This window comes from Bacillus sp. EB106-04-02-XG92, assembly GCF_058791995.1.
In genome coordinates, this window is record NZ_JBYTEA010000002.1 from 158,281 (window position 1) to 215,951 (window position 57,671).

Genomic DNA, 57,671 nt, shown 5'->3' on the forward strand with positions numbered 1-57,671 from the left:
ATGCTATCACCAGTCGGATCAACTCCGCAGTATAGTGAAATCTTTTTCTCTTCTACTAGCTTACGTAAACCTTCTTCGTCCGTTTGTTGATTAATGGCGCCACGCCATTCTAATTCATCAATAATATTCATCTTTTTTCATCCCCTCTATTTTTTTGAAAACAAAAAGTCCCTATGTCTATGACATAGGGACGATTATTCACCGTGTTACCACCCAGTTTGTATAAATAGCATAACTACTCATACCACTCTTAGCAATAATATCGATTGCCAATCCGCTTAGCATTACCTAAGATACTCCAGAGTGTAATTCGCAAGTTTGTTTGTGCTAGGTTCCAGCAACCCCTAGCTCTCTCGTTAACAGTGACAAACTGCTACTGGGCTCTTTCAACGTATGTTATTTGTTAAATTATTAGCCATTATATTGAATTGAAAACAAATTGTCAACAATACCCAAATGTTATTTTAAAATAATTCGTAGTTTCATACATATGTTTATTCTTTATCTTCTCCAATAATCCTTACTTCTCGCTCTAACTTCACGCCAAATTTCTCTTCAACAGTCTTTTGTACGAAATGAATTAAATCAATGTAATCTTGTGCTGTTCCGTTATCAACATTCACCATAAATCCAGCATGTTTTAGAGAAACTTCCACTCCGCCAATTCGCTTACCTTGTAGTCCAGATTCTTGGATTAATTTACCAGCAAAGTTATTTGGTGGGCGCTTAAATACGCTACCACATGAAGGATATTCTAGAGGCTGTTTTGACTCACGTTTGAACGTTAAATCATCCATTTTTGCTTTAATTTCTTCACGTACACCTTCTTCAAGTTCAAATCTCGCTTCAAGAATAATGTAATGGTTGTTCGCAAATACACTCTTACGATATCCGAATTCAAATGCTTCTTTCGTCAAAGTACGTAGCTCTCCATCACCTGTCATTACGACAGCTTCTGTTAATACAAACGAAATTTCACCACCGTAAGCACCAGCATTCATATATAATGCTCCGCCAACTGAACCTGGAATACCACAAGCAAATTCAAGACCCGTTAAATTATGATCTAATGCAATACGTGATACATCAATAATTGCCGCACCGCACTGTGCTACAATCGTCGTTCCTGTTACAGTAACGCCTGTAATGTGAATTAAACTTACTGTAATTCCGCGAATTCCACCATCTTTAATAATGACATTTGATCCATTTCCTAAAAACGTAACTGGAATATTATATTCATTAGCATATTTAATAACTTTTTGAATTTCATCATAATTTGTCGGTGCAACGAACACATCTGCTTTTCCACCAACTTTAATATGCGTATGATTCTTTAACATTTCATCTTGTTTCACATGACCTTCAGGCAATACCGTACTTAAATATTCATAAACCTCTTGCATATTCATTTTACGATTCCTCTATTTCTATATTCTTTTTATCCCGTTATACGGGCCCATAATATCCCCACATACATGAAATGAACCTAAAGTGGTGGATACAGTGTACCCAAAATCAATTCGAGACACCTATAAACCTCTTAATTTATAAGAGGTGCCACTCATATTAAAATATATATTGCATAATAAAGCAACCCAAATGGGCTACTAAACTTGACATGTCATCAGAAAGACAACAATTTGTAAAATATATTACTTTTTCAGCACACTATCCTTCAGTATCTTACTATACCATACGAAAAGAAAGTGGTATTTTTTTGTAATCTTTACTTTATTTTCATTACTAAAAAGGGATGCTTTTACCTATGTAAAAGCATCCCTTTCATCACTTATTTTAATTTACTTTTCGTTCTCTTCTTTTTCCTTATCAAACCATAATAGCTCATCGTCATCAACTTCACCATTATAATTGATTAGAATCTCTTCTCCCGCTTTTATATCTTTGTAAGCAAAGAAGTTAAACGTATGATTTTCGAAGACAATCTCATACGTTGCATTCGGATTATATGCATGATTAAATAACATACCGTATCCTAACAGGAATGCCGTATGATTTACCCCATACTCAAATGCGTAGTCAGCAAGTAACGTTTTCTCAATGTGTTCGTGCTGTTCATTCGGATAAGAGATAACTGGTGCTGAGTGAATCAGCTCACCCTTTTTAATATCACGAGTTGCAAATACACCTCTATTAAATTCCCCATCACTAAGTTCAGAAGTCTTAACTTCGATCATATGCGTCACCTATATAATTCTTTCTTTGAAGTATTTTATCTCGCTATTCGCGAGGTTCAACTAATAATGAGTAGGTATTAGTCTCACTTTATCTCCTTAAGCTTGGCAGAAAACGCGCAGAAAAGCAATTAAATTCCGATTAAGTATTCGTTTAAATGAAAAAAGAGCACACATCATGTGCCCTTTGAAGCGATATTACTTTTCTAAAATATTTTCTAGCAACTTCACTTGCTCACTAACAGTATGTAACGTCTTCACTGATATATCATTTCGATGTTTTTCTTCTTCCACACTCGCTAACACTTCTTCCGTAGCCGCAGAAGTTTGCTGAATTACGTTAGAAGCATGTGTAACATCCTTTACGATATTCGTCGTTTTAACTTGGAAACTTTCTTGATGACCCACAATCTCTCGCATTACATCATTAATTGCATCAATAAACTTTCCTAAATCTGTTACATTTATTAAAACGCTTGCTAACATTTCGTTACATTCTTCTTGTACTCTTTCTGATTTCTCTACCTGCACTTCCACCTTACTTGCTTGATTACTAAACTCCTTCAAAATACTTTGAATTCTCCCCGCAGAACGATTCGATTCTTCCGCAAGCTTTAATACTTCATTCGCTACAATAGCAAATCCTTTTCCATGCTCGCCTGCTCTTGCCGCTTCAATATTTGCATTTAAAGCTAGCAAACTTGTCTGACTTGAAATATTCGTTATTACATCTACAATTTCATTAATTTGCTTCGACTGCATCATTAAATCTCTAAATATAATTCCTGATTGTGAAACAACATCATTTAAACTTCTCATATTCGCTTCAAAATTTCGTAAAGTATGTACACTACCCTTTGAAATTTCTAAACTTTCATCAACACGAATCGAGGCATTTCTTACTTGAGAAATGATTTGTTCAATATTCCCCTCCATCTCATTCAATACTTCTACTGAACGATGCATCATCTCTGATTGTGATTGAGTGCCAACTGCCACCTCTTCAAAAGCGAAATTAATTTCACCCATCGACTCCATAGATGTATTCATATTTTGTCTTAAATGATTGAAATTACTATCTAGTTTCACAACCGTTTCCTCAATAAGTCTTTGCGTTTCTTCTAACTCCTGAGCTTTCCTCATTACTTCTTGCTTCTCATCACTTAAATGAGCTAGCAGATTAGATCCAATCTTCGTTACGCCCCACATCGCAATCGTTACAATCGCTAACAAGCTTGCGAAGTTTGCAGCTTCAGATGCTGCTGTATAAGCAAAAAATTGCTCCGGCCAATAACTACAAAGAATAAATGTAATCACAACCGCTACTCCGCCAAGAATGATAACGAGACGTTCACTTAAATAAATGAGTGAAACTGCTAATGTAAAATAGACCATTTGAAATACAGCCGGACTTTCATTAAAAGCTTGTACCATAATGAAAGACATAATAAGCAGCATAAATGTCATGATATATTTATACATCGCTTCCATACTTTCTATAAAAGTAAACAGCGTTCCAAATACAACAACAGAAATACCACAAACCCAAAAAGCTATTGCTCTCTCTGTAAAAATATATCCGTAATATCCAATCGCGATTATTCCAAGGAAGAAACTGCAAATCGTGATAAACAGCAATAAATGATTTTTCTGTGATTCTTTCTCAAGGTTAGAAAAACAAGTCTTCTTTAACCACTCCATATATAAAGTCCCGCCTTCCACACTTCATTACTTCAGCTTAAATACCGCACTCACTGGATTATGATCGCTATTTTCAAACTTTAAATCTTTCCCTTGTACATTTACAATCTCCACATTCGGTGAAACGATAAAGCCATCAATAATCGTGACGAAGTTTTCACCCTCCACATATTTCTTCACATCATCTCTTACAGTCATAACAGACGGATCTACAGCCCACTTAAAGCCACCATCAGTAAAGTCCTTTGGTAACTCTACTAACCATTCTGGACGCTCTTTCACAAACTTCGGATCACTTAACTGAACATCAGAAAGTAACTGATTCCAATCTCCGCCCATTATTACGTAATCACCATTTTTATAATGCTTGTTCATATATTCTTTTAAATACTCTACTTGCTGCTTTCTAATTTTCCCGCCTTCATCATAAGCAGACAAATGTAGATTGACGAGTCTAACAAACTTCCCATTACTAACAGGAATTTTATGTTCAACAATCGCTCGATCTAAATCAAACAAACGCTTCGGCCAAGGCTCCATTCCAGGAAGCTGAAACCTCTCAGCTGTTTGAACTGTATATTTAGAAAATGTACTTAATCCAGCCTCCGCATATCCCATTGGACTTGTAATTGGAACGGGAACCCATTTTGTATCGTAGTTCTTCCCGAACGACGAAGCATAATCAGGTAATCCCTTTTTCAAAAATTCATGCCCATTTACATCAAAAGATCTCATTGATTTTATATCAACTTCTTGTAACAACGCAAAATCACTATTCTCATTTTGTAAAAACGAAAGCATATTCTTTAAATTTGTTTCCGTTTGCTCTTTACTACTTGAACCAGACCCCTTCCCGCCATCCATAAAGAAATCTTGATCCTTATCTAATCCACCATATCCAACATTAAATGTTGTCACTTTAAACTCATTGTCAGGCGCTAATACGCGCTCCTTATTATTTTCCACCTTCAAGCTTATAACATCAGCAGGCTGTTCTTTTGTAAGTGTCATATAAGCTAAAAAACCACCTACAACTCCCACCCCTACTAAAATACATATAAGTACTATTTTTAATAATTTCTTCAAATAAACGCCCCTTTTCTAAAACACACAGTTTAATTATCTTTATTTTCAGTTAACTGAAACCGAATGACAGACATACAAAACATTTTATCATATCAAAAACCTTATATCACTATATTTAGTTTATAAGTGTATTTTCACTATCTTAAACCATCACACACATACAGCATGGCTCCACTTCTTCACTGGAAATTCAATGCATTTTTTAGTACACTATATGTAATAATCATAGGCGATGGAGTTCGCCATAACTGCTGCTAAGCTAATGACTCCTACCAGTATAACTACTGGTAGGAGTCTATTTTTTTGAGCAAGCTATTTTTAAAGAGGTGAAGATATTGATTTATATTATTGTTGGCATTTCCGGTATATTAGGAGCCCTCTCTCGTTATTATTTAGGTCTTACTATTCATACTTCATGGCATCATTCATTTCCATTAGCTACGTTACTGATTAACTTAGCCGGCTGCTTCTTATTAGCGTGGCTAACTACGCATGTCGCTCGGAGAAATATCTTGCCCTCAGAGATTATTACAGGCATTGGAACTGGATTCATCGGTTCCTTTACGACGTTTTCGACATTCAGTGTAGAAACTGTACAATTAATCAATCACTCTGAATGGAGTACTGCTTTCTTATATGTATCATGCAGCATACTTGGTGGTCTCATTATGTCTGCTCTTGGCTATACACTAGGTGATTACTTAATTAAGAAACACCTTGCGGAAGGTGATCACTTATGATAGAAGCTTTATTAATAGCAATAGGCGGTTTTTTCGGTGCTATTACAAGATTTGCAATTAGCAATTGGTTTAAAAAAAGAAATAAAACTTCCTTTCCAATCGCAACATTTCTCATTAATATAACAGGCGCATTTTTACTCGGATATATAATTGGTAACGGAGTCTCTACAAGTTGGCAATTATTATTAGGGACTGGATTTATGGGTGCCTTCACGACATTTTCGACGTTTAAATTAGAATCTGTTCAGCTTTTCAACCGCAAAAGCTTTGGCATACTATTTCTATATTTAAGTGCCACTTATACGATTGGTATCCTCTTCGCATTCCTTGGAATGCAGCTAGGCGGAATATAAAGAAAGAAAGCGACTCTGATCAGTCGCTTTCTTTCATAAGAAATATGTCCCGCCATATGGGATGGAAAATAAACCTGTTGGATGCACATCATAATGTACAACTTGCATCGGAGGCTGTGAGTATGACATATACTGCCCTTGCATCATTTGTGCAAAATATGCTTGTTGCTGCATTTGAATCGCTTGATTCACAGCATGAATTGTCCCCTGTGCTCCTGCCAAAGTAATAGCTGCTCCTACTTGTCTACCATTATAAAAATAATGATTCATTATGATTCAGCTCACTTATTATTTTTCTTCCATATTATATGTTGCTATTCCATAGTAGGTGTTTTAGCTCATAAAATTCCATTTGCCGTAAGCTAATAACCTATCAGGCTGGCCCCACAGACTAAAGTTCTATTTTGTCTATTACTGTTTTTTCAACTTCGAGGTAATAACTCCAAATAGTAATACACCAATACCACTAAAGAACAGTAAATAACTTATTGGTACTAGGAAAAAGAAAGGCTCTACAAGCAAACCATTATCCGCTACTTTACTAGTTGCCCCGTGCATTAATAAACAAGTAACTCCTAACGATAGCAGTACGATAACTAATAAAAATTTATTTTTCATAATATATTCTCCTTTAACTTCATAATTCATTTATTTGTATTCCTTTTTACTACCATCATAATAAATTCAATAAAACTACAAGTCAATAACTTTTTATTGTTTTTCGATAAATTATTATTGATTTATAATTTAAATAAAAGGTTTATGAAGCAACTTAAATCGCCTCACAAACCTTTTTAATCATGAATATTTACACTTCAAACCTCTTACTTACTACAACATAAATCGCACACAACAATACGAGCATCCCAGCATAAATTAACAAAATTTCTACACGAAACATATCAGCCAATGGGCCAAATATTATCATTCCTAAAGGAAGGGCGCATGAATTAGCGATTTGTACAAGACTAAACATCCGCCCATGCATAGAAGGTTCTACTTTTTCCTGCAATAACACGGTAACCGGTGTATTGAAGCACGGCATTGTTATACCAATTAAAAAATTAATTACTAAATACATAATAAATACCGGAGCAATCCCTAGTCCAATCATAAGCAGTCCATACAACGCACAAGCTATCGCCGTTGTATGCATACGATTACGGAAACCACCCCACGCTGCAATCAATATGCCACCAGCTGCCGCTCCCGCACTAAAAGTCATCTCGCTAGCAGTAAGTCTCCACATTTCTGCACCGAAAGAACGGGTTACCATTAAAGGTGTTAAAAAGGCAGCTGGACTTATTAAAATCATGACAATAATTAATAAAACGAGTAACCTTTTAATAAATACATTTTCTTTTAAATAAGCAAAGCCTTCTTTTATGCCTTGTAGATTAGATTTTTGCTTACTCTCTGCATTCACATGTCTCTCCACTTGAATGATAAACATAATACTAATTCCGATCATAGCCGTAATAACATCAATAAAAAATGTCGTTTCAATGCTAGCAATAGAAAGAATTGCAGCACTTGCTGCTGGAGAAAGAAACATAATTAAAGATGTAATACTGCTATTTATCCCATTCACTTTCATAAGATGATCTTTTGGAACGATTTTTGGGATTAACGCATTCACAGCTGGCGTTTGTACCCCTGTCCCAGCTGAACGAATGAGTAGTACTATAAAAAGTAACCAAATACTTTTATATCCTGTTAAAAATAGAACTGCTAAAACTAATGTAGCAATTGCTATAACCCCGTCCGATAACATAATCATCTTTTTACGGTCGTAACGATCAATCCAAACACCCGCAAATAAAGAAATCGCAATTTGTGGTAAGAAACCGGAAACGGTTGAAATGGTCAACATTAACCCTGACGATGTCGTTAAGGTGATATACCATATAATCGCGTACTGTACGAGAGATGAACCGAATAACGAAATCGTTTGAGCAGTCAAAAATAATATAATTTTCGTTTTCCAATTGTTTTCACCCATATGTTTCACACCCCCTTAACTAATCCTGTCTCTATATCAAAGGTGCTATCTGCCCAATCAAGATAAAAACTTGCTTCGTGAGATACGAGTATAATGCTGCCCTTAAACTTAATTAGCGCCTTTTGCAAAGCTTCCTTCGCTTCTGCATCTAAATGATTTGTCGGCTCATCTAAAATTAAGAAGTTACAAGGTGATAGTAATAATCCGCACAGTTTCACCTTCGATTGTTCACCACCACTTAACGTACGAATTTCTTGCGAAACGTGCGTATCCTTCACACCACATGCAGCTAAATGATGGCGTATTTCCTTCATATTCAGTTTAGGAAAATGTTCTGAAATAATTTGAAGCGGCGTTAAACAATCATTGCTCCAATTTAAATCTTGCTCATAATATCCAATCTTTATTTGCTCTGAAAATTGAAACTCTCCAGAAATACTAGCAATATTTCCAACGATTGTTTTTAACAAAGTAGATTTCCCTACTCCATTGAAACCTGTAATAACAAGTTTTTGTCCACCCATTACTGAAAATTTCAACTTTGGTAAGAGAGCAAAATCGTAACCAACTTCAAGATTATTTACTTCAAGAACTGTCTGAACTGAAATGGGAAGTTCCCGAAAATGAATAGACGGTTTATGAGTAAAACTTGGCGGCGCAATTCTTTCCATACGCTCCAATTGTTTTCTACGTCCCTGTGCTATTTTTGAATTCACCCCAGCAATATTTCTACGAATATACTCTTCCGTTTTTTCAATTTTCTTTTGCTGTGCATAATATTGACGCATATAATCTTTTCGCAAATGCTCCTTTTGTCTTACAAAATCTGAGTATTTGCCGTAATACTTCTTCACCGTTCCAAATTCTACATCACATATGCAAGAAGTTACTTTTTCTAGAAAATCAAAATCATGTGACACGACAATAAACGCCCCTTCAAAATTCACTAAATAATTAGCAAGCCATTCAACATGCTCTTTATCAAGAAAGTTTGTCGGTTCATCTAGTAATAAAATATTAGGCTCCTCTAATAAAAGCTTTGCTAAAATTACCTTTGCCCGTTGTCCTCCACTTAATTCACCAATAACACGATCCATCCCAATAGCATCAATACCTAAACCGGCTGCCACCTTATTTATTACGCTGTCAACTGAATAAAAACCACGAGCTTCCAGCTGCTCTTGTATTTCAGCTGCTTTCAATAGTTGATTCTCATCTCCAGTCATCGCACTTTCTTCATATAACTTGTTCATTCTATCTTCCATTTCATACAAATCATTAAAGGCTCGCTTTAAATATTGTGAAATAGTATAGTTACCATCAACTTCTGCATATTGATCAAGATGTCCAATTTGAATATTAGGTTGCCACTTAATGCTCCCCTTATCAGAAATAATTTCGCCCACCAATATTTTCATTAATGTACTTTTTCCTGCACCATTCTGTCCAACAATTCCCATATGTTCTCCTTTATGCAAATCAAAAGAAGCATTTTCGTATAATACTTTATCTATAAAACTATGTGATAAACTTTCAACTTTAAGTAAACTCATTTTTATTCCTCTTTTCCTGAAATTAAAAAAAGCAGAGAGATAGCGTCATTCGACACTAGCCCTCTGCTTCGTGGTTTTTCCTATACTATTCCAATTTACAGTAAAGACTCATCGGAATAATATACACAAAGGGCCATAGACAAAGCATTGTCTATGGCCCCTTAATCTATTTTATACACCAGCTGAAAAACCATAACGAAATAAGCATAGGTAAACTATACTTTTTTCGAAAAGTTATTCAGCCGATGAATATAGGGGATTTATACCCCTTGATTAAGCTCCGTACAACGCTTCACCGTATACATTTGTGCGGAGCAAAGTTTTCTAATGAGTTTTACAAATTTTATATAAAGCATGTTCTGCACCTTCCTTAATACTTAAAAGGGATTTTAGCACACGGTTTTATGAAGCGTCAACATTACTTCAAAATCATTCAACTACTTATTTTTAAAATATTCCTTTTGAAACATACACATTCTTATCGCATTATGATAGTTACCATCAACGAAAAACTCGTCTAAAAGCTCGCCTTCCACTATAAATCCAACCTTTTTATACACATGGACTGCTTTCTCATTTTCTTTATCCACAACTAAATAAATCTTATGCATATTTAATACAGAAAAAGCGTAATCCATCGCTAAACGCGTCGCCTCTGCTGCATAACCATATCCTTGATAATTTGGATCAATAATAATTTGGAATTCTGTTCTACGGTGAATATAATCGATTTCCACTAACTCGACCAATCCAACCATCTCATTATCTTTCTCCACGATAAATCGGCGTTCACTTTGATCATGTATATGTTTATCGTATAAATCCTGCAGCTCCACAAATGCCTCATACGGCTCTTCAAACCAATACGACATAATATGTGCATTATTATTTAGTTCGTGTACAAATTTTAAATCTTCCCGTTCTAAAGGACGTAACTTCAATTCCTGACTCATTGCTATAACCTCCAAGTAAAAGAAACCTCTTCACTTAATTTCTCAATTTTTTTCAATTTCAAACGCCCTATTTGTATTGTAAACCTTCAAGCGACTTGAAGGTCAAGATATAAAAAAGTAGTGCAAACTTATGTCTGCACTACTACTCTTTTCTCAAATCTCTCATATTTGATATGTATAAAGCAATGACTAAAACGAGAATGGATCCCGCATACAACAACGTCTCCATCGGTTCCTCATGAGATACAATAATTAAACGAATTAACGCCGTAATTCCGATATAAATAAAATAACGTAACGGGAAATGATAATTCGACTTAAAATACTTAATAATCAATGCGATGAACTCGAAGTATAAGAAATAAACGATGATACTCTCAACCAATTTATACGACGTATACTCCTTTGTGGAAAATATGTATTGAATAAAAGTAATTGTCTCGTTAATTAAAAAGATTGATAAAACAATGGATAATATAATTAACGCTATATTCAATATCCACTGTAAAACGCTAGCTATATAATGATCGATATTAAACTTCATTTCACACTCTCCTTCACGTAAATACTTATTTATTATAGCAAAATTATAATTGGAGGTGGGTTAAATCATATTTCCGGCCTTTGTTGTTGCCAGTGTAGGGGATGTTCATTGTTTGGAGGAGTCTTTTAACCGCAGAACTAGATTTCATATTAAGAAATTCCCTCAATTCGCTATTAGTAGTTATCACACTAAACAGAAGTGTGTAATCTTGTACAGCACGTAAATGAGCATGTTTAGACATACTATTGCAGTTTGAACAACGCCATCCCTGTCTTTCTTTTAACATTGCCATTGTAAAACATTCCTCACACTGTACGCCCTTTAGCAATTCCTCTTTTTTAATTTTATATTGCGCAAGAACATTTTGACGCTGTGGAGAGTGCTCATTCATAATCTGACCTATAAGCCCATTTATATTATCAGTCACTTTTTCTTTATATTGATTTTTAATCTGTTTTATTCTATTAGGTAAATTTGCACTGTGGATAATTTTACTAGACAGTATTTCATCTGAAGTTTTAATAATTGTACGAGGGGAACTAATTACAACGAGGGATTCAATCGGAATATTATGTAAATCATGTAGATTCAGCCATTTTCTCAGTTGCATCTCTTGCCGTTTCAGTTGTAAAAGCGGATCTGGGAATCCTTCTTCCGTAGTACCATCTGCTATTCGAATAAGCTGATTGAACTTTGCATCAAAAATTAATGTACCAATAATATTTTTTATTTCAAGAAAAAGAAGAAAATAGGATGAAACTATGAGGGTATCAATTTGGAAATAATGTTTTTGATCAAATAACCTAATATCATGTAAAATACTGTATTCTGTTTCGGGTAAAAAACTAAGTGGATACTCAATCGCCTGCTCTCCTTTATAGCCGGCCATAAATTTCGCTAGACTTTCAACCACCACATTCCTTTTTGGATGATGAGCAGGCAATCTTCTAAGTAAAGCTTCTAATTGCAGCAAATATACGGGCATTTTCCGCTCTTTCACAATCATTTTTATCCCCCTCCAAAATATATCAGCGATTTTTCAAATATATCAGCGCAACTCCAAATATATCGGCGATTTTCGAAATATATCGGCGCAACTCCAAATATATCAGCGATTTTCGAAATATATCGACTTACCGACAAAAACCGACACAACATACACACATAAAATCTTATACACAGTATAACATCACTTCTAAAATCGCAATGTAAGCATAATGTGTATACCCCAATATGATTACGCCATTTTCAAAATGAGAAATTTACATTCACCCCATGTAAAAGACATTTTTATAAATATGAACATTTTTTAGGAATTAGTTTATCTTTTTTTAATGTTTTATTTAGAGGCAGTTTATACTCGGCTATTAACATAATAAACATAGTAACTATTACTATAATCACAAACCGTACTACCTAAAATTATAAAATAAGGAGACGATAAAACATGAATAACAAAACAAAAGCACTATCATCCATACTGCTCGGATTCACATTAGCATTAACAGGGTGTGCTGGTACTAAAGCTGAAGAGAATCATGGGAAACAAAAACAAGAACAAGTTGCTAAAGAAACAAAAAAGGAAAATAAATTAACTAAAGGGCAAAAAATGGCCAATATTCTTAGCGAAACAAATTGGCAAGGTACACGAGTGTATGACAAAGATAAGAATGACTTAACAAAAGAGAATGCAAACTTCATTGGTCTTGCAAAATATGATGCGAAGTCAGGAAGATATGAATTTTTCGATGCTAAAACAGGTGCAAGTCGTGGCGATAAAGGAACATTCTTTGTCACAAATGATGGGAAGAAGAGAATATTAATTTCAGAATCAATGAAGTATCAAGCCGTTGTTGACATGACAAAATTAAATAAAAATGTATTTACTTATAAACGGATGGGAAAAGACACTAACGGTAAAGATGTAGAAGTTTTCGTTGAACATGTTCCATATAAAGAAAAAGAACTTTCTTTCACTGATCCGGACAAGCAGCTGAACACAACTACAGGAGATATTGTTAAAAACGTTGATGGAGATAAAATTTTAGGCGGTACCCTTTGGCACGGAACAAAGGTATTAGATGAAGCTGGTAACGATGTAACACAGTTTAATTCGAATTTTATAAGTCTAGCAAAATTTGATGACAAATCTAATAAATATGAGTTCTTCAATAGCGAAACAGGTCAAAGCCGCGGTGATTATGGCTACTTCGATGTTGTACACGAAAATAAAATAAGAGCCCATGTTTCAATTGGAAATAATAAATACGGTGCTGCTCTTGAGCTTACTGAGCTAAATAAGAATAAATTTACGTATAAAAGAACTGGTAAAGACCATGCTGGTAAGGATATAACTATATTCGTTGAACATGAACCTTATAAAGGTGATATGAAACCACAATTTAGCTTTTAAAAACGTTTGATTAAAGATCCTGTACTGAGTTGCAGGATCTTTCTTACGACAAAATCATTTATGATTCTCTTTAAAAAATCATCTCATATCCACCCTCAACACTTCAGCTTGATTGTTGAATATGAAAACTTTAAAAAGCCTTACTACGCATAAATTGTAGTAAGGCTCTGACTATTTAAGATAAAAATTAAAAGACTTCATTCCATCTATACAAATAAGATTTAACAACTGATATTATCATCCCCCGCAAGGAAATGAAACCTTATTTCAACTTTCCTATTGATAAGTTAACACGATAATTCCCGTATTTTAATAGTCGTCCTAGAAAGTTATCTAAGTCTTCATTGGAAGCAAAATGTGTTTTTAATAAATAACACCCCTCACCACTTATACGGTGTACTTCAGAAATCCCTTCTTCTCCTTGAAAGAAATTCATAAACTCTTGATGATTAGCTGTTGTTACGAACAAAGTAACAAATGCAGTCACTACTTGTCCTAATTTGATTCGGTTTATTGCAATTGTATATTGTTCAATAATACCTAGATCCTCTAATCTCCGAATTCGATTTCCTACGGCCTGCCCTGTCATATGTATTTTCTGACCAAGTTCTTTCCATTGTATTCTCGAGTTTTCTCCTAATAATTTCAGTATCTTAAAATCTGTTTGATCAATGATATAAACCAATCCTTTCACCGTGAAAGTAGAAAGCCTGAAAGTGTTTCGCCAACTTATTCTGCTTATCGATACAATTCACTATACTTAGTTTATCCTCTTACATCACATTATTTATCAGTTATATTTACTTATAACACAGAGGACGCAACAAAAAAATACATCTAGATTTAAAGGAGGTTACAAATATGTTATTACAAGAAATTCTATCGTTCAATGAACATTTTGTAGAAAATAAGGAATACGCTCCTCGTGAAGCGACAAAGATGCCTAAAAAACGTATGGTTGTTGTTTCTTGCATGGATGCTCGCTTAATTGAGCTACTTCCAAAAGCTTTAGATATACACGATGGTGATGCAAAGGTTATCAGAAATGCAGGTGGTAAAATTGCTTCTGCTTTCGATAGTGTTATGCAAAGTGTTGTAGCGTCAGTATACGATTTAAATGCAGATGAAATCTTCCTTATTGGACACCATAGATGTGGTGCGAGCCAAACGAATCCAAAAGGAACACTTCAAAAAATATTAGATCGCGGAGTAGCTTCACCAGAAATTTTATCAGCAATTGAATATGCTGGTATTGACCTTGAAAAATGGTTATTCGGATTCGATGATGTTTGCGACTCAACGCAAGCTAATGTTGATTTAGTAAGAAATCATCCACTTATTCCAAAAGATGTTCCTGTACATGGTTTAGTTATTGACCCTCACACAGGTAAATTAGATGTAGTGGTTGATGGATATAAAGCGTTAAATAGTGAAACAAAATAATAATTATTACGTACATGAAGGGAAGTTATGAGACATGAAAAAACAAGTATTAGATATGAATAGACAAGAAGCTACGCAAAAAATTCTAGCGGCAAAACTTAAAAAAGGGTTAACTTGGGAAGAAATTGCAAAGGTAAGTGAAAACTCTGAGACTTGGGTTGTAACAGCGTTATTAGGACAAGCTACAATGACACGTCCAGAAGCAGAAAAAATCAGTAAACTATTAGAATTAGATGAAGAAGTAGTTCAAGCATTAACAGTAGTTCCACTTCGTGGCCAAGTAATGGAAATGCCTCCTACTGACCCGATTGCATATCGTTTATATGAAATGATGTTACAATATGCACCAACTATTAGAGAATTAATTTTAGAAAAAGCCGGTGAAGGTGTAATGAGTGCAATTAACTTCAACTTGGGTGTGGATACACAAGAAGATCCACAAGGTGGCGACCCTCGTATCGTCATTACACTTAATGGGAAATTCTTACCATTCCGTACATGGTAAATAATTAAAAATCCATCTATATAATTAAATTGATTTTATAGATTTACAAAATCCATCCTTTCTAACTGTGTAGAAAGGATGGATTTTAACTATGAAATTCTTTTTGGACAAAGGAGACTAATATGAATAAAAAATACTTTGATACGAGCTTTAGTATTCTACAGTGGTTTATGTTTTTATTAGCAAATGCAATTGCATTACCTATCATTATTGGCGGTATATTTCATTTACCAATAGAAGATATCTCAACATTAATGCAGCGAACTTTTTTAGTTGTAGGATTAAGTTCATTTATACAAGCATGGTTTGGGCATCGTTATCCTATTGCCGATGGGCCAGCCGGTTCATGGGTAAGTATATTTGTCATATTGGGACAATTCGCTATGCATCAGGGACAAAGTGCAAAAGACGTGTTGCAACTTTTAGAAGGCGGATTAATTATTGCAGGTATATTACTCTTCGTTCTTGGTATAACAGGTCTTGTTCATCAAATCTTACGTTTATTTACACCTTTAGTTACAGGAACTTTTCTTTTAATCTTAGCACTTCAGCTTAGTGGTGTGTTACTAAAAGGCATGATTGGATTACAAGGATCTGCAACTCATCCTGACTATACAACAGCTACTATTGCGCTCTTTGTTTTTGCCCTTATTACTTTCTTATCAAGTAAAGGGAAAGGATGGATGAAAAATTACGCTGTATTACTTGGAGTTTCATGCGGTTGGCTTTTGTATGCAGTATTAGGAAAATCATCTCATATGCCTTCGCACACAACGCTAGTTAAGTTACCAGAGATATTTGCTTGGGGCACACCTAGATTCGATATTGGAATGACTCTAACTGCAACTTTATTTACATTTCTTTTAGTTACAAATACAATCGCCGCTATTTCGGCTGTAAAACAAGCGGCTCCGTTATCTAAAGAAAATGAAAAGCAAACACTGAACCGTGGTGTATGGGTCGGAGGTATATCACATATTATCTCGTCGTTGTTCTCTACAATTGGAATTGTACCGTTACCTGCATCGGCAGGATTTATCCAACTAACAGGTCAAAGAAAAGTGAAGTCGTTCCTTATAGCAAGTCTCATATTAGCAGGTATTTCTTTTATCCCCTCAATTGTAAGCTTTATATCCTTGCTACCAGGACCTATTGCTAATGCTGCACTTTTAGCAACATTTGTCCAATTAATAGGCATTTCATTTCAATCCATTTTACATGAAGAATTAAATCAACGCCGATTAACTATATTAGGAATTTCATTATTAATCAGTTTGGGTATAATGTTTCTTCCAGAAAGTGCATTTAGCGGAGTTCCTTCTTCCTTACAATATGTTTTAAGTAACGGATTACTCATAGGTACTATGATCGTTATTTTGCTAGAACAGTTTTGGAAAGAGTAAAATTTATAACTAAATAAAAAAGGCGCCCTGCTTACAGGGCGCCTTTTTATACCTAATGACTAATACTGGCAGTTGGGTATAATGTTGTTCCTCCAATTGAAACTTTTATTTCAATTATTAATAGGAAATTTTGTAACTAATAAACAGCAATCGGCCCATAAGGACCATTAATAATCTCTATTTTTGTTTCAAATATATCTGTCAAAAGTGTTGAGTCCATAACCTCTTCTACTGTTCCAAAAGCAGCAATTTGTCCATCTTTCATAGCACAAATTTTATCAGAGTATTTAGCTGCAAAATTTATGTCATGCATAACAGTCAAAATTGTTCTTCCAAACTCATTAGCCGCACGTCTTAAATGCTCCATCATTTGAACAGAACGTGCAACATCAAGATTGTTCAGAGGCTCGTCCAACAGCACATATTCAGTCTCCTGGCACAATACCATGGCTACATATGCCCTTTGTCTTTGACCACCAGAAAGCTCATCTAAATATCTATTCTCTAAATTAGTTAAATCTAAGAAATCGATATATTTAGAAATGATAACCTCATCTTCTTTCGTTAATCTTCCCTTCGAATACGGAAAGCGCCCAAATCCAACTAATTGTCTAACAGTAAGTCTCGTTACAAAATGATTTTCTTGTCGCAATATAGTTAAAACTTTTGCTAAGTCTTTTGATTTGGATTCAGAAACATCCATATTTGCTACCTGGATTTGACCTTCATCCATATCTAAAAGTCTTCCAATCATCAAAAGTGTCGTAGACTTTCCAGCGCCATTTGGTCCAATTAAAGAAGTAAAGCCCGCTTTTGGTATTTCAATATCCAAAGGTCCTATTTTCACCTTATCAGTATAGAACTTTTTAACATTATCGATTTTTATCATAAAGCCCTCTTCCTTAAAACTATAGTTAAGAATATGATTCCACCAAATAATTCAATAATAACTGAAACTACACCTTGAGCATGGAATACATGATACATTAAAAAGTATGCACTCGTCATTATTAAAAATCCTATAGCAAAAGCCATTGGGAAAATATATCTATGATCATAAGTTGACGCCGCCTGATAACTCAAAGTTGCTACTAAAAAGCCGTAGAACGTAAGTGGTCCAATTAGAGCAGTTGAGATAGACATTAAAATAGCTACTAACACAAGCGTATAAATTACACTAGGTTGATATTTAACCCCAAAAGAAGTAGCAACATCCTTTCCTAGTGACAAAACATTCAATTTCTTAGAATGAGTAAAAATTAATAACGCTACAATTATGATCATTGGAATTACAACCGGAAAATATGCAGGGTCTGCATGATTAACAGAACCAAATAATCTCGCTTGTAAAATATCAAATTCTGAAGGCGCAAGTAGTTTTCTCATGAAAGTTGACACAGAATTTAGCCCGGTACCAATAATAATTCCAACTAAAAGCATAAGTTGTAAATTCCCGTATTTACCGGAAAGTAACCATCCATAAAGTATCAAACTCATGAAGACCATCACAACAACTTGAAATAAAAATGATCCAATTCCATTAAAGTTTATTAATGCACTAGCACCAAAGAAAAATATTGTACTCGTTTGAATTGCTGAATAAAGTGATTCAAAACCTAAAAGTGAAGGAGTAATAATCTTATTATTCGTAATAGATTGGAAAGCAACTGTCGCCAAGCTATGGCAAACTGCAGCAATAATCATTGCAACAATAGCTACTATCCTTCTCTTAACAACTGGGATAAAAGAAGGTGAATCTATCGGAACTGGATTGTTATAAACTAAAAGTCCATATGAAGAAAGGAGACCTAAAGCAATCAATGCTATGAGTAAAATCCAATAACGTCTTGCTTCCTTCTTAGAACGAAAAGCACTAGCTGATCTACTTTCATTATGAAGGCTAGAATCGATTTCGACATTTTCTTTATTTCTATAATCTAATGTGATCATCGCAGCCTCCTTGGTTTTCTTTGTCTCAATAGAATAGTAATAAACACGACCGCTCCCACTGTTGCAAGTATTAAAGAAACAGGTAATTCAAACGGCTTTATAATTGTTCGAGAAATGATGTCACAGGCAGTGATTGCCCCCATTCCGATCACACATACCCAAGGTAAATTACTTCTAAGATCATCACCTCTAAACATGGAAACAATATTTGGCACAATTAATCCCAAGAAAGGTAAGTGTCCAATAACAGCTGCAACAATTCCAACTGCCACAGAGATAAGAGCAGTCCCAAAAAGAACAATTCTATTGTAATTAACGCCAAGGCTTGTTGCGACATCTTCTCCTAGTCCAGCTAAAGTCAATCTATTCGCATACATAAAAATAAGCAAAGTAATGATAACAATCAGCCATAAATATTCATATCTTCCCACCTGAATGTTAGCAAATGAACCTACGAACCAAGTTTCAATGCTTTGCGTCATTTGAAAAAGAAGTCCCATAAAAGTAGACACTGCAGAAATAACTGCTCCAAGCATCAATCCAATAATCGGGACAATTAAAGACGAACGAAGCTTAACTCTTCTTAAAAATAGAAAGAAAATCATAGTTCCTATAAAAGAAAAAATGATTGCACCAGTCATTCTTTGAACTAAAGTCGGGGCAGGAAATAATAAATACACAAAAAGCAGGCCTAAGCCTGACCATTCAATCGTCCCCGTTGTAGTAGGTTCAACAAAGCGATTCTGTGTAATGAGTTGCATTACGAGTCCTGCCATCGCCATTGCAGCTCCAGTAAGCATTAATGCAACTGTTCTTGGAACACGAGTGATGAAAAACATCTCCATTCCGTCCTCTTGTCCACGTATATCATAAACTCCAGTAAACAGTGATATAATCCCTAAAATTATAACAACTATAACCGCTATTATAAAAGGTTTTGTCCATATTTTATTGTGATTATAAAACTGGGGTTGAGAAATATTCTCAACCCTAGAAATCATATTTTTTGACACTGTTTCGTACCCCTTTACACTACTTAGCTAAAGTTTTTGCAAGATTTCCAAATAACTCTACATAAGTCTGAATTGATTCATTTGTGTAAGTATCTTCTGGTGCATAAACAACTTGTTGTTTAGAAACAGCAGTTGTGTTTTGAAGAGCTGGTGATTTAGAAATAACATCCTTAGCAGGTGTTGACTTAGCTGCATCAGATGTTGCAGCATCACGATCTAATACGAAAAGCCAATCAGGATTCGTTTGTGCGATCGCTTCAACAGAAACGTCATCACCTTTATGACCTGCAGTAGAATTCGAAACTTCTAATGCTGGAGTCCAACCGAAAATTTCATACATAGGTCCCCAAACGCGACCAGAGTGCGGCGCAGCAAAGCCAATATTTCCACCAGTAACAATAACACTCATAACTTTATCTTTTCCGTTATAAGCAGATTTTGCTTTTTCAATAGATTTATCGAAATCAGCTATTAATTGTTTAGCTTCTTTATCTTTAGCAAAGATTTTGCCTAAAGTAGTTGTAGAATCTTTAAGTCCTTTTACTAAGTTTTCTCCAGGCTTAGTAGCCTTCTCAGAAACATCAAAATTAAGATCAATAACAGCTGCATTTGGCACTAATTTTTTGATTTCTTCGTAATGATCAGCAAATCTTTGACCAACGATTACAAGGTCAGGGTTTGCCGCTGCAATAATTTCAAGATTTGGTTCGCGGTGATTCCCGATATTTTTAACTGAATCATCTTTTTTATATGCTGAATCCGCAGGCATGATATCCTTTGGAGCAGCCGCTAATTTAATTCCCCAATCAGCTAAAGTTTCAAACGTTCTATTATCTAAAGCAACTACATTCTTTGGATTTACAGGGACTTTAACAGTTCCATGAGCATCAGTGATTTCAACCGTTTTTGGCTTATCACTACTATCACCTTTATTAGCTTTCGAAGTTTCCTTACTTGAATCTGAGCAAGCTACTAACATTAAAGTAAAAATCGCTAGAATACTTACTAATTTTAAAAGCATAGTTTTTTTCATACGTATACTCCTTATTATGTAATTTAGTTCGAAAATGATGACATCGATAGATTAAATTAAACAGTAACTTTTATGTACCCAAACTGCTATTGATAATCATTTTCATTTGAACATCCTGTAAATAAGTATAGTCATTAATTCTGTGAAAATCTTGTGAATGGTGTGAATTCATAAAATCAAGCATAAAAAGTAATATGTGCGGTCAGGACTGTTGATTAACCTTCATTAAATACTGTCTCAACGAATACGAGAAAGAGACCTTCCCTTACAAAATACGCACAGTAATAGCTAATATTTCACAGAAACTACTTTATTATCTTATTTTTATCATTCAACCATTGAATAGCCTCTGCCATGTATCGTTTGAATATATCTGTCTTTCTTCTCGCACTTTAGCTTTTTTCTTACATACCCAATATATAAGTCTACTACATTCGGATTTACTACTACGTCATATCCCCAAACCTGGTTCAAAAGCATTTCACGGCTTAATATTGTATTTTTATTCTTAATTAAAAATACAAGTAAATCATACTCACGCTTCGTAAGCGAGAGATTTTTGCCACCTTTTTTCACAATATTGCTAGATGCATCAACAAAGAGATCTTTAAACTGAAAAAAGTTTGTCTCATTTTGCTGGTTATATTCACTTCTTCTTAAAATAGCTTGAACTCTTGCTACTAATTCTTCCTTCACAAATGGTTTTCTAATATAATCATCTGCTCCTGCTTGTAACCCTGCTATGCAATCCTCGCTTGAAATATTGTTGGTCACAATAATGATTGGTGTCTTTTTAACAAGTCGTATTTGTCTACAAATTTCTGGTCCCGATATACTTAATGAATCCCAATCCAATATGATAATATCCCAATCTTGTTCATATGCTATATTTAAACCTTGGTTTTCATTGTGAAGTTTTAAAATGAAATGGCCCTCTTGCGTTAAACCGCTTACGATTTTCTTTGCTAAAGACCGTTCATTCTTAATTACTAACACCTGTCTCACCGATGGTTCACCTCTACTTCAATATAACTTAGTTAGATAAAAATTATCTCAAAAAAATAACTCGAGATTTATAAATACTAAATTCCTAAAAAAGCCATTATAACAGCTTATTAGGAGAACTCTATATAATCTTACAATAGATACGGATAAAAACACAAAGGATATGAAGATTCAAATACATATTATGTAATCATTAAAGGTAGCTATAGTATCTATCTGCTTATCATCAATAACTATTCATTCAGTTTCTGCTTCAAGAGTACTGTCCACAACTTGAGTATTTTATAGAACTACAAAACAAAAAGAACCATACCCTCGCCAATCTGGCAAAGTTATGGTTCATATCATAAAAAATAAAAAACCACCAAACAGTTATGTATTGGTGGAGACGGTGGGAGTCGAACCCACGTCCAAAAATATCGGCACTTAAGCTTCTACGAGTGTAGTCGATATATTAGCATTTCGCGAACTCTTCAGCCTATCGACAGGCTTCCAAGTTGCTAGTCTGATTGTTCTCTTCCTTCGCCCTCAGACGGCGAACTCCGGCGTAGTCCACTTAGTTTGAGTCCCTTACCCTACCACATGGACGATGGAGGGAGGAACCTTTAGTGCAATTAAGCAGCTAAAGAAAGATTGTTTTGTTTGCCAATTATAGGCTTTGACGTTTTAACGAGGCCGATCCCCTCGACTCGCAACCTAAGCTCGAACTATCCCTGTCGAATCCGTAACGTCCCCATGATAAAAATGGAGCATACGAAGAAATTTCGTGATAGCTACTAAGAGCTGTTTTTCAATGTGCAACAATCTTACATAAGTTATTATATCATACGCGCGCCGTTTTACAAATGTAAATATCTGTATTACATCTTTTGACGATCACGGAACGCGCGTGCAATTTCACGTTTAGCTTCTTTCTCTTTTAAATCGTGACGCTTATCATATTGTTTCTTACCTTTTGCTAAACCAAGTGCCATTTTCGCGAATCCATTTTTCAAATAGATTCTAACTGGAACTAATGCATAGCCTGTTTCTTTTGAAGCACCTGTTAACTTCTCAATTTCTTTTTTGTGAAGAAGTAACTTTCTCGTGCGAAGCGGATCATGGTTGAAACGATTCCCTTGTTCGTACGTACTAATATGCATATTATGAACCCATACTTCACCATTATGTACACGTGCAAACGCATCTTTCAAGTTCACGCGTCCAGCGCGAATCGACTTAATTTCCGTTCCTTGAAGGACAAGCCCTGCTTCGTATGTTTCTTCGATGAAATAATCATGAAAAGCTTTCTTATTTTGTGCAATAACCTTACCTGTACCCTTTGGCATATAACGTCCCTCCTCTATTTTTACTATTGTAACAAATGTTACTAAAAAGCGAAAGTGGCTCGCTCAGAATCTTTGGACATTGGAACTCCCGACAGAGAAGCGCTTTTTGCTTCGTCCGAGGGAGTGAAATGGCCAATAGATTCTAGCCACTGTAGCTGGATTCCACTAAAAAGCGAAAGTGGCTCGCTCAGAATGTGAGGTGGATGGAGCTTCTGACCTTGAGGCGCTTTTTGCCTCTTGGGAGGAAGCGAAGCCGCCGAACATTCTAGCCACTGTAGCTAGATTTCATAAAAAGCGAAAGTGGCTCGCTCTCAAGCCACCAAGAAAAAAGAAAAAGCCTCGCTTTTCATCAAAGCGAAGCCATCCTTTTCTTACTTACGCTTTTTCTTTTTCTTCTTGAATCCTGGTACGTTTTCGAAGAATGCTTTTTTCTTCTTGCCGTTACCATCTTTTTTCCCTGGTTGGCTAGCGGATGCTGACGCGGAAGCGGATCCTCTTCCTTTACCTTTGCCACCACGGTCAAATTTTCTACCTGTGCCACGTTCGCCGCCGCGCTCATTACTGCGCTCGCTACGTCCACCGCGTTTCTTTCTGCCTGTTCTTGGCTGTTCGATCACGACTGGACGATCTTTGAACTTACGACGAGGCGTACCTTTCATGCCAACGATTTCAAAGTCGATTGCACGCTCGTCTTTGTTTACGTTAATAACGCGAATTGTAATTTCGTCACCGATGCGGAATACGTTACCTGTACGTTCACCGATCATTGCGAAATGCTGCTCGTCATAACGGTAGTAATCATCCGTTAAGTAGCTAACGTGCACAAGACCTTCAATTGTATTTGGAAGCTCTACGAATAAACCGAAGTTTGTTACAGAGCTAATCATACCGTCATACTCTTCACCGATCTTATCAACCATATACTCTGCTTTTTTCATTTCGTCTGTTTCACGTTCTGCTTCAACAGCACGGCGTTCCATATTAGAAGAATGATCTGCAATCTCAGGTAATTTTTCACGCCATTTTGCTTGTGTTTCACTGTCGACTTTACCGTTAATGATGTATTCACGAATTAATCTATGAACAATCGTATCTGGGTAACGACGAATTGGTGATGTGAAATGCGTGTAGAACTCAGTTGATAAACCAAAATGTCCTAAGCTATCCGCATCGTAACGCGCTTGCTTCATGGAACGAAGCATAACCGTTGAAATAACTACTTCTTCAGGCTGTCCTTGCACCATTTCAAGAATTTGTTGAAGCGCACGAGGATGTACTTCATTTGCACGTCCTTTTACCGCATATCCGAAGTTCGTTACAAATTCGAAGAAACGCTCTAGTTTATCTTCTTTCGGATCTTCATGGACACGGTACATGAATGGTACGTTCATCCAGTGGAAATGCTCTGCTACTGTTTCGTTCGCAACAAGCATAAATTCTTCAATTAATTTCTCTGATACAGAACGATCACGCATAACAACGTCTGTCGGTTTTCCTTCTTCATCTACTAATACTTTCGCTTCTTTAAAGTCAAAGTCGATTGCACCGCGGCGCATACGTTTTTCACGTAGGATTTGTGCTAATTGCCCCATCTCTTTAAACATCGGTACAAGCGGCTCATAGCGCTTAATTAATTCTTCATCCTCATCTTCTAAAATGCTTCTTACGTCAGCATACGTCATACGCTCTGTCGTTTTAATTACACTTTGGAAAATCTCGTGTTTTACAACATCACCTAAGTTGTTGATTTCCATTTCACAAGATAACGTCAGACGGTCTACTTTCGGATTTAATGAACAAATACCGTTAGATAGACGATGTGGAATCATCGGAATTACACGGTCAACAAGATAGACACTCGTCGCTCTCTCCGCTGCTTCTACATCAATTGGAGAACCTTCTTGAACGTAATGACTTACATCCGCAATATGAACGCCAAGCTTGTAGTTACCGTTCTCAAGCTTCGTTACTGTAACAGCGTCATCTAAATCTTTCGCATCTGCGCCGTCAATTGTTACGATCATTTGGTCACGCAAGTCACGACGATCTTTTAAATCTTCTTCTGAAATCGTTTCTGGTACACTGTTTGCATGCTCCATTACTTCTTCAGGGAACGCTAAAGGTAAATGATGTTTATGAATAACAGATAAAATATCTACTCCTGGATCATTTTTATGACCTAGAATTTGAATAACTTCACCTTCTGCACTTAAACGATTCTCTGGATAACTCGTAATTTTCACAACTACTTTATGACCTTCTACAGCACCCATTGATGCACTTTTCAAGATAAAGATATCACTCGTCCAGCGCTTATTGTCCGGTATAACAAATCCAAAGTTTTTCGATTCTGTATATGTACCAACTAGTTCTTTCGTGCCGCGTTCTAAAATGCGTACAATTGAACCTTCTTGACGCGAACCGCTCGATTGGGAACTAAGGCGCGCTAATACTGTATCGCCATGAAGTGCACCGTTTAACTCTGTAGGCGGGATGAAAAGATCATCGTCTCCTGTTTTCTTCTCGTCTGGTACAACGAATGCAAAGCCACGTGCATGTCCAATTAACTTACCACGTACTAAATTCATTTTTTCAGGAAGACCGTAACGATTGCTACGCGTACGAATAACAAGTCCCTTCTCTTCCATCATTACAAGTGCCTTTACAAAATCTTTAAAGCCCTCAGAACCTTCAATTCCAAATGCCTCTTCTAACTCTTGTATCGTTAACGGTTTATACGCTTCTTCTCTCATAAATAATAACAACTTATCAATATGTTCTTGTGTGATTTCTTCCAAGCAAAAATACCTCCTTTAAAACCTTATATTATTTAGTGTATCCGAAAGATAGGGGATGTATAAAGCGAAACTTCAATACTCCCCTTATGATTTTTACAGTTTTCACAAAAAATTCCTTATGAAAAAAAGAGGCAACTAGATCTTACCAATCTAGTTGCTCCAAGAAGTTATATACATCCTCATGTAGCTCGTCACGCTGTTTATCAAGTGTAATGACATGCGTAGAGTCTTCATACCATTTAATGTCTTTTAATGTTGATTCTACACCGTTATAAATAATGTTAGCACTATCTGTATTAATCATTTCATCATGACGCGCCTGTACAACAAATGTTGGGGCATAAATCATGTCCACATTGTTACGTACGTCAGCAATTAATTGTTGTAATGCTTTTAATGTATTCATCGGTGTCTTTTGGAATTCCAACATTTCTTGCTCAATTTGCTCTGGTGATTTTTGCTCACGCTTTTTATATTCGCGGGCGTATGCCAATATACCTTGGTACATTGTTTCTTCACTCTTAATATACATTGGTGCACACATTGGTACTACACCTAAAACCGGTACTGTATAACCTAATTTTAAAGAAAATACGCCGCCAAGTGACAATCCAACGACAGCAATTTTCTCAAAGCCTTTATCTTTTAAAAGCTGATATGCCTCTGTTACATCTTGCCACCAGTCTTCAGGACCTGTATGAACAAGCTCTTCTGGTGGTACACCGTGTCCTTTATAAATTGGCGCATGACAAGTGTAGCCTTTCTTCTCTAAGAAACGCCCTAACATACGTACATCAGCTGAGTTTCCTGTGAAACCATGTAGTAATAAAACAGCGCGGTCTCCACCCTCAAATGTAAATGGTTTCGGAGATGCTAATTTCATCATGTACTTCTCCTCTTTCTCTTCTGTAATCTAGTCGTATTCTTTCTATATCTTAGTGTACCATATTTATATTTCTATAATCTAATTAGAAACATCTTTCAAATGGCAAAATAAAAAAAGAAGAACCATTAGTACAACTTACTAACGCTTCTTCTTTCAATTCTATAAATTTAAGTACGTAACAGCAATTGTTAATACGAAGAATAAAACCGCTAAAACAATTGTAATACGGTTTAATACCGCTTCAATTCCACGTGCTTTTTGCTTACCAAATAATTGCTCTGCACCGCCTGAAATTGCACCTGAAAGGCCTGAGCTATTACTAGACTGCATAAGTACCATAACAATCATTAAAATCGATACAATAATAAGTAAAACGGATAATAACGTATGCACTTGGCGTACCTCCTACAAAGATTCAGTTATTTTAACTGTAGCATAAATTCTATAGAAAAGCGAGAGCTATAGAGTCGCTCTCGCTTTTCTTCTATTACATAAACATCATTGCAAATAACGGTCCGAGCAAACATGTCAAAATTGCTGTTAATGTCATTGTTACCGATCCAATAACACCTTCATGTTCATTATTTTTCATCGCTCTCATGACGCCCATAATATGAGAAGCACATCCAAATCCGATACCTTTACCAACTGAATTTGTAACGCGGCTCCATTTTAATAAAAGCGGGCCGGTAATCGTTCCAGTAATACCCGCAATAACAACGAAAGCTGCTGTTAATGACGGTACACCACCAACTTGTTCTGAAACACTCATCGCAACTGGCATTGTTACCGACTTTGGTAAAGAAGATAAAATTAAGCTTTTATCTGTTCCCATAAGTGACGCAATCGCAAAATCACTTGCAATGGCAACTGTTGTACCTACTAATACACCACCAGCAATTGGTACAACATATTTTTGTAAAACATGACGTTGTTTATAAAGAGGAATTGCAAATGCTACAACACCAGGTCCGAGCAGTTTTGCAATCCAGCCGCCACCACTTTCCATATAATGTTGATATGGTATATCAAGCATGATAAATAAGAAAGCCATTAATCCTGTTGCTACAAGCATTGGAATGGTGAATGGTGTTGGAAATAATTTATAGATTTTTTTAGATAATTGGTATAATAGCACCGTAAAAAGAACCCAACCAATTCCGATTAATATTTGGCTCATCTCGATTCTCTTTCCTTTCTATTCGCAAGATATTGTCCTGTATGTCCTGCGACAATAATAATTAAAAATGTACTCGCTACAATTGTAATGAAAAGAGAAATTCCTTTACTCATAAAAAAAGCACCGTAATTCATTAGGCCAAGCGTTGGCGGAATTAATAAAAACGGCATAATAGCAACGAGTGTTTCTGCTCCTAAATCGAACCATTTCACTGGAAGAACTTTTAGGCTAAGTAAAACAAGTAAGAGGAACATCCCAATCAAACTTCCTGGAATCGGAATATTTAACATTTCTTGCACCCAAGTTCCAACCATATAGAAAACGTAAAGAGCAGCAATTTGGACAAGAATCTTTGTAAATTTCATGTTCATCATCCCTCATGTTTATACGATCTTCTGTTAATATCTTTATCATAGTATAAATTGTAAAAAGCTGCAATTTATCAACTTGACAGCAAAAATAGCCTATGTTAGACGCTTACAACCTTGATATGACTGGATTCCTGCGCGAAAATTAAGTCAAAAACCTTGACCTAATATAAAAAGTTTTTATTTTCTGAATTTATAAGGTTGTTATTTCAATAAAATAATATTTTTATCCTTACGCTTACATATACATAAATAAGATAGGTGGTGAACATATGCCCAAAAAAGTTCTTATTTTTTGTGATCCTGGAATTGATGATGCGATGGCTCTCCTCTTAGCATTCTTTATCGATGAAATAGAAATCATCGGCATTGTTGCTGATTATGGCAATGTTTCAAAAGAAATGGCCGTACAAAATGCTCATTTTCTTAAGCACGAAAAAAAAAATAGAAATATTAAGGTATTTGGTGGTTCAGAACAACCGCTTACTGGTGCCCCTCCTGCTTTTTTTACGAATGTACACGGGAAACAAGGACTCGGGCCAATTATTCCAAAAGAAAATGTAACTAACGGAGAGATGGAGAATTTCTTTGAAGTTATTCCTCTTATTGAGCAGTATAAAGATGAATTAATCATCGTAAGTTTAGGAAGACTTACCTCCCTAGCAATTTTATTCATCTTATGTAAACAGTTAATGAAGCAAATTAAATCTTACTACGTAATGGGCGGTGCCTTTTTGCACCCTGGTAATGTTACACCTATTTCTGAAGCAAACTTTTATGGTGATCCTGCTGCCGCTAATATAGTCCTTCAATCCTCATCTAACATGTACATCTATCCATTAAACGTCACCCAGTATTCCATCATTACACCAGAAATGGCTGAATATATTGAAGCAAAAGGAAAAGCCCCACTCGTCAAACCGTTATTTGATCATTATTACTACGGATATTATAAAGATGCCCTACCACATTTAAAGGGAAGCCCCTTTCATGACACAATGCCAATACTCGCTTTACTTGATAACTCTATGTTTACGTATCACAAATCACCTATCGTTGTCATGACAGAATCTTATGCACAAGGAACAAGCATTAGAGAATTCCGCTCTTTAGAAGAATCTAAACCATTTATTGATCGGCCGATTCATCAAATCGCAATCGATTTTGATTATAACCGCTTCTTTAAACATTTCATGTCAATTATGACGGATGAGCAATTTTAACATAAAGTGAAACTTTAATCAGTGGGGGTTTTCTTCATCCCCCACTGATTATCAGCCCTCACCAATCGGACTTTTATGGGCAGTCGATCCCCACCTAACTTCTTTGCTTTCGCTGAATTTTGAGGTGGGGGTCTTACTGCCCATTAAAGCGGGATAAAAAAACAGACCGTGATTTCTCACGGTCTGTCGTTATTTTCTACAATTATCGTTTGATGTTGTAGAAAGATTTGATACCATCGTAAACAGCGATTTCGCCTAGTTCGTCTTCGATGCGTAATAATTGGTTGTACTTAGCAATACGGTCAGTACGGCTCATAGAACCAGTTTTGATTTGGCCAGCGTTAGTTGCAACTGCGATGTCAGCGATTGTAGCATCTTCAGTTTCACCAGAACGGTGAGATACAACTGCTGTATAACCAGCACGTTTAGCCATTTCGATAGCTTCGAAAGTCTCAGTTAAAGTACCGATTTGGTTAACTTTAATTAAGATTGAGTTAGAGATACCTTTTTCGATACCTTCAGCAAGTTTTTGAGTGTTAGTTACGAATAAGTCGTCACCAACTAATTGTACTTTATCACCGATACGCTCAGTTAATAATTTGTGACCATCCCAGTCGTTTTCGTCTAAACCATCTTCGATAGAGATGATTGGGAAGTCTTTGCAAAGCTCTTCGTAGAAATCAACCATTTCTGCAGAAGTTAAGCCAGTACGGCCTTCGCCTGCAAGGTCATATTTACCAGTTTCTTTGTTGTAGAACTCAGAAGAAGCAACGTCCATTCCTAAGAATACGTTCTCGCCAGCTTTGTAACCAGCTTTTTCGATAGCTTCGATGATTACTTCTAATGCTTCACGGTTAGAACCAAGGTTTGGAGCGAATCCACCTTCGTCACCTACTGCAGTGTTAAGGCCTTTGTCATGTAATACAGCTTTAAGTGCATGGAATACTTCAGCACCCATACGGATTGATTCTTTGAATGTTGGAGCACCAACTGGTAAGATCATGAACTCTTGGAAGTCTACGTTGTTATCAGCGTGAGAACCACCGTTGATGATGTTCATCATTGGAGTTGGTAATTGTTTTGCATTGAATCCACCAAGGTAACGGTATAATGGAAGACCTACGAAGTCAGCTGCTGCATGAGCTACTGCCATAGATACACCAAGGATAGCGTTAGCGCCTAGTTTACCTTTGTTTGGAGTGCCATCTAATTCGATCATAGCACGGTCGATACCAGCTTGGTCAGTTACGTCGAAACCAACGATTTCTGGAGCGATTGCTTCGTTAACGTTGTTTACTGCGTTCATAACACCTTTACCAAGGTAACGAGATTTGTCACCGTCACGTAATTCTACTGCTTCGTGCTCGCCAGTAGATGCACCACTTGGTACGATAGCGCGTCCGAAAGCGCCGCTTTCTGTGTAAACTTCTACTTCTACAGTTGGGTTACCACGAGAGTCAAGGACTTCGCGAGCATAAACATCAATAATTGTTGACATAATAAATTCTCTCCTTTTTATATAAGCAAATTATTTAATAATTGTTTTACCTGTCATTTCTTTCGGTTGTTCCACATTTAAAAGTGTAAGCATTGTTGGGGCGATATCTCCTAAAATACCACCTTCACGAAGCTCTACGTCATTTTTTGTAACGATGAAAGGAACCGGGTTAGTTGTATGAGCTGTCATTGGCTCGCCATCAGCAGTTAACTCCTGATCAGCATTACCATGGTCAGCAGTAATAAGTGCTACACCATCTTTTGCAAGAATCGCTTCTACAACTTTTCCTAAACATTCGTCAGTTGCTTCTACTGCTTTAATTGTTGGTTCCATCATCCCAGAATGGCCAACCATATCACAGTTCGCAAAGTTAAGAATGATAACATCATGTTTATCATTTTCGATTTCATTTACTAAAGCGTCCGTTACTTCGTAAATGCTCATTTCAGGTTTCAAGTCATATGTTGCAACCTTCGGTGAGTTAATTAAGATACGCTCTTCTCCTGGGAATTCAGCCTCACGACCACCGCTAAAGAAGAAAGTAACGTGCGGATACTTTTCAGTTTCCGCGATGCGAAGTTGCTTTAATCCCGCTTGCGCAACAACTTCACCTAATGTGTTATCAAGGTTCATTGGCTTAAATGCCACGTAACCATCTACAGTTTCACTGAAATGTGTCATACAAACGAATTCAGGAATGTGAGGTACTTTTTCACCACGATCGAACTCACGGAAGTCTTCGTTTGTAAATACACGAGCAATTTGAATTGCACGGTCTGGACGGAAGTTATAGAAGATAACTGCATCATCATCATTGATTGTTGCAACTGGCGTGTCATCTTCGTTAACAATTACAGACGGCAATACGAATTCATCATAGATACCATTTGCATAAGAGTCTTCTACACACTCTTCTGCTGATTTATAAGTAGGGCCTTCACCATTCACCATAGCACGGTAACATTTTTCTACGCGATCCCAACGCTTGTCACGGTCCATGGAGTAATAACGACCAGAGATAGTCGCGAATTGTCCTACTCCTGTTTCTTTAATTACTTCATTTGTTGCATCGATATAACCTTGTGCTGTTTTCGGTCCAACATCGCGGCCATCTAAGAATGCATGAATGTATACTTTCTCAACGCCTTCTTTAGCTGCTAAGCGAAGAAGAGCAAACATGTGGTTCATGTGACTGTGCACACCACCGTCAGAAAGTAAACCGAATAAATGAAGTGCAGTACCTTTTTCTTTTACGCTTTTAATTGCATTTTGGAAAGTTTCGTTCTGATCGAACTCGCCTTCACGAATTGCAACGTTTACGCGTGTTAAGCTTTGATATACTACGCGGCCAGCACCGATATTTAAGTGACCAACCTCAGAGTTACCCATTTGACCTTCTGGAAGACCTACTGCCTCACCACAAGCTGTAAGCGTTGTATGAGGGAATCTGTTCCAGTAACCATCAAAATTAGGTTTCTTAGCTTGTGCTACAGCATTCCCATGAGTTTCTTCACGAAGTCCGAAACCATCAAGAATGATTAAAGCTGTTGGCTTTCTCATTTTACCGCCCCCAGAAGACCTAAGAACGAAGCAGGCTCTAAGCTAGCACCGCCAACTAAAGCGCCGTCGATGTCAGATTGTGCCATATACTCTTTAATGTTTTCTGGTTTTACGCTACCGCCGTATTGAATACGAACAGCTTCTGCAGCTTCTGGAGAAACAGCTTCTGCAACAACTTTACGGATGTGCGCACATACTTCGTTTGCATCTGCAGAAGAAGAAGATTTACCTGTACCGATAGCCCAGATTGGCTCATAAGCGATAACAGTTGCTTTAACTTGCTCTTCTGTTAAACCTGCAAGTGCTTTTGTCACTTGACCTGCTACTAGATCAAATGTTTTTCCGCTTTCGCGCTCTTCTAAAGTCTCACCACAACATACGATTGGTGTTAAACCATGTTCAAATGCTGCGATAGTCTTTTTGTTTACTGACTCATCTGTTTCAGCAAACATTTCACGACGCTCAGAGTGGCCAAGTACTACGTAGCCTACTTTTAAGTCGCTAAGTGCTACTGGGCTAATTTCGCCAGTGAATGCACCATTTTTTTCGAAGTGCATGTTTTGTGCACCTACTTGTAAGTCAGTTCCTTCAGTTGCTGCTACAAGGCGCTCTAGGAATAGAGCTGGAGAGCAAACTACTGCATCAACAGCTGAAGCTGCTGGGATTTGACCTTTAACTTCCTCTACGAAGCTAACTGCTTCAGATAGAGTTTTATTCATTTTCCAGTTACCTGCGATAATTGGTTTACGCATGCTTTGCACCGTCCTTTTTCTTTGGCTGCTACTTATTTGTCGTTAAGACAAACTACACCTGGAAGCTCTTTGCCTTCCATGAATTCTAATGACGCACCGCCGCCAGTAGAAATGTGGCTCATTTTATCAGCCATACCGAATTTTTCAACAGCTGCTGCAGAGTCACCACCGCCGATAACAGAGTATGTACCTTCTGCATCTGCTAATGCTTGTCCTACTGCTTTTGTACCTTCTGCGAATGGAGTCATTTCGAATACACCCATTGGTCCATTCCATACAACAAGCTTAGAATTTTTAATTACATCTGCATAAATTTCACGTGTTTTAGGACCGATGTCCACGCCTTCCCAGTTAGAAGGGATAGAATCGATATTAACGATTTGAGTTGTTGCAGTTTCAGAGAATTCCTCAGTGATTACAACATCAACTGGCATGTAGAAGTTTACGCCTTTTTCTTTTGCAAGTTGCATAAATTCTTTAGCTAGTTCGATTTTGTCGTCTTCACATAGAGATAGACCAATTTCATGACCTAAAGCTTTAACGAATGTGTAAGCAAGTCCGCCACCGATGATTAAGTTATCTACTTTGTCTAATAGATGACGAATTACACCGATTTTATCTTTTACTTTCGCACCACCAATAATAGCTGTGAATGGGCGTTCTGGGTTAGAAAGTGCTTTTCCAAGTACCTCTAACTCTTTTTCCATTAATAATCCAGATACTGCTGGTAGGTAGTCTGCGATACCTGCTGTAGAAGCGTGAGCACGGTGAGCTGCACCGAATGCATCGTTTACGAAGATATCAGTAAGAGCTGCAAATTCTTTCGCAAGTTCTGCATCGTTCTTTTCTTCGCCCGCATAGAAACGTACGTTTTCAAGAACTAATACGTCGCCTTCGTTCATTGCTGCAACCATTTCTTGTGCAACTGGTCCGAATGCTTCGTCTGCTTTTTTAACGTCTTTACCAAGAAGCTCGCCTAAACGTGCTGCTACTGGAGTTAAACGCATTTCTTCTACTACTTGACCTTTTGGACGGCCTAAGTGACTTGCTAAAATAACTTTCGCACCTTGCTCTACTAAATATTGAATTGTAGGAAGAGCTGCACGGATACGAGTTTCATCTGTAATTTTGCCTTCTTTCATAGGTACGTTGAAGTCAACGCGGCAAAATACACGCTTACCTTTTAAATCTACGTCACGAATTGATTTTTTGTTCATTGGATTTCCCTCCGACTACTAGTTAGGATTGACAAAACCCACTCAAAAGCTTAACACATTTGCTTTTAAAACGAAAGAAGAGAGAGAGGGAACAAACCCTCTCCCTCGTTTTGTCATTGATAGCTTATATAATTAAGAATTAAAGACCTTTAGAAGTCATGTAAGCTGCTAAGTCTACTACACGGTTAGAGTAACCAGTTTCGTTATCGTACCAAGAAAGTACTTTAACCATGTTACCTTCCATTACCATTGTAGATAATGCATCGATTGTAGAAGAAGCTGTACATCCGTTATAGTCGATAGATACTAATGGCTCTTCGCTGTATCCAAGGATACCTTTTAATTCGCCTTCAGCTGCTGCTTTGAATGCTGCATTTACTTCTTCAACTGTTACTTCTTTGTCAAGTTCAACAACTAGGTCAACTAGAGAAACGTTAGCAGTTGGAACACGTACAGCGCCACCGTTTAATTTACCTTTAAGTTCTGGTAATACTAATGCTACAGCTTTAGCTGCACCAGTAGATGTTGGGATCATGTTTTCAGCTGCTGCACGAGCACGACGTAAATCTTTGTGTGGTAAGTCTAAGATTTGTTGGTCGTTAGTGTAAGAGTGAATTGTTGTCATCATTCCGCGTTTTACGCCGAATTTTTCGTTTAATACTTTAGCGAATGGAGCTAGACAGTTTGTAGTACAAGAAGCGTTAGATACTACGTTGTGGTTAGCTGCATCGTATTGTTCGTGGTTAACACCCATAACTACAGTGATATCTTCGTCAGAAGCTGGAGCTGAGATGATAACTTTCTTAACTGATCCACCTAAGTGTTTTTCAGCGTCTGATTTTTTAGTGAAACGACCAGTAGATTCTACTACTACTTCTACTCCGTAGTCGCTCCATGGTAATTGAGCTGGGTCACGCTCAGCGATAACTTTAATTTCTTTACCGTTAACAACGATGCTGTTTTCGTTAGCAGATACTTCTGCATTTAAAGTTCCGTGAACTGTGTCATATTTTAAAAGGTGAGCTAATGTTTTAGCATCTGTTAAGTCGTTGATTGCTACTACTTCTACCTCAGAGTTGTTAAGAGCTGCGCGGAATACGTTACGTCCGATACGTCCAAATCCATTAATACCAATTTTAGTCATTTGAATTTCCTCCTTGGGGGATTATATTAAAGGGTAATACCCTTTGTTAACTGTTTTGCTGCACCTTCATCTGTAATTAGAATTGAAGTGTGCCCTTGTTTAATTACAGCCTGTATTGCCTTTGCCTTTGAAGAACCTCCAGCGACTGCAACAACGTGAGATACATTTTGTAAATCCTCAAGTTGCATACCAACTGTTCTTACTTTATGAACAACATTTCCTTGTTCATTAAAGTAGTAACCGAAAGCCTCGCCAACTGCTTCGCTTGCTTGAATCTTTAACCAATCTGCTTCCGAAGTATTTCTGCGACGTGCCATTGTTAACGCATCACCTATTCCATGAATGACGATATTGGAAGATCGAATCAACTCAAGAACTTCTTTCACGGAAGGCTCTGTCACAATAGACGCATATGCTTCGCTACTAACATGGTCTGGAACATACAATAAGCGATAATTACTCATCGTATTTTGCGCCATTTTGGCACAAATGGTATTGGCTTCTAATTCGACGCCTTCTCCAATTCCACCACGTGCTGGGACAAATAGCATATGTAAATCTTTGCAATCAAGCTGCATCATGTCCGCAGCAGCAGCTAGCGTAGTTCCTCCAGCCACAGCAACGATATTATTCGCTGTCAGACGGTCTTTTATACAAGTCACACAAGCACGGCCCATCTCCAGTTTGACCCAAGGTGATTCATCACTATCACCAGGGACAACGAAAACTTCATCCAAGTCTAATGTTTCCTTAAGTTGCTTTTCTAAAACCTTTAACCCGGAAATTTCTTTCATAAAGTCTTCCAAAGCAAGAACTAAAGCTGTTCCTTCTTCTGTCAAAGTCATTCCAGAAGAAGCGACGTGAACTAAGTTTTGTTCTTTCAAAACTTGAACTTCACTTCGCAATACTCGTTCTGTCATACCGAGACTCGCTGATAAGTTTCTTCTTCCAATCGGCTGCATGAGCCTAATGTATTGAAGAATTTGCATTCTCGTTTGCATAACAGGTAGCAGATCAGGTAATAATTTTTTTGTGTTCTGAATCCATGAGCGCATATCTTTTCTCCTCACTACATTGGTTCATTTTCCCTCGTGGTCACTTTACGTCCCGTAGTGACATTTTGTGTCCCACATAGGTTAAAAAAATAATCCCTGCTACGTGTATTATTGTAACAGGAGATAGAAACTTATTCAACTCTTAACTGCATTCTTTATATAGTTTATTATGACACCTTTGTGAATGTTACCATATTCTACTTGTTTCCCGTCTATTTCTACAACCGGAATCATGACATGATATTTTTCTAAAAGGTCATTATCTTCATATATATCTATTTCCTCGATTTGAAAAGAATATTCACATTGTACTTCTTTTAAAACTTGTTTCGCCTTCACGCAAAGGCCACAATCTTTTTTTGTATACAGTACAACTTTCATCTTCTTCACCTATCCGATCGTTTTTCTTAATGACGACGCTGGAATATGCATTTGTTCTCTATACTTCGCTACTGTTCTTCGAGAAATAACGATTTCATGCTCTTCTTCTAACAATTTTGAAATCTTTTGATCTGAAAGTGGCTTTTTCTTATTTTCCGCCTCAACAAGCGTTTGGATAAATTGTTTTACACGCTTTGTAGAAACTGCTTCGTCTTCCGTAGTCGAAACAGCATTACTAAAGAACGATTTCATCTCAAATAAACCGTGTGGTGTTTGCACATATTTATTTCGCGTTGCACGGCTAATTGTAGATTCATGTACACTTAATTCTTCTGCTACTTCTTTTAAAGCAAGTGGTTTTAAATACTCCGGACCTTTCCAGAAGAAATCACGTTGTTTTTCCATAATAATGGTCATTACTTGCAGAAGCGTTTGTTTCCTCTGTTTCAAACTACGCATAATCCACTGCACATGCTGATACTTTTCTGATACGTAAGATGCTACTTCACTTTCACTATTATTAAGAAGCGCACTATACTCAGAGTGAATTTCAATTCTCGGCATATTTCTCTCATTCATTTGTAAAACGAGACGATCACCATCTTTTTTCACTGCCATATCAGGCACAATATAAAGTGGTTTATCTGAAGAAAACGCAAGACCTGGTTTCGGCTGCAGGGACGTAATACAGTTCACCGCTAATTGCAATTCTTCATTACTACACTTCAGCACTTGAACGAGTTTTCGCCAATCTTTCTTCACGAAATAAGCGAAATGATCTTCTATAACCTCTTCTGCTAATCCATTTCGCCTTTGTAAGCGCTTCAATTGTAAAGTTAGGCATTCCTGAATATTACGCGCTCCTACCCCTGCTGGCTCAAGTGATTGGACAAGCTCAACAGAGCGGTCGACTACATGAAGCGGTGCGGAAAGGAGATTTGCTAACTCCTCGTTCGTTTCTTGTAAATACCCATTTCCATCCATGTTCATAATAATGAAAGAAGCTACTTTTCGCTCTTCTTCCTCTATTTTATAGTACTGTATTTGATTTAATAAATGTTGCTGAATCGTTGTGGAATCCACACTGTAGATTTCCATCTGATTCTCGACTTGTTTGCTGGTACTTTTACTTGTGTTAGAGCTCTTTTTCTTCTCCCTCTCAAAACCACCTAACTCAATAAGGGGATTCTCTAACGATTGCTCATACAAAAACTCCGATAATTCTTGTACATTATACTGGAGCATTGTAATCGCTTGCCTTAACTCTTGTGTCATTGCCAAACGTAAGCTTTGTTCTTGTAAAAGACTTGCCTTCAAACTAATCTCCCCCTTGTTTCTATTGTACAATAAGTTTGGTAAAAGGAGAATCCTCACGCAGACACCCATTCCAAAATATTATTAATTTATATGTATTAATGAGATTTACAACTTACAACCGAAATTTGAATAATATTGAAAGAAAATAATAAGTTACAAAAATTATTATCAAGTACTAATAGTAAATCTTATCACCAGATATAACAAGAGGGAAATAAAAAAAGTCCTAACCTACAAAACGTAAGTTAGGACTTTTTGACGCGCCCAGAGGGATTCGAACCCCCGGCAGACGTGGTACCGGAAACCACCGCTCTATCCGACTGAGCTATGGGCGCATGATTATAAAATATACTTCATTTTCTCTTCATAATAATAGCAATAAAAACCATTTAAATCAATAAAAACTCTTTGATTGCACGTTATATATGCGCTATTTTTGCATAAAAACGCCCCCTAATTTCTACATTTAGGAAGCAATTCTTATCCATTTTATTTATCTAGCTTCTCTTTAATCTCTTTTGGAATTTCATTAGGCTGTACTTCTTGATATGTTTCAATATATTCCCCTTTCGTTTTAACCTTTACATATGCTCCTTCCTAAGCCCACGAGGTGCATAAAACTTAACATCTCTTCCTTCACCGGAAGCATAATAACCAGAAAGTTTATATTCCCCAGCCACCTCTCCTATTTTAGATAGTCGGCCAGATTCTTTCGCTTTTACATATAACCAATCCTCTTTCACAAGCGGGTTGTATCTATCTGTTATCTCATTATGAGAAACACTTGCCACACCAATAACTAATATAAAAAGTCCAATTAAACCTAATAATAATTTCTTCATTTTCCTCTCCTTCAAACATCCTTTTAACTTGCTTTACTCTCTTTATTCTAGGAGAAAAAGTTTTTGTCCACTATCACTTATCCTTACATATTCATTACAAAATTGTAATTTTAAAATGATACATCCCTAAAATTCCCAATCATAAATTCACCCCAACTCACAAATTATAATCTTTGAATTGATATTCCAAAGGGGGCTTCATTCAATGACTGTAATTACGAAATTAAAGCAAACTGTTTCTGGATTAAAAAGTGCACAAGCTAGCTTAGAGGGATTCGCTCTTGATACGGATAACCAACAAGCGAAGCAACTTTTCCAAACAGCTGCGCAGCAAACACAAACGATTATCGATTCTTTAAACCCTCGCGTTGAAGAAGTCCAACAAGAAGAACCACAATACTCACAGCAATAACGGATTCGTCATGCTGTGAAATAGAAAAAGGATGATATGCAGTCATCCTTTTTCTATCACATTACATATTGCAATAGAAACGGAATGATAATTATGCGAAAACTCGGACTCATAACCGCATTATTTGCCCTTCTATTTAGCTCTTTTACCGGATGTGATAATAGTCCCTTAGATAAAAAAGTGAAAGAAGAAGCAAAACGAACGGAGAAAGAAAAAGGTCCTAAATTAACAAAGACGAGTACGGAATCCTTTAATCAATCTATATCACAAGGAGCGAAGAAAAGAGCTCTCGCTATGAATGAAATTATAAAAAGTACAGCAGTGAATTCAAATTTAGATCTCTACATAGCAGTTACACCTGAGCATCACGAAAGGTTTGGATTAAAACCTCTACGTAAGAAGCTTCAAAAACAGCTAAGTGATGAGCATCCTACTTTCGATGTTCGTGTAAGTACAGATAAAAAAATCTTTATGTTACTCGAAAAACTCGAAAGAAAAATTAAGGAAAAAGAAGTCTCTAAAGATGAAATTAATAAGCAATTAAAATTCATTGGTAAAAAAATGGAGTCTAACACTTAACGCTTTTTAAAAGAAAAGGAAGGATCGCAATGTCTAGTAAAGATAAGAACTTAACCCCTGTACAACAGGAGTACAAAAAATTCGAACAAGAACGAGAACCGAAGCGCCCTGTCTTAAAAAATTGTATTAAAGCCTTTTTCGTCGGTGGTTTTATTTGCTTCATCGGACAACTCATTTCTACGTTTTATATCACATATTTTGATTTCACTGAACGCTCAGCAGGAAATCCAACAGTCGCAACTCTCATTTTTATTTCCATGTTATTAACTGGATTTGGTATATACGATCGGTTTGGTCAGTTTGCCGGAGCAGGCACAGCTGTACCTGTCACTGGATTTGGTAACTCTGTTATTGCCGCATGTATCGAACACCGAACAGAAGGGTTCGTACTCGGCGTTGGAGGAAATATGTTTAAATTAGCCGGCTCCGTTATTTTGTTTGGTGTATTTTCAGCTTTCGTCATCGCACTTATTAAAACGATTCTCGTTCAATGGGGAGGGCTATAAATGTTACAAGGACACCGAACCTGGGTATTTGAAAACAAACCAGTTATTATTTCGACAGGAGTCGTTGGCGGGCCGTTTGAAGCAAAAGGAAAAATTCCAGAAGACTTTGATATCCTTCATGAAGATTTATGGCTCGGACAGGATTCCTATGAAAAAGCACATAAAATTTTATTTGAAGAAGCTTGTAGCCGCGCTACTGAAAAAGCAAAACTTCGTAAAGACGATATTCAATTTGTACTCGCAGGCGATTTAATTAATCAAATTACCCCTACAAGCTTTGCTTGCCGTACACTGGGCACTCCTTATCTCGGACTATTCGGCGCTTGTTCTACTTCTATGGAAGGTTTAGCACTTGGAGCAAGTATCGTAAATGCAAAAGGCGCAAAATATTTATTAACCGGGGCATCAAGCCATAACACCGCTGTAGAAAAACAGTTCCGCTATCCTACCGAATATGGTGGGCAAAAACCACCTACCGCGCAGTGGACAGTAACCGGTGCTGGCGCTGCTATTTTAAGCGATACTGGACACGGTCCTAGGGTAACATCTGCCACAATCGGACGAGTAGTTGATATGGGATTAACGGATCCGTTTAATATGGGAGGCGCAATGGCTCCAGCTGCCGTCGATACAATTGAAGCTCATTTACGCGAACGTCAAATTGACGCCTCTTACTACGATTTAATCGTAACAGGCGATCTCGGCCATGTCGGTCGCGAAATTGCTTATGACTTACTACATAAACATGGAACAAAAGTAACGAGCGAACAGTTTCAAGATTGCGGGCTACTTATTTATAGAGAAGGGCAACCTGTTATCGCTGGTGCTAGTGGACCAGGATGTTCTGCAACGGTCGTATACGGTCATTTATTAAATCGAATGAAAAGAGGAGAATTCAAAAAAATACTTGTCGTTGCGACAGGCGCTTTACTATCTCCACTTACATTCCAGCAAGAAGAAACGATTCCGTGTATCGCTCACGCCGTTTCGATTGAATTTGGAGGTGCAACGCAATGATTTTTTTCTGGGCTTTCGTCATAGGCGGAATCATATGTGTAATCGGACAACTTATGTTTGATGTTGTAAAACTTACACCCGCTCATACAATGGCAACTCTCGTTGTTGCTGGAGCTATATTAGACGGATTCAATTTGTATGAACCATTAATTGATTTCGCTGGAGCCGGGGCAACTGTACCTATTACAAGTTTCGGTAATGCCCTCGTTCATGGCGCAATGGAAGAAGCCGCAAAGCATGGCATCGTTGGCGTCATTACCGGCATGTTTAAAGTAACAAGCGCCGGTGTGTCCGCAGCTATTATTTTCGGCTTCATTGGAGCATTGCTATTCAAACCGAAAGGATAAGGAGTGTTCGTATGACTGTTATTGCTAGCGTTAAAACTTGCCTTGCTAGTGTAAGGGGAGCTCAAGCAAGCTTAAGTTCCCTTTCGCTAAATTCTACAGACAATGAAGCAAAACGCGTATTTCATGAATGTATGTTAGAAATGGACAGTGTCATCGCTGATTTACAGGATAGAGTTTCAGTATTAGAACGGGAAGAACCTCAATATAAAGGGTTTTAAGTAGACTGGAGGAAATGACTATGTCTCACCTACCGGAATGGACACTTGTCATCCTTCGCTCTGTATTCATATTAATTATTTTATTCACTATTACAAAGTGCTTAGGAAAAAGGCAAATCTCTCAACTTTCCTTTTTTGAATACATAGCGGGAATGACAATCGGTGATATCGCTGCTCAAATAGCTACAGGGCTTGATCAAAAGTTTTTCCATGGCGTCTTCGCTATACTTATTTTTGCCTCGGTACCTTTTTTCGTTGGCATAATTTCCTTGAAAAACAAAACTGCTAGAGACTTTTTTGAAGGAAAATCAACCGTGTTAATAAAAGACGGAAAAGTACTTGAGGATAATTTAAAGAAAGAAAAATATACAAGTGATGAGTTACTTGAACTTCTTAGAGGAAATGGTGCTTTTAGTATAGCTGAAGTTGAATTTGCTGTCTTAGAACCGAGCGGAGAATTAAATGTATTATTAAAGAAAGATGCTCAGCCACTTACTGCAAAAGATCTCGGTTTAAAAGTGCCGAATGAAAAAGAACCACAAACCGTTATTATGGATGGGAATGTACTAGATGGCCCCCTTTCAGCAAGCGGGCATAACCGTGCTTGGTTACATTCTGAACTAGAAAAGCTCGGTGTTGTTATTGAAAATGTCTTTCTCGGTCAAGTGGATTCATACGGACAACTTACTATCGACATTTATAATGACAAACTACAAATGCCTTCTCCTCAAAACAAGCCTTTATTATTAGCATCTTTAAAAAAATGTCATGCTGATCTTGAACTATTTTCCCTAGAAACAAAGTCGAAATCAGCAAGCGAAATGTATAGTAAAAACGCGAAACAAATCGAAAAGATTTTAAATAAAGTAACCTATCTTTTAAAAGAATAGATATCGAAAGAACGCTTCATTAAAAAGGCGTTCTTTTCTTTTTTTCTACAGTTTTTATAACGTTTAAATTTATGTAATTCGGTTATGATGTTGAAGATACATAAGCAGGGAATTTCAAAAACATAGCGAATATTTCATGTTACAACTACATATTTTTTTGATTTAAAGTGGTTTCGTTTGACCTTTATTGACCATAATTGTATTATAAGACTAAGAAAGCTTTAGAAGGAGGAAATAACAGATGAATTTAATTCCTACAGTAATTGAACAAACAAATCGTGGAGAACGCGCTTACGATATTTACTCTCGACTATTAAAAGACCGCATCATTATGCTTGGTAGTGCAATTGATGACAACGTAGCTAACTCAATCGTTTCCCAGCTTTTATTCTTGGAATCTCAAGATCCAGAAAAAGATATTCACATCTACATCAACAGCCCTGGTGGTTCTATCACAGCAGGTATGGCAATTTACGATACAATGCAGTTTATTAAACCACAAGTATCAACAATCTGTATCGGTATGGCTGCATCTATGGGTGCATTCTTACTTGCAGCAGGTGAAAAAGGAAAACGTTATGCACTTCCAAACAGTGAAGTAATGATTCACCAACCACTTGGTGGCGCACAAGGTCAAGCGACTGAAATCGAAATCGCTGCTAAACGTATCCTATTCTTACGTGAAAAACTAAACCAAATTCTTGCTGACCGCACAGGTCAACCACTTGAAGTACTACAACGCGACACAGACCGCGATAACTTCATGACAGCAGAAAAAGCTTTAGAATACGGTTTAATCGATAAGATCTTTACAAATCGTTAATACTTAAAAGCGAAAGCGGCTCGTTTAGAATCGCAGGGCGATGGAGCCCCTGATTCCGAGGCGCTTTTTGCCTCGAATGAAGGGGCGAAGCGACCGGAGATTCTAGCCGCTGGAGCTGGATACAACTAAAAGCGGCAGCGGCTCGTTCAGCTCTGACTGGCTAAGGTTCTTTCGCATAAAAGGTGCTTTTTGCCTTCTTATGCGGAAGGTTCTTAGACACAAAGAGCTAGCCGCTGAAGCTAGATACATAAAAAAGCGCCCTATTACAGGGCGCTTTTTTATTATCATGCACCTCCGTCTGGATACCCATCCTGGTATTCACCTAAATATATCAGCGATTTTTCAAATATATCGACCGTAACTCCGATTATATCGGCGATTATTTTAATATATCGACGTTTCGACACCACTTATCGACTTACCGACAATCCTCGACAAGCACATCCCCCTTAAATACCCCTCCCCGCTAATTCGCACAGACAAAACAAAAAAGCTATCGCACATGCGCGATAGCTTCTTATTGTACATATGCAGCTAATGCTTCTAAAGCCTCTTCTGCATCTGAACCTTCTGTTGTAATTGTTATCATGCTCCCAGTTCCAATTGCTAAGCTCATAATCCCCATTATGCTCTTTGCATTCACTGTCTTTCCATCTTTCTCGATGAAGATATCCGCATGAAAGCGATTTGCCTCTTGTACAAACAACGCAGCCGGACGTGCTTGTAAACCGTTTTTTAATGAAACCTGAACTCTTTTTTGAACCACAGCTCCATTTCCCCTTTAACCTCTTATTTTTTTGCTACCGTTTCCCCCGCGCGTAATTTCTCTGCAATCTCATCGATTTTACGCAAACGATGATTAATACCCGATTTACTAATTTTCCCCCCGGATACCATCTCACCTAATTCTTTCAATGTTACATCTTGATAATCTCTTCGTAGTTGTGCAATTTCTCGTAGTTTATCTGGCAATATATCAAGACCGACCGTTTCATCAATATAGCGAATATTTTCAATCTGCCTTAGCGCTGCACCAATTGTTTTATTTAAATTAGCTGTTTCGCAGTTCACTAAACGATTTACTGAATTACGCATATCACGTACGATTCGAATGTCTTCAAATCTTAAAAGTGCATTATGAGCACCTATAATATTTAAAAACTCTGTAATTTTTTCTGCTTCTTTCAAGTACGTAATGTACCCTTTTCTTCTTTCCAACGTCTTACTATTTAAATCAAATCCGTTCATCAGTTCACATATAGCATCATTATGTTCCTTATATAACGAAAAGATCTCTAAATGATAAGATGATGTTTCTGGGTTATTTACTGAACCACCTGCTAAAAATGCGCCGCGTAAATACGATCGTTTACAACATTTCTTCTCAATCAATTCTTGTGATATATTTCGAATAAATGAAAAGTCGTCTCGGACGATATGAAGATCAGCTAATATTTCGCGAGACTTCTCAACAAGCCGTACGATATATACATTATTTTTCTTCAATCGCATTTTTTTACGAACAAGTAATTCTACCGTCACGTCATATCCTTTTTTCAAAAGCGTATAAATCCTTCTTGCAATTGCCGCATTCTCCGTTTGAATATCGATAGATAGACGACGATTTGAAAAAGAAAGCGATCCGTTCATGCGAAGTAACGCTGATAATTCTGCTTTCTCACAGCATTCCTTCATCTCAAGATTCGTCAACTCTTTCTTTGTTTCTGATGCAAATGACACAGTCAACACCTCCTTATACGATTATTGTGGAACAAAAATCTTGTCCTATATGAAATGATGAGCGTTACCTCAAACGAGGCAACGCACATCTACAACAGTGAATATAAAATAGAAGCTAATTTTAATGTATCATGCCTTACAACATGATCATCATACTTCGCTAATTGATCTTGAATGACATCAATATTATTTTCGGTAAAACGCTCTTCATCTACTACAACTGGTGCCGACATTTCTTCCTCATATAACTGACGTAATTCACAAGGAATATCACGGTTATTTACAATTGCAGTATCGATAAATGGCTTACCTAAATGATCATGTAACGCCTGCACATGGTCAAACGCAGTATATCCCATCGTTTCACCAGCTTGCGTCATAACATTACACACATATACCTTCTTCGCTTTTGCAGCAAGAACAGCGTCCCCAATTTTGTTAACAACTAAATTCGGTAATATACTCGTATACAAACTTCCTGGACCGAAAACAAGTAAATCAGCTCGTTTAATCTCAGTCAACGTTTCATGTAACGGCTCTACATCTTCTGGAGTTAAAAAGACACGGTTAATCTTCTTTCCGTAATAAGGAATCTTTGATTCACCTGTTACAATTTCTCCATCTTCTAGTTCCGCATGAAGTACCGCGCTTTGGTTCGCTGCCGGTAACACACGCCCTCTGACATTTAATACTTTACTCGTTTCCGTAATCGCATGGAAAAAGTCTCCTGTAATAGAGGTCATACCCGCCAATAATAAATTTCCTAACGCATGACCTTTCAGCCCGTCTCCCGTTGTGAAACGATGCTGGAATAAAGCTTCCACCAGCGGCTCTACATCTGATAACGCAACGAGTACGTTACGAATGTCACCTGGGGGTGGAATTTCTAGCTCATCACGTAATCTACCTGAACTGCCACCATCATCAGCGATTGTAACAACTGCTGTAATATCAACTGGATATTGTTTTAATCCTCGTAATAATACAGAGAGTCCAGTACCGCCTCCCATGATGACAATTTTAGGTTTTCTCTCTTTTTTCATCCCTTAATGGCCCTTTCTCTTCTCCACATCACGATGAGATACATGAACGCTATACTCTGGTTTCAAATGTTTCCCAAGGTATTCTGTAAGCGTAACAGAACGATGCTGTCCACCTGTACATCCAATTGCAATTACAAGTTGACTCTTGCCTTCTCTTTTATAATGAGGCAGCATGAAAGTAATAAGATCCGTCAATTTCTCTAAAAACTTATGCGTCTCATTAAATTTCAGCACATACGATGAAACTTCTTCATCTAGTCCTGTTAATGGCTTCATATGTGGAATGTAATATGGATTTGGTAAAAAACGAACATCAAATACTAAATCTGCATCAATTGGAATGCCGTACTTAAATCCAAATGACATAACATTTACACGAAATGCTTGCTCCGTTTCAGTTGAAAACAGATGAACAATTTTTTCACGTAATTCTTTCGGTTTTAAATCTGATGTATCAAGCACAATATTCGCTCGTGCCTTCATATCAGTTAATAAGCTACGCTCCATCTCGATTCCCTTTAAAGGCAAACCAGTTGGTGCAAGTGGATGCGAACGTCTCGTTTCTTTATAACGAGTTACAAGCGTGCCATCTTTCGCATCTAAGAATAAAATATGAGGGATAATCCATGTACGTTCTGATAAATCATCAAGTGCTCCCCATAAATGTTCGAAAAACTCTCGGCCACGTAAATCAACGCCAAGTGCTACTTTGTTCATTTTTCCTTTTGAATCCGCCATAAGCTCAATAAACTTCGGCAACAACATCGGTGGTAAATTATCTACACAGAAATATCCTAAATCTTCAAAACTTTGTAAAGCTACTGTCTTTCCTGCTCCAGACATTCCTGTAATAATTACCATTTTTATATCATTATTCTCTGTCATCGTATCCTCTCCTTGACGGTTTAACTCGGATCTAATCGATATGAAAGCAACTCAAAATCTGGGGTATATACAAATGTACCGTAGATTATGCCATTTCCTTTAATTAAATAATCAATAATGTGATAATCTCCTGGCGCCATTGCTAAATCATCAATTTTATCAAATGTATGCCAACCAATGATGCCTTCTTCGCTCTCTAGTTTGTTTTCTCCTGCAAAATCTGTCGCTAAAAAGGAGAACATCATCCATTCAGAGACAACTTTATCACCTTCTTGGATGACAAAGGTGAAGACCCCCTTTAACGCTGGGTTCTTTAAATAAATACCTGTTTCTTCACGATACTCGCGAACAACGGAATCTCTTACAGTCTCACCACGCTCCATTTTCCCGCCTGGTGCAACCCACCAATTTCGACGAGGTTTTTGGAGTAAGAGTACTTCATTATCTCTAATTAACACACAGTTTGTCACTCTTTGCATGTTTCTTCACCTCAGCTACTTGCAGTAAATTTCTCACTGCATACTCATTTCATTATACTATCAAAAACAGTTTGCTACAACGAAGGAGCCAGTCTCCTTTCGCTAAGCATATACTACTCAACAATTTTAAAAAAGCTTTCTATAACAAGCAATGTAAATGCTTAGAAATTCAATAAATAGCATGAAAAATCCCCTTAACGATTTTTATCGCCAAGGGGATTACAGCCCTTACTTCTTACCGAAATAAGTAACAATCGCAAATCCTAAAATAAAGGTAATAATTGAACTTATAATTGAAAATCCACCAGTCGGAATACCAGGGAACACAATCACAATCGAGCCGATAACAAGTCCAATAATTGCCGCAAATGTCATACTTTTATAACGTTCTAATAAGAAACTAATTCCTTTACTACTTACAACAAACCCTACCATAACACCGGCACCGATAACTACGATTAATGGTAAGTTCAATGTAGTTAAAGCATTGATTGCTGTCGGATACACACCAATAATTAATAAAATAAATGATCCGCTAATTCCAGGAAGCAACATAGCCATACTAGCCATCCATCCTGCGAAAAATAAACCAATTGCATTTAAAATTGTTAACGTCGTAATTGGATCTGCTGCCTTATCTGGTTTAAAGAAAGCTGTGATTGCAACAAGGATTGCTGCAACTATTAATAAAACAATGTGCTTACCTTTAAACGACGACTTTGCATCAGCTTCTCTCATTAACATCGGTAATATGCTAATAATTAAACCGAGAAAGAAAAATTGAGTCGGTTCATAATGATTTGCAAGTAAATATTTAATAACGTGGCTTAACGTTAAAAACGCTGCTGCCACACCAGCTGCAAGAGGAATTAAAAATCCTAAATGTTTTTTCCAGTCACGACTAAAGAATCCACTAATTGCCGCAAGTAATTGTTCATAAATCCCTAACACAACAGCGATTGTACCGCCGCTCACACCAGGAATTAAATCACTAACACCCATACAAAATCCACGATATATATTACGCCATTCCATACTGAATAAATTCCTCATTTCTTATAGTGATTTTTCCGTAAAGTCCAGTATATCAATAAGAAAGCTTATAATCCTAATATTTTTTGACAAAACTTTGACATTTTCACACAAAAAAAGAAGAAAGCTCCTATCTGTAGCTTTCTTCTCAAAAGGTATGTTACCCCTTATTTTTCTGATACAGTTTTTAGTTCTTCTAATAATTCTTCTACGTAATGTTGTGCACTTTGTGCTGCAATACTACCATCACCTGTTGCAGTTACAATTTGACGTAGCATTTTTTCACGAACATCTCCAGCTGCGAAAATACCAGGAACTTTCGTTTCCATACGCTCATTTGTTTCAAGGTAACCATTTTCATTTGTAATACCTAGTTCAACAAATGGTTTTGATAATGGTAACATGCCAATGTATACGAATACGCCATCAGTTTTAACTTCTTTCTCTTCTCCACTGTTTACGTCTACAAGTGTTACACTGCCAACTTTACCACTTGCTTCGTTAATTTCTTTAATCGTGTGATTCCAAATGAAATCTACTTTCTCATTTTGGAAAGCACGATCTTGTAAAATTTTCTGTGCACGAAGCGTGTCACGACGGTGAACGATCGTTACCTTTGATGCGAAGCGTGTTAAGAACACACCCTCTTCAACAGCAGAATCTCCTCCGCCAATAACTACAAGTTCTTTTCCTTTAAAGAACGCTCCGTCACATACTGCACAATATGATACACCACGGCCGCCAAGTTCAGCTTCGCCTGGCACACCAATTTTTTTATATTCTGCACCGCTTGCAACGATAATTGCACGTGCTTTATATTCTTTTTTACCCGCAATAATTGTTTTGTATTCTTTACCATCGATGACTGCTTTCACATCACCGTATGCATATTCAGCACCAAATTTCTTTGCATGCTCGAACATTTTATTTGATAAGTCTGGTCCTAAAATAGACTCATAACCTGGGTAGTTTTCTACATCTTCCGTGTTTGCCATTTGGCCACCTGGAATACCACGCTCAAGCATTAATGTGCTTAAGTTCGCACGAGAAGTATATACCGCAGCTGTCATACCAGCTGGTCCTGCACCAATAATAATGACATCATAAATTTTTTCTTCTGACACACCATTCAACTCCTATTCATTCCTACACAATTAAGTTACCCTCATTATACTGTTAGCATCATCTTTTTCCCAATGATTTGCTTACCTTATTTATGCGTACGTTTCACAGCCTGCACATACTTTCGAACAGTCGCTACAGATACATTATATACATCTCCAAGCTCCGACTGTGTCATCTTATTTCCTTGTTCGCTGCGTACGATATATTCAATCGCAGCTGACCAGCCGTATACATTTGTGAAGACTGCCCCAGATGTATATAAACGTATGAACGTACAAAACCAAAATTGTAAACACTCTTCGATTAATTCATCTTCTTTTTTCGTATAATTATATAAGGCATCCGCAATTCGCGCGCACTGTTCGAACTGTTGTAAATCAGCTGGAATGCTCTTATGGCTATTAAGTAAAAAGAAATACTTTGCAAGTTGCGATACGATTGGAACACCGTTCTTCGCCTGCGTTACATCAAAGAAGAATCCCACCTTCTCTGGCGTCGACAATTCATTCATTAAATATAAAGCTAGCATTTGTTCCTCTAGCGTCGCACTTTGCTGAAATGATTTTCGTAATTCTTCAAATAACACGTTTTGTCCTTCATCCGCTAAATTTAGCGCATTCCACGGCTCTTTCCCCTTTTTATCAGGGTGCAATTCTACAACATGTTGCCACATTTTTTCTGCTACTTGCTGATCTTTCACCATATAAGCAGAATATGCAAACCAATAATAAAAACTAACGTCTCCTTCGTATCCTTGACGCTTTAATAATTTGAACCATTTATATGCAGGCTCGAAATGACCAATTGTTGCAAGTGTCGTCCCAAGTTTCAAACGATGTTCAAACGAAATCGGATATACCGAAACTAACTGTCCTGCTAACGCCTCTACTTGTTTATGCTCTCCAATTGAATATAGAAAAATAAGCGTATTACAAAGCGCATGTATATTACCTGGATTTTTCTCTAAAATCATTTCCGTTAATTTCAGTGCCTTATCTACATTGCCAGATTGAAAATGCGCAATAGCTAAATTATTATGCCCCGACCAAAATTCCGGATAATCTTTCGTAACAATTTCTAATGTAGTAATTGCTTCTTCCAATTGTCCGTTACGAATATAACGATTCGCTTCTTCTTGCATAACAATTAGATCATCTTCATCCTCAATCTCTTCTGCACCCATCGCTTCTTCTTCCATAATTTCAAGTAATTCTAATGTATCTTCAACGAATTCCTTCTCTTCCGCCACTTCTAAATAACGATCCGCATATTTTTTGGCCTGCTGAAATAGTCCCATATATGCATAGTTATTTGCAATAAAATAATAGCATTGTTCAAGTTCAGGGTTAGATCTAACTAACTTTAAGAAGGTTTGATTCGACTCTTGATATTCACCAGCCTCAGATAATACTGTTGCTAATTGGCATAAAATAAACGGCTCCTTCTCGCTTTGTGCCGCTCTTCGAAAATATTTAATTGCATCTTGCAATTTTTGTCCTTTGTAAGCCCTCATCCCTTTTTTATAAAAGAAGTCCGCTAATTGATTAAAAGAGATAACTTGTCCGTTCTCCTTATATATTCTTTGATTTTTCCCCATATATCCTCCAGTTTTTTGTTTTCTTCGTTCACACATTCTTCTATCTATAAGTATAAACGATTCCGTAAAAAACAAAACAGTATATTATACTCAATTATTTCCTTTTTATTCATTAAAAAAGAAGAGAAATGTTACATTTTTAGCATCAACCTTCTCTAGCATCCATTTCTTCTTTCGTATAAATAATTCGCATTGGATTTCCACCCACGAAAGCGCCACTTGGTACGTCTCTATGAACGAGTGTGCCAGCTGAAACGATCGCGCCATCTCCAATTTTCACACCTGGTAATATCGTTGTATTTGCCCCAATCATCACTTCATTTCCTATGACGATCTCTCCAAGTCGATATTCTCGAATTAAATATTCATGTGCTAAAAGCGTTGTATTATATCCAACAATTGAATTTTCTCCCACAGTTATCTTTTCTGGGAACATAATGTCCGGCATGACCATAAGCGCGAACGATGTTTTCTTTCCTACCTTCATCCGTAAAAATGTGCGGTACAGCCAATTCTTGACGGATAAAAATGGTGTATAACGAGCAATCTGGATAATAATAAAATTCTTCATTACCTTCCAAAAGGACACTGTTTTATACACATTCCATAATGAATTTTCTCCCGAAACAGGATAGCGCGTTGTCCGTCGCACTTAGCTCGCTCCTCTACTAACTTACTTAAGCCTTTATGAACGGTTCATATTAGACAAAATTGGTAGTAAATCACTCATTTTATCTAGCATAAAGTCCGGCTTGTAAGCCTCTAAATAAGCTCTACCTTTCAGTGTCCATGAAACAGCAGCTGTTTTCGTACCTGCATTTTGTCCACCAACAACATCATGATGGTTATCCCCAACCATTAATGCTTCTTCCGGTTTCGCATCTAATAACTGAAGTGCTTTTTGAAGTGGCTCTGGATGTGGTTTCACATGCTCCACATCATCAATTGTCACGACAACATCAAAAAATTCATCAAGCTTTGACAACTTTAATCCCATTTCAACAGTTTGTCTCGCTTTCGTTGTAACAATCCCAACTTTATAGCCTTGCTTCTTCAACTCTTGAACTGTTTCATATACAGTTTCATATTCTTCTACTAATTCATCATGATGATCATGGTTAAATTGACGGTAACATGTGATCATCTCTTCAACCTTGTTTTCATCAATCTTGCTGAAAGTGTCATGTAAAGACGGGCCGATGAATGGCAATACATCTTCACGCTTATATTGATTTGGATAATATGTATGTAACACATGTAAAAAAGAAGAAATAATAAGTTCGTTTGTATTAATTAAAGTTCCATCTAAATCAAATAACACTGTATTTATTCTCATTGCCTTAGTCCTTTCTCTTTCCTGAATATGAAAGAAGCAGCATCTCATAATAAGATGCTACTTTTCTCTAATTTTCCGAATATCTTTTATCAGCTTGCCCCATTTTTCGTCTCACAATAATGAAAATAATAGAAAGAACAACAAGTCCAATTGACATTACTTGTGCGATACGAAGTGGTCCTAGCATTAAACTATCTGTACGTAAGCCTTCTACGAAGAAGCGCCCTACTGAATACCAAATTAAATATGTGAAGAACAGTTCCCCGCGGCGTAAGTTCACTTTTCGTAATGCAAGTAATAAAATGACACCTGCAAAATTCCATAATGATTCATATAAAAACGTCGGGTGGTAGTACACACCATCAATGTACATTTGATTAACAATGAAATCCGGTAAATGAAGACCTTCTAAAAACTGTCTCGTTACTTCATCACCATGTGCCTCTTGGTTCATAAAGTTTCCCCATCGACCAATTGCTTGTCCTAGTAAAATACTTGGCGCAGCAATATCAGCCAACTTCCAGAATGAAACCCCGCGGCGTTTCGCAAAAAGAATCCCTGTAATAACAGCCCCGATTAAACCACCATGAATCGCCAAGCCACCTTGACGAATATTAATAATTTGACTCGGGTTTTGCGCGTAATATTCCCATTCAAAAATAACATAGTACATTCTCGCAAATAGAATAGCGATTGGTACTGCAATTAATACAAGGTCAACAAATGTATCTTTTGGAATACCTAGCCTTTCTCCCTCGCGAGTTGCTAGCCAAAGACCTAATAGCACACCTGTACCGATAATAATCCCGTACCAATAAACAGGAAACGGTCCAAGTTGGATCGCTACGCGGTCAAGCTGTGGTACAGAACCTAACAGCATATGTATGACCTCCCTCTCCAAAGTTTACTCCTGATTTCCTAACTCAATCGCACTCATTAATCGTTCAGAGAACTGCTGTGCTGCATTGACTCCCATACGTTTTAGACGGAAGTTCATCGCTGCCACTTCAATAATAACAGCCAAGTTTCGACCAGGGCGAACTGGAAGTGTAATCTTCGTAAGTTCTGTATCAATAATCTTCATCTTCTCTTCATCAAGACCTAAGCGATCGTAATTTTTCTTTTGATCCCAAATTTCAAGATTAATAACAAGTGTAATACGCTTATAATTTCGTACTGCCCCTGCACCGAATAACGTCATAACGTTAATGATACCTAGACCACGAATTTCTAATAAATGCTCAATTAAATCTGGTGAGCTTCCTACTAATGTGTCTTCATCTTCTTGGCGAATTTCTACACTATCATCCGCAACAAGACGGTGACCACGTTTTACAAGCTCAAGAGCTGTCTCACTTTTACCGACACCACTTTGACCTGTAATTAAAACACCAACGCCATAAATATCTACTAACACACCATGTACAGCTGTTGTAGGTGCTAACTTACCTTCTAAATAATTTGTTAAACGACTTGATAATCTTGTTGTCGTTTGAGCAGAACGTAATAAAGGCATGCCTGATTCACGTGATGCTTGCAATAACTCATCTGGTACATCTTGATTACGAGTTACAATAATACATGGCGTCTCCTCAGTACAAAGCGCTTTCATTCTCTCTTGTTTTTGCTCTGTCGTTAACGTGTCAAAGAACGTAAGCTCCGTCTTTCCAAGAAGTTGCACGCGATCAGCTGGATAATATGTAAAAAATCCTGCCATTTCAATTCCAGGTCGTGATAAATCACTCGTATCAATTGGACGATGAATTCCTTCTTCACCACTTATTAACTCCAATTGAAATTGTTCAATTAAATCTTTTGTCCTTACTTTCGGCATATGTATAAACCTCCACTCCGCTGCGGGTTCAGTCTCATTTGATGTAAAATTCCATTCTACCGGATATTGTACCATTTTTTTCTGGAAACAAGAAATACGGTTTCTAATAAATAGAAAAAAACATTTCATACACATCATGAAATGTTTTTCTTTTTGTCATTTTCTCTTTTTTTCATATAAAGGTTCCACAATTGCCTTTTCAATAATCATATTAAAAATTGAAATACAAATTGCTGCAACGATCGCTACACCAAATCCTGATATATTAAATGCATCTCCTAATAATGAATCTGCTATTTTTAACGTAATCGCATTAATAACAATTAAGAAGAACCCGAAAGTTACAACAGTAATTGGTAACGTAATTAAAATTAAAAACGGTTTTACAAACACGTTTAAAACAGCCAAAATAACACTCGCAATAATTGCAGTTTGTATATTTGCTACGTAAAACGCGTCTGGTGCAATCCCTTTTAAAAGTCCCGATACAGCGATTAACACAACGCTATTTACAAGAAGTGATACAATCCATCTCATTTTCTTACACATCCTTTTGACATATATATTTCATCATACGCTAATAGATAAGAAACGCAAGTATCATACAAACACTTATATCAACTTATTCTACTCTTCCTGCTTGTATACCTACTAACATTCCTTTGTGAAGTAGGGACCACACCATCTATGTTCATGCGTTTTTACAAAAGTCCAAGTGAACTCTTTATCTACAATATAGATATCACCTTTATACATATCGTCCCTCTCACACAATATATCATCCATATGTAATGAACTCGCATCCTTTATTAGTAGTACGTCATCACAATGTTGATAGAATATGTAGCAATCCTTTTTTACTTCATTATGAAACGCACTCTCTGCTTCCGCCCCTTCTAAACACTTCTTTTTCTCATAACTAAATATGTGCCATAGATACCCACATCCATACTTATCTCCGTAAAGAAAAATGTCTTCTTTTTCCTCATCACTTAAATGATTTGCAAAATGATCCTCCCAGCACTTCCGAAAATATACACCCCAACTTTGAAACTCTCTTACCCTCATGTTTTTCTTTCTTAAAACATCTGTAAACTCCATCTTCTCCCCCTATGAACGAAAAACCGAGTGGCATTTCCACTCGGTTTTTATTAATACACTTATTGAGATAACTCTACTTCTTTTATCTTCTCTTTCATTCTTGCTTTATCACGATTTAAAATCTCTTTTAAATACTTACCTGTATATGAACGCTCTTCTTTCACTACTTGCTCTGGCGTTCCGGAAGCAACGATTTGTCCCCCCTTGTCCCCGCCCTCTGGGCCAAGGTCAACGATATAATCAGCTGTTTTAATTACATCTAAATTATGTTCAATTACAAGTACGGTTTCACCACTCTCAACAAGACGTTGCAGCACTTCTAGAAGACGTGCGATATCATGCGCATGCAAACCAGTCGTTGGCTCGTCTAAAATGTATAACGTACGTCCTGTAGAACGACGATGTAATTCAGAAGCTAATTTCACACGCTGCGCTTCTCCACCAGATAACGTCGTAGCTGGTTGCCCTAATTTCATATAACCAAGCCCTACGTCTACAAGTGTTTGAAGTTTACGCTTAATTTTTGGGATATTAGCGAAGAATTCTACTCCATCTTCAATTGTCATCCCTAACACTTCAGAAATGTTTTTATCTTTATATTTCACTTCTAACGTTTCACGGTTGTAACGTTTACCGTGACAAACTTCACACGGAACGTATACGTCTGGTAAGAAGTGCATTTCGATTTTAATAATTCCATCACCACGGCACGCTTCACAACGTCCACCTTTTACATTAAAACTGAAACGTCCTTTTTGATATCCGCGCACTTTCGCTTCATTCGTTTGCGCAAACACATCACGAATATCATCGAATACACCTGTATACGTTGCTGGATTAGAACGTGGTGTACGACCGATTGGTGATTGATCAATATCGATTACTTTATCTAAATGCTCAAGACCTTTAATTTCTTTATGCGTACCTGGCTTCGCTTTCGCTTTATATAACTTTTGCGCTAACGATTTATATAGTACTTCATTAATCATCGTACTTTTACCGGATCCAGATACACCCGTTACCGCTACAAACGTACCAAGCGGGAATGACATCTTCGCATTCTTTAAGTTATTCTCTTTTGCGCCGACAATTTCCACTTTACGTCCGTCACCTTTACGTCTTTCAAGTGGAACTGGAATAAACTCTTTACCGCTTAAATACTTACCTGTTAGCGAATTCTCATCTTGCATCACTTCAGCTGGCGTACCTGCTGACACAACTTGACCACCATGAATACCTGCACCAGGCCCGATATCAAGTAAATAG

General features: G+C 37.1%; 63 protein-coding genes, 1 tRNA gene, 1 other RNA gene, 1 riboswitch and 1 other annotated feature (2 of these 67 only partly in view). Of the genes, 15 read left to right on the plus strand and 50 right to left on the minus strand.

Annotated features, from left to right (window positions below):
* From tyrS to AC3WVA_RS06865, 5 genes are all read right to left on the minus strand, one after another.
* Window positions 1-131, minus strand: the beginning of a protein-coding gene (tyrS, locus tag AC3WVA_RS06845; protein ID WP_048528198.1) for a tyrosine--tRNA ligase. It extends 1,132 nt beyond the left edge of the window; only the first 131 of its 1,263 coding nucleotides appear in the window; the start codon lies at window positions 129-131; its stop codon lies beyond the left edge, outside the window.
* Between the two features lie 52 nt (window positions 132-183).
* Window positions 184-399: a binding site (T-box leader), on the minus strand.
* A 95-nt stretch (window positions 400-494) separates the two neighbouring features.
* Entirely contained in the window at window positions 495-1,412 is a 918-nt protein-coding gene (gene murB, locus AC3WVA_RS06850) for a UDP-N-acetylmuramate dehydrogenase (RefSeq protein ID WP_048528197.1), read from the minus strand.
* 390 nt (window positions 1,413-1,802) lie between these two features.
* Window positions 1,803-2,198, minus strand: a complete 396-nt coding sequence (locus AC3WVA_RS06855; protein WP_000573651.1) for an SET domain-containing protein — start codon at window positions 2,196-2,198, stop codon at window positions 1,803-1,805.
* A 195-nt stretch (window positions 2,199-2,393) separates the two neighbouring features.
* Entirely contained in the window at window positions 2,394-3,896 is a 1,503-nt protein-coding gene (locus AC3WVA_RS06860; protein WP_098345485.1) for a DUF4077 domain-containing protein, read from the minus strand.
* Window positions 3,897-3,923: 27 nt separating this feature from the next.
* Complete coding sequence (locus tag AC3WVA_RS06865; RefSeq protein WP_098345484.1) at window positions 3,924-4,982, minus strand: endonuclease/exonuclease/phosphatase family protein; 1,059 nt, start codon at window positions 4,980-4,982, stop codon at window positions 3,924-3,926.
* Window positions 4,983-5,201: 219 nt separating this feature from the next.
* A riboswitch (Fluoride riboswitch) is annotated at window positions 5,202-5,261 on the plus strand.
* A 56-nt stretch (window positions 5,262-5,317) separates the two neighbouring features.
* Between AC3WVA_RS06865 and crcB (AC3WVA_RS06870) the strand changes: the two genes are divergently transcribed.
* Together crcB (AC3WVA_RS06870) and crcB (AC3WVA_RS06875) are read left to right on the plus strand one after the other, a co-directional pair.
* A complete protein-coding gene (crcB, locus tag AC3WVA_RS06870) occupies window positions 5,318-5,722 on the plus strand; it encodes a fluoride efflux transporter CrcB (protein ID WP_141539577.1) in 405 nt (134 codons plus the stop codon).
* On the plus strand, window positions 5,719-6,075 hold the full coding sequence (crcB, locus tag AC3WVA_RS06875; protein WP_098520866.1) for a fluoride efflux transporter CrcB: 357 nt from the start codon (window positions 5,719-5,721) through the stop codon (window positions 6,073-6,075). Before crcB (AC3WVA_RS06870) ends, crcB (AC3WVA_RS06875) begins: the two co-directional genes overlap by 4 nt.
* A 33-nt stretch (window positions 6,076-6,108) precedes the next feature.
* Here the strand turns inward: crcB (AC3WVA_RS06875) and AC3WVA_RS06880 are convergent, their stop codons facing one another.
* The 7 genes from AC3WVA_RS06880 to AC3WVA_RS06910 form a co-directional block, all read right to left on the minus strand.
* The gene (locus AC3WVA_RS06880) at window positions 6,109-6,348 is read right to left on the minus strand and encodes a DUF3947 family protein (RefSeq protein ID WP_098520867.1); all 240 of its coding nucleotides are present in this window, start codon (window positions 6,346-6,348) and stop codon (window positions 6,109-6,111) included.
* A gap of 138 nt (window positions 6,349-6,486) precedes the next feature.
* Entirely contained in the window at window positions 6,487-6,693 is a 207-nt protein-coding gene (locus AC3WVA_RS06885) for a DUF3955 domain-containing protein (protein ID WP_098520932.1), read from the minus strand.
* Window positions 6,694-6,883: 190 nt separating this feature from the next.
* Complete coding sequence (locus tag AC3WVA_RS06890; RefSeq protein WP_492321837.1) at window positions 6,884-8,077, minus strand: MFS transporter; 1,194 nt, start codon at window positions 8,075-8,077, stop codon at window positions 6,884-6,886.
* A 5-nt stretch (window positions 8,078-8,082) separates the two neighbouring features.
* Window positions 8,083-9,630 carry an ABC-F family ATP-binding cassette domain-containing protein gene (locus AC3WVA_RS06895; protein WP_098520869.1) on the minus strand — a complete coding sequence of 516 codons (1,548 nt, stop codon included), beginning with the start codon at window positions 9,628-9,630 and terminating at the stop codon, window positions 8,083-8,085.
* A 437-nt stretch (window positions 9,631-10,067) separates the two neighbouring features.
* Window positions 10,068-10,583: a spermidine N1-acetyltransferase gene (gene speG, locus AC3WVA_RS06900; protein ID WP_048528188.1), complete on the minus strand. Its 516-nt coding sequence runs from the start codon at window positions 10,581-10,583 to the stop codon at window positions 10,068-10,070.
* Between the two features lie 142 nt (window positions 10,584-10,725).
* Window positions 10,726-11,127 carry a phosphate-starvation-inducible protein PsiE gene (gene psiE, locus AC3WVA_RS06905; protein WP_000671178.1) on the minus strand — a complete coding sequence of 134 codons (402 nt, stop codon included), beginning with the start codon at window positions 11,125-11,127 and terminating at the stop codon, window positions 10,726-10,728.
* Window positions 11,128-11,170: 43 nt separating this feature from the next.
* Window positions 11,171-12,133 (minus strand): nuclease-related domain-containing protein, encoded by a 963-nt coding sequence (locus AC3WVA_RS06910; RefSeq protein WP_098345479.1) that lies wholly within the window; start codon window positions 12,131-12,133, stop codon window positions 11,171-11,173.
* Window positions 12,134-12,574: 441 nt separating this feature from the next.
* On the opposite strand from AC3WVA_RS06910, the gene AC3WVA_RS06915 reads away from it, so the two are divergent.
* Entirely contained in the window at window positions 12,575-13,540 is a 966-nt protein-coding gene (locus tag AC3WVA_RS06915) for a DUF4822 domain-containing protein (protein ID WP_098345478.1), read from the plus strand.
* Between the two features lie 262 nt (window positions 13,541-13,802).
* On the opposite strand, the gene AC3WVA_RS06920 is transcribed toward AC3WVA_RS06915, so the two are convergent.
* Window positions 13,803-14,234, minus strand: a complete 432-nt coding sequence (locus tag AC3WVA_RS06920) for an Lrp/AsnC family transcriptional regulator (RefSeq protein WP_098520870.1) — start codon at window positions 14,232-14,234, stop codon at window positions 13,803-13,805.
* Window positions 14,235-14,401: 167 nt separating this feature from the next.
* Here AC3WVA_RS06920 and AC3WVA_RS06925 point away from each other — a divergent pair, with 167 nt between their 5' ends.
* The 3 genes from AC3WVA_RS06925 to AC3WVA_RS06935 all read left to right on the plus strand — a co-directional run bounded on the left by AC3WVA_RS06925 (window position 14,402) and on the right by AC3WVA_RS06935 (window position 16,891).
* A complete protein-coding gene (locus tag AC3WVA_RS06925; protein ID WP_098345476.1) occupies window positions 14,402-14,983 on the plus strand; it encodes a beta-class carbonic anhydrase in 582 nt (193 codons plus the stop codon).
* Between the two features lie 55 nt (window positions 14,984-15,038).
* Window positions 15,039-15,488 carry a cyanase gene (gene cynS, locus AC3WVA_RS06930; RefSeq protein ID WP_098520933.1) on the plus strand — a complete coding sequence of 150 codons (450 nt, stop codon included), beginning with the start codon at window positions 15,039-15,041 and terminating at the stop codon, window positions 15,486-15,488.
* 122 nt (window positions 15,489-15,610) lie between these two features.
* On the plus strand, window positions 15,611-16,891 hold the full coding sequence (locus tag AC3WVA_RS06935) for a purine/pyrimidine permease (protein WP_098520871.1): 1,281 nt from the start codon (window positions 15,611-15,613) through the stop codon (window positions 16,889-16,891).
* A gap of 136 nt (window positions 16,892-17,027) precedes the next feature.
* Here AC3WVA_RS06935 and AC3WVA_RS06940 read toward each other — a convergent pair whose 3' ends face one another.
* The 12 genes from AC3WVA_RS06940 to AC3WVA_RS06995 form a co-directional block, all read right to left on the minus strand.
* Window positions 17,028-17,780, minus strand: coding sequence for an iron ABC transporter ATP-binding protein (locus AC3WVA_RS06940; RefSeq protein WP_000590067.1), 753 nt, complete (start codon window positions 17,778-17,780; stop codon window positions 17,028-17,030).
* Entirely contained in the window at window positions 17,777-18,841 is a 1,065-nt protein-coding gene (locus AC3WVA_RS06945) for an iron chelate uptake ABC transporter family permease subunit (RefSeq protein ID WP_098345474.1), read from the minus strand. Before AC3WVA_RS06945 ends, AC3WVA_RS06940 begins: the two co-directional genes overlap by 4 nt.
* Window positions 18,838-19,854: an ABC transporter permease gene (locus tag AC3WVA_RS06950; RefSeq protein WP_042514534.1), complete on the minus strand. Its 1,017-nt coding sequence runs from the start codon at window positions 19,852-19,854 to the stop codon at window positions 18,838-18,840. The genes AC3WVA_RS06945 and AC3WVA_RS06950 overlap by 4 nt, the downstream gene beginning before the upstream one ends.
* A 19-nt stretch (window positions 19,855-19,873) precedes the next feature.
* Window positions 19,874-20,887, minus strand: a complete 1,014-nt coding sequence (locus tag AC3WVA_RS06955; RefSeq protein ID WP_048528184.1) for a siderophore ABC transporter substrate-binding protein — start codon at window positions 20,885-20,887, stop codon at window positions 19,874-19,876.
* Window positions 20,888-21,214: 327 nt separating this feature from the next.
* A complete protein-coding gene (locus tag AC3WVA_RS06960; RefSeq protein WP_048528183.1) occupies window positions 21,215-21,892 on the minus strand; it encodes a response regulator transcription factor in 678 nt (225 codons plus the stop codon).
* Between the two features lie 380 nt (window positions 21,893-22,272).
* Window positions 22,273-22,627: a transfer-messenger RNA gene (gene ssrA / locus AC3WVA_RS06965) on the minus strand.
* 125 nt (window positions 22,628-22,752) lie between these two features.
* The gene (gene smpB / locus AC3WVA_RS06970) at window positions 22,753-23,220 is read right to left on the minus strand and encodes an SsrA-binding protein (protein WP_048528182.1); all 468 of its coding nucleotides are present in this window, start codon (window positions 23,218-23,220) and stop codon (window positions 22,753-22,755) included.
* Between the two features lie 371 nt (window positions 23,221-23,591).
* Window positions 23,592-26,018 (minus strand): ribonuclease R, encoded by a 2,427-nt coding sequence (gene rnr, locus AC3WVA_RS06975; RefSeq protein ID WP_071758442.1) that lies wholly within the window; start codon window positions 26,016-26,018, stop codon window positions 23,592-23,594.
* A 142-nt stretch (window positions 26,019-26,160) separates the two neighbouring features.
* Entirely contained in the window at window positions 26,161-26,901 is a 741-nt protein-coding gene (gene estA / locus AC3WVA_RS06980) for a carboxylesterase (RefSeq protein WP_000761976.1), read from the minus strand.
* A 162-nt stretch (window positions 26,902-27,063) separates the two neighbouring features.
* Window positions 27,064-27,297, minus strand: a complete 234-nt coding sequence (secG, locus tag AC3WVA_RS06985; protein ID WP_000557263.1) for a preprotein translocase subunit SecG — start codon at window positions 27,295-27,297, stop codon at window positions 27,064-27,066.
* A 94-nt stretch (window positions 27,298-27,391) separates the two neighbouring features.
* The gene (locus tag AC3WVA_RS06990; protein WP_000078299.1) at window positions 27,392-28,084 is read right to left on the minus strand and encodes an LrgB family protein; all 693 of its coding nucleotides are present in this window, start codon (window positions 28,082-28,084) and stop codon (window positions 27,392-27,394) included.
* A complete protein-coding gene (locus AC3WVA_RS06995) occupies window positions 28,081-28,449 on the minus strand; it encodes a CidA/LrgA family holin-like protein (RefSeq protein WP_000673220.1) in 369 nt (122 codons plus the stop codon). Before AC3WVA_RS06995 ends, AC3WVA_RS06990 begins: the two co-directional genes overlap by 4 nt.
* A 275-nt stretch (window positions 28,450-28,724) precedes the next feature.
* Between AC3WVA_RS06995 and AC3WVA_RS07000 the strand changes: the two genes are divergently transcribed.
* Entirely contained in the window at window positions 28,725-29,675 is a 951-nt protein-coding gene (locus AC3WVA_RS07000; RefSeq protein WP_341013909.1) for a nucleoside hydrolase, read from the plus strand.
* 202 nt (window positions 29,676-29,877) lie between these two features.
* Here the strand turns inward: AC3WVA_RS07000 and eno are convergent, their stop codons facing one another.
* The 10 genes from eno to AC3WVA_RS07050 all read right to left on the minus strand — a co-directional run bounded on the left by eno (window position 29,878) and on the right by AC3WVA_RS07050 (window position 39,441).
* Window positions 29,878-31,173, minus strand: coding sequence for a phosphopyruvate hydratase (eno, locus tag AC3WVA_RS07005; RefSeq protein ID WP_000103949.1), 1,296 nt, complete (start codon window positions 31,171-31,173; stop codon window positions 29,878-29,880).
* A gap of 30 nt (window positions 31,174-31,203) precedes the next feature.
* Complete coding sequence (gene gpmI, locus AC3WVA_RS07010; RefSeq protein ID WP_098345472.1) at window positions 31,204-32,733, minus strand: 2,3-bisphosphoglycerate-independent phosphoglycerate mutase; 1,530 nt, start codon at window positions 32,731-32,733, stop codon at window positions 31,204-31,206.
* Window positions 32,730-33,485 carry a triose-phosphate isomerase gene (gene tpiA / locus AC3WVA_RS07015; protein ID WP_001231038.1) on the minus strand — a complete coding sequence of 252 codons (756 nt, stop codon included), beginning with the start codon at window positions 33,483-33,485 and terminating at the stop codon, window positions 32,730-32,732. The genes gpmI and tpiA overlap by 4 nt, the downstream gene beginning before the upstream one ends.
* Window positions 33,486-33,517: 32 nt before the next feature.
* Complete coding sequence (locus AC3WVA_RS07020; protein ID WP_492321838.1) at window positions 33,518-34,702, minus strand: phosphoglycerate kinase; 1,185 nt, start codon at window positions 34,700-34,702, stop codon at window positions 33,518-33,520.
* A gap of 139 nt (window positions 34,703-34,841) precedes the next feature.
* Complete coding sequence (gene gap / locus AC3WVA_RS07025; RefSeq protein ID WP_000161236.1) at window positions 34,842-35,846, minus strand: type I glyceraldehyde-3-phosphate dehydrogenase; 1,005 nt, start codon at window positions 35,844-35,846, stop codon at window positions 34,842-34,844.
* A 26-nt stretch (window positions 35,847-35,872) separates the two neighbouring features.
* Entirely contained in the window at window positions 35,873-36,901 is a 1,029-nt protein-coding gene (cggR, locus tag AC3WVA_RS07030) for a gapA transcriptional regulator CggR (protein WP_048528176.1), read from the minus strand.
* Between the two features lie 135 nt (window positions 36,902-37,036).
* Complete coding sequence (locus AC3WVA_RS07035; RefSeq protein WP_098520873.1) at window positions 37,037-37,282, minus strand: glutaredoxin family protein; 246 nt, start codon at window positions 37,280-37,282, stop codon at window positions 37,037-37,039.
* A gap of 9 nt (window positions 37,283-37,291) precedes the next feature.
* Window positions 37,292-38,599 (minus strand): RNA polymerase factor sigma-54, encoded by a 1,308-nt coding sequence (gene rpoN / locus AC3WVA_RS07040; protein WP_098345469.1) that lies wholly within the window; start codon window positions 38,597-38,599, stop codon window positions 37,292-37,294.
* Between the two features lie 259 nt (window positions 38,600-38,858).
* Window positions 38,859-38,934 (minus strand) — tRNA-Arg (locus AC3WVA_RS07045).
* A 246-nt stretch (window positions 38,935-39,180) separates the two neighbouring features.
* Window positions 39,181-39,441, minus strand: coding sequence for a YxeA family protein (locus AC3WVA_RS07050; RefSeq protein ID WP_229200879.1), 261 nt, complete (start codon window positions 39,439-39,441; stop codon window positions 39,181-39,183).
* A gap of 205 nt (window positions 39,442-39,646) precedes the next feature.
* Between AC3WVA_RS07050 and AC3WVA_RS07055 the strand changes: the two genes are divergently transcribed.
* The 8 genes from AC3WVA_RS07055 to clpP all read left to right on the plus strand — a co-directional run bounded on the left by AC3WVA_RS07055 (window position 39,647) and on the right by clpP (window position 44,233).
* The gene (locus tag AC3WVA_RS07055; protein ID WP_000216166.1) at window positions 39,647-39,853 is read left to right on the plus strand and encodes a DUF1657 domain-containing protein; all 207 of its coding nucleotides are present in this window, start codon (window positions 39,647-39,649) and stop codon (window positions 39,851-39,853) included.
* A gap of 93 nt (window positions 39,854-39,946) precedes the next feature.
* Complete coding sequence (locus AC3WVA_RS07060; RefSeq protein WP_098520874.1) at window positions 39,947-40,432, plus strand: YhcN/YlaJ family sporulation lipoprotein; 486 nt, start codon at window positions 39,947-39,949, stop codon at window positions 40,430-40,432.
* A 29-nt stretch (window positions 40,433-40,461) separates the two neighbouring features.
* Entirely contained in the window at window positions 40,462-40,938 is a 477-nt protein-coding gene (gene spoVAC, locus AC3WVA_RS07065; RefSeq protein ID WP_000095399.1) for a stage V sporulation protein AC, read from the plus strand.
* Window positions 40,939-41,955 carry a stage V sporulation protein AD gene (gene spoVAD / locus AC3WVA_RS07070; protein WP_000938958.1) on the plus strand — a complete coding sequence of 339 codons (1,017 nt, stop codon included), beginning with the start codon at window positions 40,939-40,941 and terminating at the stop codon, window positions 41,953-41,955.
* Entirely contained in the window at window positions 41,952-42,302 is a 351-nt protein-coding gene (gene spoVAE / locus AC3WVA_RS07075) for a stage V sporulation protein AE (RefSeq protein ID WP_098520875.1), read from the plus strand. Before spoVAD ends, spoVAE begins: the two co-directional genes overlap by 4 nt.
* Before the next feature lie 11 nt (window positions 42,303-42,313).
* Window positions 42,314-42,520, plus strand: coding sequence for a DUF1657 domain-containing protein (locus AC3WVA_RS07080; protein WP_085312777.1), 207 nt, complete (start codon window positions 42,314-42,316; stop codon window positions 42,518-42,520).
* 20 nt (window positions 42,521-42,540) lie between these two features.
* The gene (locus AC3WVA_RS07085) at window positions 42,541-43,410 is read left to right on the plus strand and encodes a DUF421 domain-containing protein (RefSeq protein WP_098345467.1); all 870 of its coding nucleotides are present in this window, start codon (window positions 42,541-42,543) and stop codon (window positions 43,408-43,410) included.
* 241 nt (window positions 43,411-43,651) lie between these two features.
* A complete protein-coding gene (clpP, locus tag AC3WVA_RS07090; protein WP_001049162.1) occupies window positions 43,652-44,233 on the plus strand; it encodes an ATP-dependent Clp endopeptidase proteolytic subunit ClpP in 582 nt (193 codons plus the stop codon).
* 517 nt (window positions 44,234-44,750) lie between these two features.
* On the opposite strand, the gene AC3WVA_RS07095 is transcribed toward clpP, so the two are convergent.
* The 15 genes from AC3WVA_RS07095 to uvrA form a co-directional block, all read right to left on the minus strand.
* Entirely contained in the window at window positions 44,751-44,999 is a 249-nt protein-coding gene (locus AC3WVA_RS07095; protein WP_000250307.1) for an HPr family phosphocarrier protein, read from the minus strand.
* 23 nt (window positions 45,000-45,022) lie between these two features.
* Complete coding sequence (gene whiA / locus AC3WVA_RS07100) at window positions 45,023-45,973, minus strand: DNA-binding protein WhiA (RefSeq protein WP_000006563.1); 951 nt, start codon at window positions 45,971-45,973, stop codon at window positions 45,023-45,025.
* A gap of 89 nt (window positions 45,974-46,062) precedes the next feature.
* Entirely contained in the window at window positions 46,063-47,016 is a 954-nt protein-coding gene (locus tag AC3WVA_RS07105; RefSeq protein WP_048528171.1) for a gluconeogenesis factor YvcK family protein, read from the minus strand.
* A 3-nt stretch (window positions 47,017-47,019) separates the two neighbouring features.
* Window positions 47,020-47,901, minus strand: coding sequence for an RNase adapter RapZ (gene rapZ / locus AC3WVA_RS07110; RefSeq protein WP_000138462.1), 882 nt, complete (start codon window positions 47,899-47,901; stop codon window positions 47,020-47,022).
* 20 nt (window positions 47,902-47,921) lie between these two features.
* Window positions 47,922-48,380 (minus strand): NUDIX hydrolase, encoded by a 459-nt coding sequence (locus AC3WVA_RS07115; protein WP_001190080.1) that lies wholly within the window; start codon window positions 48,378-48,380, stop codon window positions 47,922-47,924.
* 228 nt (window positions 48,381-48,608) lie between these two features.
* The gene (locus AC3WVA_RS07120) at window positions 48,609-49,415 is read right to left on the minus strand and encodes a DUF368 domain-containing protein (RefSeq protein WP_071758445.1); all 807 of its coding nucleotides are present in this window, start codon (window positions 49,413-49,415) and stop codon (window positions 48,609-48,611) included.
* A gap of 164 nt (window positions 49,416-49,579) precedes the next feature.
* Window positions 49,580-50,536 carry a thioredoxin-disulfide reductase gene (trxB, locus tag AC3WVA_RS07125; protein WP_071758446.1) on the minus strand — a complete coding sequence of 319 codons (957 nt, stop codon included), beginning with the start codon at window positions 50,534-50,536 and terminating at the stop codon, window positions 49,580-49,582.
* 86 nt (window positions 50,537-50,622) lie between these two features.
* Window positions 50,623-52,134: a tetratricopeptide repeat protein gene (locus tag AC3WVA_RS07130; RefSeq protein ID WP_098520877.1), complete on the minus strand. Its 1,512-nt coding sequence runs from the start codon at window positions 52,132-52,134 to the stop codon at window positions 50,623-50,625.
* Between the two features lie 145 nt (window positions 52,135-52,279).
* Entirely contained in the window at window positions 52,280-52,786 is a 507-nt protein-coding gene (locus tag AC3WVA_RS07135; RefSeq protein ID WP_071758447.1) for an acyltransferase, read from the minus strand.
* Between the two features lie 33 nt (window positions 52,787-52,819).
* The gene (ppaX, locus tag AC3WVA_RS07140) at window positions 52,820-53,470 is read right to left on the minus strand and encodes a pyrophosphatase PpaX (RefSeq protein ID WP_048528166.1); all 651 of its coding nucleotides are present in this window, start codon (window positions 53,468-53,470) and stop codon (window positions 52,820-52,822) included.
* A gap of 67 nt (window positions 53,471-53,537) precedes the next feature.
* Window positions 53,538-54,350, minus strand: coding sequence for a prolipoprotein diacylglyceryl transferase (gene lgt / locus AC3WVA_RS07145; protein WP_098345435.1), 813 nt, complete (start codon window positions 54,348-54,350; stop codon window positions 53,538-53,540).
* Window positions 54,351-54,374: 24 nt separating this feature from the next.
* The gene (hprK, locus tag AC3WVA_RS07150; RefSeq protein WP_048528164.1) at window positions 54,375-55,304 is read right to left on the minus strand and encodes an HPr(Ser) kinase/phosphatase; all 930 of its coding nucleotides are present in this window, start codon (window positions 55,302-55,304) and stop codon (window positions 54,375-54,377) included.
* A 156-nt stretch (window positions 55,305-55,460) separates the two neighbouring features.
* Window positions 55,461-55,841: a phage holin family protein gene (locus tag AC3WVA_RS07155; protein WP_098345436.1), complete on the minus strand. Its 381-nt coding sequence runs from the start codon at window positions 55,839-55,841 to the stop codon at window positions 55,461-55,463.
* 114 nt (window positions 55,842-55,955) lie between these two features.
* A complete protein-coding gene (locus AC3WVA_RS07160; protein ID WP_098520878.1) occupies window positions 55,956-56,405 on the minus strand; it encodes a DUF4275 family protein in 450 nt (149 codons plus the stop codon).
* Window positions 56,406-56,464: 59 nt separating this feature from the next.
* Window positions 56,465-57,671 carry the 3' end of an excinuclease ABC subunit UvrA gene (gene uvrA / locus AC3WVA_RS07165; RefSeq protein WP_141539591.1) on the minus strand. The gene runs 1,664 nt beyond the window's last position, so 1,207 of the gene's 2,871 nt are visible here — the last part of the coding sequence; its start codon lies beyond the right edge, outside the window — the gene reads right to left on this strand; its stop codon occupies window positions 56,465-56,467.

What these genes read in the sequence shown, in the direction of transcription:
- murB (WP_048528197.1), bottom strand. Translation starts at nt 1,412, where the DNA reads ATGAATATGCAAGAGGTTTATGAATATTTAAGTACGGTATTGCCTGAA.
- AC3WVA_RS06855 (WP_000573651.1), bottom strand. Translation starts at nt 2,198, where the DNA reads ATGATCGAAGTTAAGACTTCTGAACTTAGTGATGGGGAATTTAATAGA.
- AC3WVA_RS06860 (WP_098345485.1), bottom strand. Translation starts at nt 3,896, where the DNA reads ATGGAGTGGTTAAAGAAGACTTGTTTTTCTAACCTTGAGAAAGAATCA.
- crcB (WP_098520866.1), top strand. Translation starts at nt 5,719, where the DNA reads ATGATAGAAGCTTTATTAATAGCAATAGGCGGTTTTTTCGGTGCTATT.
- AC3WVA_RS06885 (WP_098520932.1), bottom strand. Translation starts at nt 6,693, where the DNA reads ATGAAAAATAAATTTTTATTAGTTATCGTACTGCTATCGTTAGGAGTT.
- AC3WVA_RS06890 (WP_492321837.1), bottom strand. Translation starts at nt 8,077, where the DNA reads ATGGGTGAAAACAATTGGAAAACGAAAATTATATTATTTTTGACTGCT.
- AC3WVA_RS06895 (WP_098520869.1), bottom strand. Translation starts at nt 9,630, where the DNA reads ATGAGTTTACTTAAAGTTGAAAGTTTATCACATAGTTTTATAGATAAA.
- speG (WP_048528188.1), bottom strand. Translation starts at nt 10,583, where the DNA reads ATGAGTCAGGAATTGAAGTTACGTCCTTTAGAACGGGAAGATTTAAAA.
- psiE (WP_000671178.1), bottom strand. Translation starts at nt 11,127, where the DNA reads ATGAAGTTTAATATCGATCATTATATAGCTAGCGTTTTACAGTGGATA.
- AC3WVA_RS06910 (WP_098345479.1), bottom strand. Translation starts at nt 12,133, where the DNA reads ATGATTGTGAAAGAGCGGAAAATGCCCGTATATTTGCTGCAATTAGAA.
- AC3WVA_RS06915 (WP_098345478.1), top strand. Translation starts at nt 12,575, where the DNA reads ATGAATAACAAAACAAAAGCACTATCATCCATACTGCTCGGATTCACA.
- AC3WVA_RS06925 (WP_098345476.1), top strand. Translation starts at nt 14,402, where the DNA reads ATGTTATTACAAGAAATTCTATCGTTCAATGAACATTTTGTAGAAAAT.
- cynS (WP_098520933.1), top strand. Translation starts at nt 15,039, where the DNA reads ATGAATAGACAAGAAGCTACGCAAAAAATTCTAGCGGCAAAACTTAAA.
- AC3WVA_RS06935 (WP_098520871.1), top strand. Translation starts at nt 15,611, where the DNA reads ATGAATAAAAAATACTTTGATACGAGCTTTAGTATTCTACAGTGGTTT.
- AC3WVA_RS06940 (WP_000590067.1), bottom strand. Translation starts at nt 17,780, where the DNA reads ATGATAAAAATCGATAATGTTAAAAAGTTCTATACTGATAAGGTGAAA.
- AC3WVA_RS06945 (WP_098345474.1), bottom strand. Translation starts at nt 18,841, where the DNA reads ATGATCACATTAGATTATAGAAATAAAGAAAATGTCGAAATCGATTCT.
- AC3WVA_RS06955 (WP_048528184.1), bottom strand. Translation starts at nt 20,887, where the DNA reads ATGAAAAAAACTATGCTTTTAAAATTAGTAAGTATTCTAGCGATTTTT.
- smpB (WP_048528182.1), bottom strand. Translation starts at nt 23,220, where the DNA reads ATGCCAAAGGGTACAGGTAAGGTTATTGCACAAAATAAGAAAGCTTTT.
- estA (WP_000761976.1), bottom strand. Translation starts at nt 26,901, where the DNA reads ATGAAATTAGCATCTCCGAAACCATTTACATTTGAGGGTGGAGACCGC.
- AC3WVA_RS06990 (WP_000078299.1), bottom strand. Translation starts at nt 28,084, where the DNA reads ATGAGCCAAATATTAATCGGAATTGGTTGGGTTCTTTTTACGGTGCTA.
- AC3WVA_RS06995 (WP_000673220.1), bottom strand. Translation starts at nt 28,449, where the DNA reads ATGAAATTTACAAAGATTCTTGTCCAAATTGCTGCTCTTTACGTTTTC.
- AC3WVA_RS07000 (WP_341013909.1), top strand. Translation starts at nt 28,725, where the DNA reads ATGCCCAAAAAAGTTCTTATTTTTTGTGATCCTGGAATTGATGATGCG.
- eno (WP_000103949.1), bottom strand. Translation starts at nt 31,173, where the DNA reads ATGTCAACAATTATTGATGTTTATGCTCGCGAAGTCCTTGACTCTCGT.
- gpmI (WP_098345472.1), bottom strand. Translation starts at nt 32,733, where the DNA reads ATGAGAAAGCCAACAGCTTTAATCATTCTTGATGGTTTCGGACTTCGT.
- tpiA (WP_001231038.1), bottom strand. Translation starts at nt 33,485, where the DNA reads ATGCGTAAACCAATTATCGCAGGTAACTGGAAAATGAATAAAACTCTA.
- AC3WVA_RS07020 (WP_492321838.1), bottom strand. Translation starts at nt 34,702, where the DNA reads ATGAACAAAAAATCAATTCGTGACGTAGATTTAAAAGGTAAGCGTGTA.
- gap (WP_000161236.1), bottom strand. Translation starts at nt 35,846, where the DNA reads ATGACTAAAATTGGTATTAATGGATTTGGACGTATCGGACGTAACGTA.
- cggR (WP_048528176.1), bottom strand. Translation starts at nt 36,901, where the DNA reads ATGCGCTCATGGATTCAGAACACAAAAAAATTATTACCTGATCTGCTA.
- AC3WVA_RS07035 (WP_098520873.1), bottom strand. Translation starts at nt 37,282, where the DNA reads ATGAAAGTTGTACTGTATACAAAAAAAGATTGTGGCCTTTGCGTGAAG.
- AC3WVA_RS07050 (WP_229200879.1), bottom strand. Translation starts at nt 39,441, where the DNA reads ATGAAGAAATTATTATTAGGTTTAATTGGACTTTTTATATTAGTTATT.
- AC3WVA_RS07055 (WP_000216166.1), top strand. Translation starts at nt 39,647, where the DNA reads ATGACTGTAATTACGAAATTAAAGCAAACTGTTTCTGGATTAAAAAGT.
- AC3WVA_RS07060 (WP_098520874.1), top strand. Translation starts at nt 39,947, where the DNA reads ATGCGAAAACTCGGACTCATAACCGCATTATTTGCCCTTCTATTTAGC.
- spoVAC (WP_000095399.1), top strand. Translation starts at nt 40,462, where the DNA reads ATGTCTAGTAAAGATAAGAACTTAACCCCTGTACAACAGGAGTACAAA.
- spoVAD (WP_000938958.1), top strand. Translation starts at nt 40,939, where the DNA reads ATGTTACAAGGACACCGAACCTGGGTATTTGAAAACAAACCAGTTATT.
- spoVAE (WP_098520875.1), top strand. Translation starts at nt 41,952, where the DNA reads ATGATTTTTTTCTGGGCTTTCGTCATAGGCGGAATCATATGTGTAATC.
- AC3WVA_RS07080 (WP_085312777.1), top strand. Translation starts at nt 42,314, where the DNA reads ATGACTGTTATTGCTAGCGTTAAAACTTGCCTTGCTAGTGTAAGGGGA.
- AC3WVA_RS07085 (WP_098345467.1), top strand. Translation starts at nt 42,541, where the DNA reads ATGTCTCACCTACCGGAATGGACACTTGTCATCCTTCGCTCTGTATTC.
- clpP (WP_001049162.1), top strand. Translation starts at nt 43,652, where the DNA reads ATGAATTTAATTCCTACAGTAATTGAACAAACAAATCGTGGAGAACGC.
- AC3WVA_RS07105 (WP_048528171.1), bottom strand. Translation starts at nt 47,016, where the DNA reads ATGAAAAAAGAGAGAAAACCTAAAATTGTCATCATGGGAGGCGGTACT.
- rapZ (WP_000138462.1), bottom strand. Translation starts at nt 47,901, where the DNA reads ATGACAGAGAATAATGATATAAAAATGGTAATTATTACAGGAATGTCT.
- AC3WVA_RS07115 (WP_001190080.1), bottom strand. Translation starts at nt 48,380, where the DNA reads ATGCAAAGAGTGACAAACTGTGTGTTAATTAGAGATAATGAAGTACTC.
- AC3WVA_RS07120 (WP_071758445.1), bottom strand. Translation starts at nt 49,415, where the DNA reads ATGGAATGGCGTAATATATATCGTGGATTTTGTATGGGTGTTAGTGAT.
- AC3WVA_RS07130 (WP_098520877.1), bottom strand. Translation starts at nt 52,134, where the DNA reads ATGGGGAAAAATCAAAGAATATATAAGGAGAACGGACAAGTTATCTCT.
- ppaX (WP_048528166.1), bottom strand. Translation starts at nt 53,470, where the DNA reads ATGAGAATAAATACAGTGTTATTTGATTTAGATGGAACTTTAATTAAT.
- lgt (WP_098345435.1), bottom strand. Translation starts at nt 54,350, where the DNA reads ATGCTGTTAGGTTCTGTACCACAGCTTGACCGCGTAGCGATCCAACTT.
- hprK (WP_048528164.1), bottom strand. Translation starts at nt 55,304, where the DNA reads ATGCCGAAAGTAAGGACAAAAGATTTAATTGAACAATTTCAATTGGAG.
- AC3WVA_RS07155 (WP_098345436.1), bottom strand. Translation starts at nt 55,841, where the DNA reads ATGAGATGGATTGTATCACTTCTTGTAAATAGCGTTGTGTTAATCGCT.
- AC3WVA_RS07160 (WP_098520878.1), bottom strand. Translation starts at nt 56,405, where the DNA reads ATGGAGTTTACAGATGTTTTAAGAAAGAAAAACATGAGGGTAAGAGAG.